The sequence below is a fragment of the Streptomyces sp. URMC 124 genome (assembly GCF_051386455.1).
GTDB lineage: Bacteria > Actinomycetota > Actinomycetes > Streptomycetales > Streptomycetaceae > Streptomyces.
In genome coordinates, this window is sequence record NZ_JBPQTS010000037.1 from 1 (window position 1) to 48,608 (window position 48,608).

The 48,608-nt window shown below is 74.3% G+C and carries 39 protein-coding genes and 1 pseudogene; 17 read left to right on the plus strand and 23 right to left on the minus strand.

The window, feature by feature from the left end:
• Window positions 1-66: 66 nt before the first annotated feature.
• From ACSNOG_RS10675 to ACSNOG_RS10695, 5 genes are all read right to left on the minus strand, one after another.
• Window positions 67-1,731, minus strand: coding sequence for an APC family permease (locus ACSNOG_RS10675; protein WP_436752340.1), 1,665 nt, complete (start codon window positions 1,729-1,731; stop codon window positions 67-69).
• 457 nt (window positions 1,732-2,188) lie between these two features.
• Window positions 2,189-3,574: a lanthionine synthetase C family protein gene (locus ACSNOG_RS10680; protein ID WP_436752341.1), complete on the minus strand. Its 1,386-nt coding sequence runs from the start codon at window positions 3,572-3,574 to the stop codon at window positions 2,189-2,191.
• Window positions 3,571-6,726 (minus strand): lantibiotic dehydratase, encoded by a 3,156-nt coding sequence (locus tag ACSNOG_RS10685; RefSeq protein ID WP_436752342.1) that lies wholly within the window; start codon window positions 6,724-6,726, stop codon window positions 3,571-3,573. The genes ACSNOG_RS10680 and ACSNOG_RS10685 overlap by 4 nt, the downstream gene beginning before the upstream one ends.
• A complete protein-coding gene (locus ACSNOG_RS10690) occupies window positions 6,726-6,866 on the minus strand; it encodes a hypothetical protein (protein WP_436752343.1) in 141 nt (46 codons plus the stop codon). The genes ACSNOG_RS10685 and ACSNOG_RS10690 overlap by 1 nt, the downstream gene beginning before the upstream one ends.
• Window positions 6,836-6,964, minus strand: a complete 129-nt coding sequence (locus ACSNOG_RS10695) for a hypothetical protein (RefSeq protein ID WP_436752344.1) — start codon at window positions 6,962-6,964, stop codon at window positions 6,836-6,838. The genes ACSNOG_RS10690 and ACSNOG_RS10695 overlap by 31 nt, the downstream gene beginning before the upstream one ends.
• A 183-nt stretch (window positions 6,965-7,147) precedes the next feature.
• Here ACSNOG_RS10695 and ACSNOG_RS10700 point away from each other — a divergent pair, with 183 nt between their 5' ends.
• Window positions 7,148-7,645, plus strand: a complete 498-nt coding sequence (locus ACSNOG_RS10700; RefSeq protein WP_436752345.1) for a hypothetical protein — start codon at window positions 7,148-7,150, stop codon at window positions 7,643-7,645.
• 459 nt (window positions 7,646-8,104) lie between these two features.
• Window positions 8,105-8,329 carry a hypothetical protein gene (locus ACSNOG_RS10705; protein WP_436752346.1) on the plus strand — a complete coding sequence of 75 codons (225 nt, stop codon included), beginning with the start codon at window positions 8,105-8,107 and terminating at the stop codon, window positions 8,327-8,329.
• Window positions 8,330-8,526: 197 nt separating this feature from the next.
• Here the strand turns inward: ACSNOG_RS10705 and ACSNOG_RS10710 are convergent, their stop codons facing one another.
• Window positions 8,527-11,562, minus strand: coding sequence for a non-ribosomal peptide synthetase (locus tag ACSNOG_RS10710; RefSeq protein ID WP_436752347.1), 3,036 nt, complete (start codon window positions 11,560-11,562; stop codon window positions 8,527-8,529).
• 151 nt (window positions 11,563-11,713) lie between these two features.
• A complete protein-coding gene (locus ACSNOG_RS10715) occupies window positions 11,714-13,354 on the minus strand; it encodes an MFS transporter (protein ID WP_436752348.1) in 1,641 nt (546 codons plus the stop codon).
• 102 nt (window positions 13,355-13,456) lie between these two features.
• Here ACSNOG_RS10715 and ACSNOG_RS10720 point away from each other — a divergent pair, with 102 nt between their 5' ends.
• The 6 genes from ACSNOG_RS10720 to ACSNOG_RS10745 all read left to right on the plus strand — a co-directional run bounded on the left by ACSNOG_RS10720 (window position 13,457) and on the right by ACSNOG_RS10745 (window position 20,368).
• Window positions 13,457-13,642 carry a hypothetical protein gene (locus ACSNOG_RS10720; RefSeq protein WP_436752349.1) on the plus strand — a complete coding sequence of 62 codons (186 nt, stop codon included), beginning with the start codon at window positions 13,457-13,459 and terminating at the stop codon, window positions 13,640-13,642.
• A gap of 158 nt (window positions 13,643-13,800) precedes the next feature.
• Complete coding sequence (gene gndA, locus ACSNOG_RS10725; RefSeq protein WP_436752350.1) at window positions 13,801-15,261, plus strand: NADP-dependent phosphogluconate dehydrogenase; 1,461 nt, start codon at window positions 13,801-13,803, stop codon at window positions 15,259-15,261.
• A gap of 243 nt (window positions 15,262-15,504) precedes the next feature.
• The gene (locus tag ACSNOG_RS10730; RefSeq protein WP_436752351.1) at window positions 15,505-16,002 is read left to right on the plus strand and encodes a DUF6643 family protein; all 498 of its coding nucleotides are present in this window, start codon (window positions 15,505-15,507) and stop codon (window positions 16,000-16,002) included.
• 138 nt (window positions 16,003-16,140) lie between these two features.
• The gene (locus tag ACSNOG_RS10735) at window positions 16,141-17,001 is read left to right on the plus strand and encodes an MOSC domain-containing protein (protein WP_436752352.1); all 861 of its coding nucleotides are present in this window, start codon (window positions 16,141-16,143) and stop codon (window positions 16,999-17,001) included.
• Between the two features lie 225 nt (window positions 17,002-17,226).
• Window positions 17,227-17,832, plus strand: a complete 606-nt coding sequence (locus ACSNOG_RS10740) for an Rv1733c family protein (protein ID WP_436752353.1) — start codon at window positions 17,227-17,229, stop codon at window positions 17,830-17,832.
• A 106-nt stretch (window positions 17,833-17,938) separates the two neighbouring features.
• Window positions 17,939-20,368, plus strand: coding sequence for a right-handed parallel beta-helix repeat-containing protein (locus ACSNOG_RS10745; protein WP_436752354.1), 2,430 nt, complete (start codon window positions 17,939-17,941; stop codon window positions 20,366-20,368).
• Here the strand turns inward: ACSNOG_RS10745 and ACSNOG_RS10750 are convergent.
• Window positions 20,338-22,743 carry a hypothetical protein gene (locus tag ACSNOG_RS10750; RefSeq protein ID WP_436752355.1) on the minus strand — a complete coding sequence of 802 codons (2,406 nt, stop codon included), beginning with the start codon at window positions 22,741-22,743 and terminating at the stop codon, window positions 20,338-20,340. The two genes, ACSNOG_RS10745 and ACSNOG_RS10750, sit on opposite strands and share 31 nt — an antisense overlap.
• A 185-nt stretch (window positions 22,744-22,928) precedes the next feature.
• Here ACSNOG_RS10750 and ACSNOG_RS10755 point away from each other — a divergent pair, with 185 nt between their 5' ends.
• Together ACSNOG_RS10755 and ACSNOG_RS10760 are read left to right on the plus strand one after the other, a co-directional pair.
• Window positions 22,929-23,789 carry a DeoR/GlpR family DNA-binding transcription regulator gene (locus tag ACSNOG_RS10755; protein ID WP_436752356.1) on the plus strand — a complete coding sequence of 287 codons (861 nt, stop codon included), beginning with the start codon at window positions 22,929-22,931 and terminating at the stop codon, window positions 23,787-23,789.
• Between the two features lie 44 nt (window positions 23,790-23,833).
• On the plus strand, window positions 23,834-24,328 hold the full coding sequence (locus ACSNOG_RS10760) for an SRPBCC family protein (protein ID WP_436752357.1): 495 nt from the start codon (window positions 23,834-23,836) through the stop codon (window positions 24,326-24,328).
• A gap of 74 nt (window positions 24,329-24,402) precedes the next feature.
• On the opposite strand, the gene ACSNOG_RS10765 is transcribed toward ACSNOG_RS10760, so the two are convergent.
• Complete coding sequence (locus ACSNOG_RS10765; RefSeq protein ID WP_436752358.1) at window positions 24,403-25,584, minus strand: PLP-dependent cysteine synthase family protein; 1,182 nt, start codon at window positions 25,582-25,584, stop codon at window positions 24,403-24,405.
• 133 nt (window positions 25,585-25,717) lie between these two features.
• On the opposite strand from ACSNOG_RS10765, the gene ACSNOG_RS10770 reads away from it, so the two are divergent.
• A complete protein-coding gene (locus ACSNOG_RS10770) occupies window positions 25,718-26,062 on the plus strand; it encodes a hypothetical protein (protein WP_436752359.1) in 345 nt (114 codons plus the stop codon).
• Between the two features lie 197 nt (window positions 26,063-26,259).
• Window positions 26,260-26,841, plus strand: coding sequence for an ATP-binding protein (locus ACSNOG_RS10775; protein WP_436752360.1), 582 nt, complete (start codon window positions 26,260-26,262; stop codon window positions 26,839-26,841).
• 37 nt (window positions 26,842-26,878) lie between these two features.
• Here the strand turns inward: ACSNOG_RS10775 and ACSNOG_RS10780 are convergent, their stop codons facing one another.
• The 4 genes from ACSNOG_RS10780 to ACSNOG_RS10795 all read right to left on the minus strand — a co-directional run bounded on the left by ACSNOG_RS10780 (window position 26,879) and on the right by ACSNOG_RS10795 (window position 31,998).
• Window positions 26,879-29,461 carry an FtsX-like permease family protein gene (locus ACSNOG_RS10780; protein WP_436752361.1) on the minus strand — a complete coding sequence of 861 codons (2,583 nt, stop codon included), beginning with the start codon at window positions 29,459-29,461 and terminating at the stop codon, window positions 26,879-26,881.
• Window positions 29,458-30,267, minus strand: a complete 810-nt coding sequence (locus tag ACSNOG_RS10785) for an ABC transporter ATP-binding protein (protein ID WP_436752362.1) — start codon at window positions 30,265-30,267, stop codon at window positions 29,458-29,460. The genes ACSNOG_RS10780 and ACSNOG_RS10785 overlap by 4 nt, the downstream gene beginning before the upstream one ends.
• Window positions 30,264-30,554: an SHOCT domain-containing protein gene (locus tag ACSNOG_RS10790; protein ID WP_436752363.1), complete on the minus strand. Its 291-nt coding sequence runs from the start codon at window positions 30,552-30,554 to the stop codon at window positions 30,264-30,266. Before ACSNOG_RS10790 ends, ACSNOG_RS10785 begins: the two co-directional genes overlap by 4 nt.
• A 220-nt stretch (window positions 30,555-30,774) precedes the next feature.
• Complete coding sequence (locus tag ACSNOG_RS10795; protein ID WP_436752364.1) at window positions 30,775-31,998, minus strand: ROK family protein; 1,224 nt, start codon at window positions 31,996-31,998, stop codon at window positions 30,775-30,777.
• Between the two features lie 17 nt (window positions 31,999-32,015).
• On the opposite strand from ACSNOG_RS10795, the gene ACSNOG_RS10800 reads away from it, so the two are divergent.
• Complete coding sequence (locus ACSNOG_RS10800) at window positions 32,016-33,236, plus strand: MFS transporter (protein WP_436752365.1); 1,221 nt, start codon at window positions 32,016-32,018, stop codon at window positions 33,234-33,236.
• A 154-nt stretch (window positions 33,237-33,390) separates the two neighbouring features.
• Window positions 33,391-34,293: a DUF2797 domain-containing protein gene (locus ACSNOG_RS10805; RefSeq protein WP_436752366.1), complete on the plus strand. Its 903-nt coding sequence runs from the start codon at window positions 33,391-33,393 to the stop codon at window positions 34,291-34,293.
• 13 nt (window positions 34,294-34,306) lie between these two features.
• Here ACSNOG_RS10805 and ACSNOG_RS10810 read toward each other — a convergent pair whose 3' ends face one another.
• The 3 genes and pseudogenes from ACSNOG_RS10810 to ACSNOG_RS10820 all read right to left on the minus strand — a co-directional run.
• Window positions 34,307-34,969 (minus strand): response regulator, encoded by a 663-nt coding sequence (locus ACSNOG_RS10810; protein ID WP_436752374.1) that lies wholly within the window; start codon window positions 34,967-34,969, stop codon window positions 34,307-34,309.
• A gap of 5 nt (window positions 34,970-34,974) precedes the next feature.
• Window positions 34,975-36,258, minus strand: coding sequence for a sensor histidine kinase (locus tag ACSNOG_RS10815; protein WP_436752375.1), 1,284 nt, complete (start codon window positions 36,256-36,258; stop codon window positions 34,975-34,977).
• A gap of 465 nt (window positions 36,259-36,723) precedes the next feature.
• Window positions 36,724-37,926, minus strand: a pseudogene (locus ACSNOG_RS10820) (geranylgeranyl reductase family protein); the annotation flags it as partial.
• 177 nt (window positions 37,927-38,103) lie between these two features.
• Between ACSNOG_RS10820 and ACSNOG_RS10825 the strand changes: the two are divergent.
• Window positions 38,104-39,501, plus strand: coding sequence for a dipeptidase (locus ACSNOG_RS10825; protein WP_436752367.1), 1,398 nt, complete (start codon window positions 38,104-38,106; stop codon window positions 39,499-39,501).
• Between the two features lie 150 nt (window positions 39,502-39,651).
• Here the strand turns inward: ACSNOG_RS10825 and ACSNOG_RS10830 are convergent, their stop codons facing one another.
• Window positions 39,652-40,689: an NUDIX domain-containing protein gene (locus tag ACSNOG_RS10830; protein WP_436752368.1), complete on the minus strand. Its 1,038-nt coding sequence runs from the start codon at window positions 40,687-40,689 to the stop codon at window positions 39,652-39,654.
• Between the two features lie 174 nt (window positions 40,690-40,863).
• Window positions 40,864-41,835 (minus strand): ROK family protein, encoded by a 972-nt coding sequence (locus ACSNOG_RS10835; protein WP_436752369.1) that lies wholly within the window; start codon window positions 41,833-41,835, stop codon window positions 40,864-40,866.
• A gap of 188 nt (window positions 41,836-42,023) precedes the next feature.
• Between ACSNOG_RS10835 and ACSNOG_RS10840 the strand changes: the two genes are divergently transcribed.
• On the plus strand, window positions 42,024-43,013 hold the full coding sequence (locus tag ACSNOG_RS10840) for a LacI family DNA-binding transcriptional regulator (RefSeq protein ID WP_436752376.1): 990 nt from the start codon (window positions 42,024-42,026) through the stop codon (window positions 43,011-43,013).
• 7 nt (window positions 43,014-43,020) lie between these two features.
• Here ACSNOG_RS10840 and ACSNOG_RS10845 read toward each other — a convergent pair whose 3' ends face one another.
• The 5 genes from ACSNOG_RS10845 to ACSNOG_RS10865 all read right to left on the minus strand — a co-directional run bounded on the left by ACSNOG_RS10845 (window position 43,021) and on the right by ACSNOG_RS10865 (window position 47,558).
• Window positions 43,021-44,316 carry a DUF6986 family protein gene (locus tag ACSNOG_RS10845; RefSeq protein ID WP_436752370.1) on the minus strand — a complete coding sequence of 432 codons (1,296 nt, stop codon included), beginning with the start codon at window positions 44,314-44,316 and terminating at the stop codon, window positions 43,021-43,023.
• Between the two features lie 202 nt (window positions 44,317-44,518).
• Window positions 44,519-45,481, minus strand: coding sequence for an electron transfer flavoprotein subunit alpha/FixB family protein (locus ACSNOG_RS10850; RefSeq protein ID WP_436752371.1), 963 nt, complete (start codon window positions 45,479-45,481; stop codon window positions 44,519-44,521).
• Window positions 45,482-45,538: 57 nt separating this feature from the next.
• Entirely contained in the window at window positions 45,539-46,327 is a 789-nt protein-coding gene (locus ACSNOG_RS10855; protein ID WP_058042856.1) for an electron transfer flavoprotein subunit beta/FixA family protein, read from the minus strand.
• A 188-nt stretch (window positions 46,328-46,515) separates the two neighbouring features.
• Entirely contained in the window at window positions 46,516-47,019 is a 504-nt protein-coding gene (locus tag ACSNOG_RS10860) for a flavin reductase family protein (protein ID WP_436752372.1), read from the minus strand.
• Between the two features lie 212 nt (window positions 47,020-47,231).
• Window positions 47,232-47,558, minus strand: a complete 327-nt coding sequence (locus tag ACSNOG_RS10865) for a TlpA family protein disulfide reductase (RefSeq protein WP_436752377.1) — start codon at window positions 47,556-47,558, stop codon at window positions 47,232-47,234.
• A 327-nt stretch (window positions 47,559-47,885) separates the two neighbouring features.
• On the opposite strand from ACSNOG_RS10865, the gene ACSNOG_RS10870 reads away from it, so the two are divergent.
• A partial coding sequence (locus ACSNOG_RS10870; protein WP_436752373.1) for a lysophospholipid acyltransferase family protein occupies window positions 47,886-48,608 on the plus strand: 723 nt, incomplete at its 3' end.

Genomic DNA, 48,608 nt, shown 5'->3' on the forward strand with positions numbered 1-48,608 from the left:
GTACGCAGCGAACAGGCCGGCCCCGGACGTTCCGGGGCCGGCCTGTTCGCTGCGTACGGGCGGCGTTCAGGAGGCCGTGGCCTCTGCCGGCTCCGCCGGCTCCTCACGGCGCGTCTGGGCGGGCACCGTGCCGCCGCCGGCGCCGCCGAGGACCGGGTCGGGCCCCGACAGGCCCGCGCGGTGGGCCTGGACGCCCGCGCGTACGGCCCAGAAGTAGAAGCCCAGGGCCGTCACGCCGACGAGCGCGGTGTCGAGGCCGCCCGGGATCACCCCGTGGCCGCCGAACTCCTTGCTGCCGAGGGCCGACAGCAGGGACAGCCACAGCAGGAAGCCGACCATCCACCACGCCGGCGCGAACTGGCGGCGCAGGTTCTCGCCCCGGCGGCGCAGCACGATCGCGGCGATGGGGACGGAGACCAGGGTGAGCAGGGTCACCTTGCCGGTGTTGGGCCACTTCGACCAGTACAGGGCGCAGGCCGCGAAGGCGAAGATGAGCGGGCAGAGGATCTTGGCGGCCGGGAGCCGGAAGGGGCGGGGCAGCTCGGGCTTGGTCTGCCGGAAGACGCCGACGGCGATCGGGCCCATCAGGTACGAGACGACCATCGCCGCGGAGACGACGCTGGCCAGGGCCTCCCAGCTGTGGCCGATGGTCACCAGCAGGAGGACGGAGAAGGCCAGGTTGAGCCACATCGCGGGGCGGGCGACGCCGTAACGGGGGTGCACCTCGGCGATCTTCTTCGGGAAGAAGCCGGTGTCGGCGAGGTTCTGCGCCAGGTAGGCGGAGGAGGCGACGTTGCCGATGTTGGCGCCGTTCGGCGAGATGAAGGCGCCGAACTGGAGCATGGTGACGACCCAGTGCAGCATCAGCAGCTTGGCGAGGTCCGCGAAGGGCGAGGCGAAGTTGATGCCGCTCCAGCCGCCGGCCTCGGCGAGCTTCTCCGGCGGGACGGCGCCGAGGAAGGCGACCTGGAGGGCCAGGTAGATCACCAGGCCGAGGGAGAGCGCGCCGACGAGGGCGAGCGGAATGGCCCGGCCGGGGTTCTTGGCGTTGCCGCCGAGGTTGACGACGGCCTGGAAGCCGTTGAAGGCGAAGACGACGCCGGAGGCGGTGACGGCGGTGAGGACGGCCGACCAGCCGTTGGGGGCGAAGCCGCCGTGCGCGGTGAAGTTGTCGGTGTGGAAGCCGGAGGCGATGAGCGCGCCGACCGCGAGGACGGGGATGGCGAACTTGACCAGGGTCAGCAGGTTGTTGGCCCGCGCCAGCAGCTCGACGGACCAGTAGCAGGCGAGCCACAGGGCGACGGTCAGGAACAGGGCCGTCGCGATGCCGGTGCCGGTGAGGCTGCCGTCGGAGACCAGCCCGCGGGCCCAGCCGAAGCTCCACGAGGACATGTACTGGGTGCCCGCGATGGCCTCGATCGGGATCAGCGAGGCCGTGGCGATCCACACGGCCCAGCCCGTGATGAAGCCGAGCACGGGTCCGTGCGAGATGGAGCCGAACCGGGCCATGGCGCCGGGCAGCGGGTAGGCGGCGCCGACCTCGGCGTAGGACATGGCGATCATGCCGATGAAGATCGCGCCGATCACCCAGGCGACCAGCGCGGCGGGGCCCGCGACCTGAGCCGCCTGACCGGCTCCGAAGAGCCAGCCGGAGCCGAAAATGGACCCCAGCCCGATCATGATCAGGGCGAAGAGACTGAGGCCTTTTCGATTGGCCGCGCTCAGATCCACGACGTGCATTCCGTTCTGCCGGAGACAAAGTCCGACGGCAGCCCGTGCACCTCTCGGGCCCTGCGGCTGCCGCCCTTTTGCGTCGGCTCGCGCCGCAGGACGACATCGTCTTCCGGGCCGAACCTTCCGAACGGGACGGAATTCAGCCGCGCGCAGCGAGAAGCGGCCCGGCGGCTCTGCCGAAATCATCCCCGGGAGCGGACACCGGGCGGCTGCGCACGACGAACCTTGAGGAATTCGATCAGCGGTGGTCCGGGCTCACTGGCGACGAGATCACCGAGGACGCAATAGCGACGCCCGTCATCGTACGACAATCGCCGGAACGTCTCCAATCGCCGCCGCTGAGCCCTTATTTCCGGCGCAACCACACCATTTCATAAATGCCGAGTGACCGAGTGCGTGCTTTCCGTGAACCTATCGAGAAATCAGCGGAAATACTTTTCCGGACAGCGTCGCATCACGCGATCAGCAGCGCGCGGTCCCAGCCCGTCGCCGGTGCCGTGTCCGTCGCGAAGGTGTGCAGGGCCAGTGCCGTGCCGGCCGCGCCGGTGAGAAAGCCTGCGCGGTCGGTCGCCCGGCCGCGCGGCGGGGGCCGGTGCCGCAGCCCGAACGGCTCGTCGGGCGCGGCCGAGCCGGTGACGCGCCGGGCGAGCCAGGGCAGGAGGTCGCGCAGGCAGGGATCCCCGGTGTCGTGGGCCATGCGCCAGGTGATCTGCAGAACGCCGCCCCAGCCGTGGCACAGCCCCGGATCCGCCTGCTCGTCGCGGTCCTCCCGCCGTGCCCGGGCGAGCTCCGAGCGGAAGCCGGCCAGGGCCGTGCTCCGCCACTCCGGTACGTCCAGGGCCCGGCCGGCGAGGTACAGCGCCCGGCAGACGCCCACCGCTCCGTAGCACCAGGCCGGGCGGTCCGGCGCGTCGTCGGGGGCCACGGCGGTGCCGCCCGCCGGGTGCAGGACGAGCGCCCTGGGCCAGCGGGTGCCCCGCTCGTCGTGAACACGGATGTCCGCCAGCCAGTCGGCGAGCGTGTGCATGGCCGCTTCCTGACCGGGGACCACGACGCCCCGTTCCCAGGCCAGGGCGAACAGGGCGAGCGGCCCCGGTGCCCCGTGCGCGAGCCCGGCGTTGGCGTGCCCGGCCTCGGGTGTGGTGGGCGGGTAGCCGGATCCGGGGCCCTGGGCGGTCCACCAGCCCGGCAGCGTGCGGCCGTCCTTCAGGCGTACGGGCACGGTCAGCGCCACCAGGGCGGCGAGCACGTGGGCCAGCGCGTCCCGGCCCGGGGCGTCGTCGAGCAGTTGGGCGCCGAGGCCGGTGAGCCCGGACACGACGTCGTAGGCGGCCATGGTCACGCACTCGCCGTCCGCGGGCCGGCGCCGCAGTTCCCGGGCGGCCGTGTCGCGGGCGTAGCGGCGGAGCTGGGTGCCGAGCCGTTCGGCGGCCCGTAGGGGACGGCCGACGGCCGCCGCCGCGCGCGACAGGACGAAGGAGAGCGCGGGCACGCCGTAGTAGAGGCTGGGCCTGGGGGCGGCGGAGGGTGCCGTCGCGGCGCGCACCGTCGCCTCGGCCAGCCAGCGGTGTGCGGTGCGCAGCGCCTCGCCGTCGGTGCGCCCGGGTTCGAAGTGCCCGGGTTCGAGGTGCCCGGGTTCGAAGTGCCCGGGCTCGAGGTGCCCGCGTTCGAAGTGCCCGCGTTCGAGGTGCAGCAGGGCGATGCCGGGCAGGCCCTCGCTGAGGGTCAGGTCCTGCCAGGCGGGCCGGGAGGCGGGGTGGTGCGCCGCGACCCGCCATGGGTCGGCGAGCCGCTCCGCGATGTCGGCGGCCAGGGCCTGGGCGGCGCCGCGGGCGGTCACACGCCCGCCTTTACCCGGCCGAGGTGTGCGCGCAGGGCGGCGCGGGCCAGCGCCAGTGACTGCCGTTCGGCGGTGCGGTCGGTGCCCGCGAGCCGGTTGTGGTGCATGTGCAGCAGGGAGGCCAGCGCGCGGTCCTCCCCGCCCCACCGCTCCGCCGGGGGCAGGGCGCGCAGCCGCCGCCCGTACGCGGCCACGGCGGTGGCGCGGCGGTCCCAGATCCGCAGGAGTTCGGCCCCGCCGGGGTGGAGGCGCAGGGCCTGCCAGCGGCCGTCGGCGTCGAGGAGGCGGCGGGCGGGCTCCCGCAGGGCGGTGGGCGCGTCGTCGTGGCCACGCGCGGCGTCGTCGCCCAGGAGGCGGAGCGCGCCGTCGGGCCGGCCGAGGAACCGGTGGTGGAGGTCGATGTAGTTCGCGGCCGCCAGGAGCCGGGCGTCGAGGGAGAGGGTGCCCGCGCGCAGCAGGGCGAGCTGCTCCAGGCAGGCCGTGCTGTCGGCGTCGAAGGCCGCTTCGGCCGCCGCCATGGCCGACGGGCCGCCGTAGCGCTCGAGCTCGGGATCGTACGTGTCCAGGGCGAGCCGCCCGCACAGCCCCTGGTCCGCGAGGCACGCCGCCCACTCCCCCAGGCGCGGCAGCAGCCGCCCGCCGAGGTCGGCGGGCTCTCCGTGGAAACGCAGGCGCAGATGGGGGTCGGGGTCGGCGTAGCGCAGGTAGAACCAGCGGGTGCCGGATCCGTCCAGCAGGCCGGGCAGGTGGGCGGTCAGGATGTCGTCGTGGCGCTCCGGCGAGCAGAAGAGCTTGGCGTACAGCCAGCGGGAGCCGGGGTGGTGGGCGGTGGCGGCCCGGCGGCGCGGCGGGGCCGCGAGCGGCTCCCGGGCCGTTTCGGGAGCGGTCGTGCGGACCATGGGGAAAGCGATCTCGGTGCGGTGCCCGGCGGACCAGCCGCTGCCGTACTCCTCGCCCTCCGGCGCCTCCCGCAGGTGTGCCGTGGGCCGGCGCCGCCACTCGTGCCGGAGCAGTTCCAGGTGCGCGTCGGAGGTCAGGTCGAGGGTGAGGCGCTGGTCGCCGTGGACCGCCGTGACCCGGTCGGGCACGTCCGCGCGCTCGCGCCAGGCGGTGAACAGCCGCCGCCACTCGGCCGGGCCGGTGGCCGGGTCGCCGGCGGCCGCGGGCAGGTCCGGGTCGGCCGGGTACCAGCGGGCCGGGGCCAGAACGGAGCGGCCGGAGCGCACGCGGGGCAGATAGGGCAGGGCGGCTGCCGCGCCCCAGTCCCAGACGGGCAGCGCCGACTCCCCGGAGCGGGGCAGCTCGGCCAGGAAGCGGGCCGTCGCGGGGGCGTTGCCGGGCAGGCTGAGCATGCTCGGCATGGTGGGGACGACCTCCACCGCCATCGCGGAGGAGACGAGGGCGAGCCGGTCCGTCGTCGCCACCACGGCCAGGTCGTCCAGGCCCAGGGCGTACCGCGACGCCCGGTCGGTGAAGGCCGCTACCGTGATGACGTGGTCCGTCCAGCGGGGGACGCGGCCCACGTTGGCGGCCCGGCCGCCGACCGTGCGGAAGGCCAGCTGGGCGCGGACGGCATGCGGGTCGTGCGTGGGCACGGAGCGCAGCACCTCCCCGAAGCGCCGGGCCTCCTCGCCCAGGGCGGGCGCGAAGCGCCCGGCGACGGCGCCCGCGACGGCCGAGACGGCACCGACCAACAGCCGGAACCGGCCCTCGGCCATGGCCTCCAGGGACGCCGCGCGAACCTCGGCCACCAGATCGAAGGACGGCAGCGGCGCGAACCGCGTCCCTTGGACGGCGCCCCGGTCCTCCCGCGACGGGCGGCCGGCTCCGGTCAGGCGGGCCACGCGCGCGTCGTCCAGGACGAGCTCGCGTTCCCCGGCCGTGGCCGCCTCCTGCGCCCAGGCCAGCAGCAGCCGGTCGCGGTCGTCGAGACCCTCCGCGCCCGGCAGGGACCGGGACGCTGCCGGTGCGCGGTACTCCTCGGGGACGCCCAGGCCCCGCTCGGCGTCGAGGAGTTCGGTCAGAGGGACGGCGCGCCCCGTTCCGTAGCGCTCCAGGAACCGGACGTGGTACGCGCGCAGATGCCGTGGCCCGGGCCGCGCGGCGGCCAGGGTCGCCAGGACACCGGCGGTGCGTTCCGCCTCGGTCCGTACGGCCTCGGGCAGCCGGGCCGTGACGTCCAGCCGGAGATCGGTCTGCACCAGCCGCTCGGCCGGGTGCGTCCGGCGCATGCGCGCCTCGGCCACGGCGAGGGCGGCCCGGCCCCGGCCCGGGGCCCGTGTCGCGTAATGGGCCAGTTCCCGCTCGACGTGCGCCAGGTCCCGCAGGACGTCCCGGCTCCGTACGGAGAGACCCTCCCCGGCGCGCGCCGCCAGGCTGAGGACGCCGAGGACATGAGCCAGCGGGTCGCCGTCGTCCATGGGCGGGTGCAGCTCCGTCAGCAGCACCCCGCGCCGGACCAGTTCGGTGAGCATCGCCCGGACGGTGTCCCCGTCCACGGCCGGGAAGTCCTCCGTCATCCGCCGGACGAGCTCGGGCCAGGGCACGGGGGTGCGGGCGAGCTCCAGCGCCCGCCGTACGGCCGCCGTGCGGCGCACGGTGATCTCCTGCACTGCCGGGCGCCGGAGGGGGAGGTCCGCCGGTACGGGGACGAAGCCCAGCACCAGCCGGTCGCCGCGCACCGTGCACAGGTCGTTGGCCGTCACCCGCAGGGCCGCCAGGACACCCGGGTCCTCCTCCAGGCGGCTGACGGCAGCGGTGAGCCAGCCCATATCGGCCCGTACGGACTTGGTGTGCCGCTCGCCCCAGCGGAATTCCGGGCGCTGCGCGAAGCCCGCGGTCGCCACGCCGGCCATGAGGCCGAAGGGGGTGGCCCGCTCGCTCATCCGCAGCGCGTAGCGCGTCAGGGCCCGCTCGGCGCGGCGCTCCTCCTTGGCCGTCAGGGGCGCGCCGGCCGCCGCCCTGTCCAGCACGGCGGACAGCGACGGGCTGGCGAGTGCGACGGCCTCGCGCAGCAGTCCGTCCGCGGCGGCCCGCCGCGGGGACGGTGTCCCCGCCGGGTCCGGAGCCATGTCCACCGGCCGTATCGCCGCTCTCAGGAGCACCACGTCGGCGCAGGCATAGCCGCCGTTCGCCTCGTCCGCCGACCTCATCACCGACACCATTTCTCCGCTCCCGTTGGCCACCACCGTTTACGTGCGTGCGTGCCGTACGGGCGGGGCGGGCCCCCGCCCCCGCCCGTACGGCACCCAGGGGGACGGGTCAGCAGATACAGCCGGTGCCCGTCATGCACTCGTTGCTGGTGACCAGGGCCGCCCCCGCCTCACCGGGCACGCCCTCGAGGGCCGGCGCCGCGATCTCTTCCACGTCCAGGTCGAAAAGGTCGTCCATGACGATTTCCTCTCTCGCATTCCTTTGCACCGCGCCCTGGTGGAGCGGTGGGGGACCACGCTGGACCGGGCCGTTCAACAAGCGGTCAACGAATGCCCAGGGGCGGGGGCGCCCGTGTGGGGGTGGGCGTGCCGCAGCCACCGGTTTGAACTGCCGTCATGCCCCTCAGGTCATACTTTCTCGGTGACTACAGCCACCAAGATCCCAGTGCCCGCCCCTCGCCCGAAGCGCCGCAAGGTGGTGTGGCTCGTCGCCTTAGCCGCGACTGCAGCTATAGGCGGCCTCGCGTACGTGGTCACCGGGGGCGAGGACACCGTTGACGAAGGTTTTCATGAACGCTCCATAGCCTGCTCGGAGGCCATGTATGCCATGGGCTGGGTCCTTCCCGACCATGCGAGCGACCAACGGTGCACCGAGCTCAGCGGCGGCCTTGCGGGCCACACCCAGTCGGGGACCTTCCGCATGCCGCGCGCCGATGCCCGCCCCTGGCTGGCTGAGCTCCCCGGAGAGCGGAACAAGCCGGGCGGGGTGGACTCCGACAGCGTGGTGGAACGGAAGGAAGGGCTCGCCCTTGGCGTCCTCAGGCCGCCGGGCCGCCTTCAGGCCGATGAGGTGAGGGTGGACGTCCGCTGGGAAAACGAGGAGACCGCAGTCGTCACCTTCGAGACGTTCGATTACTAGACGTCGCTGAACCGGTCACCGGGCCGCGATGACGTGCGGCCCCTGTGACAGGAGTGCGCGGCGATGCTCCGGCCCCATGCCGGTTCGCTCCGGCCGGCCTGCTCTGGGCCAGCCGGTGAACCGTCGGGTCCCTGTGCTTCGGGGCTGAGTAGCGCACCGCATACTGGGGGGATGGTCTCGCTGCCTTCGTCGTCTCGATTTCGGGACCCTCAGTGCTCGAAGGAATCGTTCATCGACGCGGTCCTTGTGCAGTGTCCGAAGTGTTCCAAGGTTGCCCACGTGGTTCCGGCTTCCCGAGCCGTCGGCAGTGGGCCACCGTCGATGTTCGATCAGCGGAGTCTCGTCTGCCGCAGCTGCGGCCTTTCCCGGCAGACCCGGAGAGACGAGCCGGGGGCACTGCTGAGGTTCTCCTGGGGACCTGGTCCGATCACTGACCCCTACTTCCAGGTGCCGCTGTGGTTGCAGACCGAGACGCGGCACGGCCGCGTCTGGGCCTACAACCCGGAACACCTGGAAATGATCAGGCGGTTCGTGCAAGCACCGTTGCGTGAGCGGGCTCCCTGGTACGAGGCGGGGAAGAAGATGACGTTCATCGCCCGGCTGCCGGGGTGGGTGAAGCAGGCGAAGAACCGCACCGAGGTCCTGCGTGCTATCGACCGCATTCGCACCTCGCTGGTGAACTGATCCACTCAGTTCCGGCCGGAGCCCGGGGCGTCACGTCAGAGCGCCGGTGCGCCGAGTACGACCACCGCAGCACGCTACGGTACGGACCCGGGCCCTGCTGACCACCGGCCGCAGGCCGCCCAGAGGCACCATCGCCTCATCGGCGCCGGTCCGCCCCGGGGCTGGAGGCAGGACCGGGCCTGTCTGCGATCCCCGGGTCAGGCGAGTGCTTCCCGGGTCAGGGCTGTCACCTGTTCCAGGGTGGGCTCGCCCGCGATGCCGGCCAGTTGGGCCACGAAGGACCTTTCCTGTTCCGGGGTCAGCAGCTCACGGCAGACGGCCGCGGCCATGGCGAGCAGCGAGAGCGAGTCCCCGCCGAAGCGGTGGAAGTCGGCCTGGGCGTCCAGCCGGGAGCGTTCCACCCCGAGGGTGCGCGCCCAGATGTCCGCCACTGCTTCCTCGACCGGGTCCGCCGGATCCGCCGGTCCTGTCGACCCGCCGCCCGCCGCACTGCCCGCTTCGCCGTCGAACGGGTCCGGCAGTGCCTTCGTGTCCACCTTGCCGCTCACGGTGTAGGGCAGCTCCGGCACCACCATGGTGGCGGCCGGGACCATGTAGGAAGGCAACAGTTCGCCCAGGTGGCCGGTCAGCTCCGCTTCCGTCACGGGAGAGGTCGTCAGTACGTAGCCGTACAGGGCCTTGCCCGGGTGGCCGGGTCTGCTCCTGGCGACCACGACGGCCCGTTCCACGGCGGGGTGCTGCTCCAGTGCCCGGGCCACCTCGGCGGGTTCGACCCGGTGCCCGCGCACCTTGACCTGGTCGTCGATGCGTTCCACGTACTCGATCTCGCCCGAGGGCAGGATCCGGGCGAGGTCGCCGGTGCGGTAGACGCGGCTCCCGTCGGCGAGGTGGACGAACCGCTCCCGGTCGAGGTCGGGGCGGCCCAGGTAGCCGCGGGCGAGCTGCGCGCCGCCCAGGTACATCTCGCCGGTCTCGCCGGGGGCGACGAACCGGCGCTCGGAGTCCAGCAGGAACACGGTCGTGTTGTCCGCGGGGAGCCCGATCGGCACGACGGAGCCCGCGCCGTCCGCTTCGGGGTCGAAGACGTGGGCGGTGCACCCGATGGTGGCCTCGGTCGGGCCGTAGAGGTTGATGATGCGGCAGTCCGGCCCGAACATCTCCTGCGCCCGTGCGGCCACTTCCACTCGCAGCTGCTCGCCGACCACGACCACCGTGCGGTATCCGGTGGGTGACAGGTCGAGCCGTCCGATCAGGTCGAGATGGGCCGGGGTGAGGTTCAGCGTGTCGGCGCCCGAGTGCTGCAGCAGCTCGCGCAGCGAGAGGTGGTTGGGGTCGTCGGGCATCAGCACCACGCGACCGCCGGCCAGCAGGGGCAGGAAGACCGACGTGCCCGAGACGTCGAAGGACGGTGAGGTGAGCAGCGGCATGCGGGTGTCCGCGTCCACCCCGAACGCGCGGGTCGCCCAGTGGACGTAGTTGAGCAGGTTCCGGTGCTCGATCTGCACGCCCTTCGGCCGGCCGGTGGAGCCGGAGGTGTAGATGACGTAGGCCAGGTCCTCGGGACTGACGGCAGCGTCCGCGTTCGCCACAGGAGGAGCGACGCCGGCCACAAGGTCGTCCAGGATCAGCGCCTTGCGGCGCGACCGGACGCATTCGCGCTGGTCGTAAGGGCGTTCCACGAGGCAGAAGATGCTGTCGGCGTCGTCCAGCAGGTCGGCGAGGCGGGCGTCGGGGTGCCGGACGTCCAGCGGGAGGTAGCACGCCCCGGCGCGGAGCACGCCCCACAGGCCGGCCAGTGCGGCCACGGTGCGGCCCGCCAGCAGTCCCACCACGCTGCCGGGGCCTACTCCCTGGGCACGGAGTTCGGCGGCGACCGCATCCGCGCGGCTGCTCAGTTCCCGGTAGCTCACGTCGCCTTCGGGGCCGCTGACCGCGATGCGGTCCGGCGTGCGCTCGACCTGCGTGCGGAAGAGTTCGACCACCGAGCGGTCGGACGGCAGAGGGCGTTCGGTGCGGTTGCCCTCCCACTGCCGGTACTCCCGGGGGGACAGGGCCTCCTCGATGGTGTCGAGCACGGCGTCGGCGCGCTCCGCCATGCCGGGGCCGTCGTGCCAGGCCACGGTCAGCTCCGTGTGCCCGCCGGTCTCCAGCAGGTTGACCTCCAGGGGGCTGCCGGGGCTGGTGGTGCCCAGCGTGTAGACCGTGCGGGCCCGGAACTCCCCGGCGCAGTAGTCGGCCAGGTCGACGCTGCCCAGGTGCGAGAGGTAGGCCAGGCTGTTGTAGCGGTTCTTCCCGGTCGCGAAGCGGTCGATCCCGGCGTTGACGGCCCGCAGCAGCGGCAGTGGCATGCGCAGCGTCGACTTGGCGAACGGCGGGGCCAGTTCAGCGCCGTCGGCCAGTGCGGTGAGGATGCGCTGGTGCACGTCCTGCCAGCTGTCGCCGGCGCTGACGTCCAGTCGCAGCGCGCGGACGAGCGAGGCGGTGGAGCGGGGCTCCGGGAGGTGGCGGCGCAGGTCCACCGGTACGAAGAACCGTCCGCGCCCGGAGCCGTACGTGTCGGCCAGCACCGCGGCGATCCTGGCGGTCGCTGCCGGGTGACGGCCGTCCACGGTGCGGCGGCGCCGGAGCAGGCCGGGCGAGGCCGCCGGGCGGCGGCCGAGCAGTGACGGCCACTCCATCTTGGGGGCGGGCAGGGCCGGTGGCGGGCCGCCGGGCCGGTCGAGCTGCTCGATCAGCTCCTCGTCGTTGAGCCGGGACGGTGCGCCGAGCGGTTCCTCGCCGCGCAGCACCCGGAAGACGTCGGCGGCCCAGAGCAGCAGGCCGCGCCCGTCGGTGACGCCGTGGAAGGCGCGGAACACCACGGTGGACGGCGCTCCGGGTACGAGTACCACCTCGCAGGTGGCACCGGAGCCGTCCAGCGTGCGGTGCAGGTAGGGCGCGCCGAGACCGTCGTGGTCGCCGGGCGTGCCGTCGACCACGGTGACGGCGGGAGGTTCTCCGCTGTCCACCCAGCGGCGGCCCCGGCGTATCAGCCGCATCCCGGGGGATGCCGCGGCGGCGACGGACACCGCCTTGGCGAGGCCCGCGGCCGACAGATCGCCGTCGCCTCCCACCACGTGGACCACGCAGTGGCCCGGTCTCATGCCCAGGAACACCCATTCCATGGGGGACACGGCGCGGGAGTAGGGCCGGGAGCCGGCGGAGCCGCCGCTGCTGCTGCGTTGGTTTCTCAAGGTTGTCAAGGTTCATCGCAATCGTGTGGCGTGACATCGACTCTCGCCGTACGGTCGCCCGGGCCATCCGGCAGGCTCTCCGCCCGGCGAGTTCCGCACCGGTGGTGCGGCCGGTATTTCGGCGCGGTTCACCGCGGCCGTGTACGAACCCTCAGGTCCGGTCGGCGGTCCGGCCCTGCACGGGCGTGACCGCAAGGTCTTCGGCTTCGGCCCGGTCCGTATTCGCCTGAAGAGAGGTGGACGAGGGCGAGGACGAGGACGGGGACGATGACGGGGTGCCCGCCGGGAGGTGGCGCATCAGGCGGGCCGCCAGCAGCGCCGCGCCGACCATGAAGGCCAGGCCGGCCAGCGCCGCCAGGTGCATCCCGTCCGCGAACGCCGCCCGTGCGGCGGCGGCCAGTTCGCTCCCGGCCGGGTGCGGCAACCGCGCTGCCACGGTGACCGCGCCGCCGAGCGTGTCGCGCGCGGCGTCCGCCGCCTGCCCCGGCAGGCCGGACGGCATCGAGTCGGTCAGCTGCCGGCGGTAGACCGCCGCGCCGACCGCGCCGAGCACGGCGATTCCCAGCGAACTGCCCAGCTCGGTGGCGGTCTCCGAGGTCGCGGCGGCGGCGCCGGCCCGTTCGGGCGGAGCGGCCGAGATCGCCAGGTCGGCGGTGAGCGTCATGGTCCCGACCGTGCCCGCGCAGAGCACGCCGGCCGCGGTGAGCACCAGGGCCACCGGGGAGCCGGGCCCGACCAGGAGCATCAGCCCGAAGCCGAGCGCGCCCACCAGCAGTCCGCCGGCCATCTGCTGGGCGGGGCGGACCCTGCCGGAGAGCACCGAGGACAGGCCGACCGCCACCGCGACTCCGGCGCTCGGCACCAGGGACCAGAGCGAGGCCGCGAGGGGGCTCATGCCTTTGATGAGTTGCAGGTACTGCGAGGTGAAGAGGGTGAAGCCCATCATGGCGAACATGGCGACCGTGTTGACGGTGAGCGCGCCGCTGAAGGTCCTGATCCTGAAGAGAGCCAGGTCGATGAGCGGATGGGCCGCCGTGCGCTGGCGGCGGACGAAGAGGGCGCCCAGCACGAGCCCGGCGACCAGGATCAGGGCCGGGGCCGGGCTCCAGCCCTCGATCGCCAGCGTCTTGACGCCGTAGACGACCGGAAGGACCGCCGCCAGCGAGAGCCCGGCGCCCGGCAGGTCGAAACGGCCCTCGCGCGGAGCGCGGTACTCCGGCAGCAGGAACGGGCCCGCGAGCAGCAGCAGCGCCATAACCGGCAGGGAGAGCAGGAAGGTCGACCCCCACCAGAAGTGGTTCAGCAGCAGCCCGCCGGCCACCGGCCCCAGCGTGGCACCGGCGGTGCTCGCGGCGGTCCAGGCGGTGATGGCCGTCTGCCGCTGCCCCGGGTCGTGGAACATGTTGCGGATCAGCGCGAGCGTGGAGGGCATCAGGGTGGCGCCGGCGATGCCGAGGAGCGAGCGGGCCGCGATCAGCTGGACGGTCCCCTGGGCGTACGCGCCCAGCAGGGAGGCCGCGGCGAACCCGGCCGCGCCGCAGAGCAGGAGCCGCCGGCGGCCGATGCGGTCTCCGAGGGCGCCCATCGGGATCAGCAGCCCGGCCAGCAGGAACGAATAGCTGTCCATGATCCACAGCTGCTGGCTGCCGCTGGGCTCCAGGTCGCTGCTGATGAACGGCACGGCGAAGAACAGCACACCCATGTCCATCGAGAGGACCAGGGTGGGAAGCAGGAGGACGAAGAGCCCCGTCCAGGTACGACGATCGGCGAGGCCGTTGGGCGCGGCGGTCATGGAGGCGACCGTACGTACCGCCCGTAAGGCTGCATAGGAAGTGCATCCAACTCGGCCGCCCGGAACCCTCATTTAGGGGGGATTAGGGGGACCGGTCACGTCTTGGCGCGTTCGCGCGGCTACGCAGCGTCGACCAACCGGCGGGGTTCTCTCCCGTACCGGCTGCGCATCGTCGCCGAGCTCCTGTGCAAGCAGATCGCCCGAGCGGAACTGCAGCGCCTCAACGACTCCCCCGCAGCGAGCCGCCTATACGACGAACCGACCGGCGGGCTGCTCCGAAGAAGCTGACAGACCCGGAGTCGTCTCAGCGCGCACTCAGCCACCCTCGAGTGCCGCATGCCACGATGGCCGGGCGATGTCCGGATGCCTGACGCGGGAGGTCCGCGACCCCACGGCATTGACACGCGCCCCAGCCTTCGGTCACAGCGACAGGAGTGGACCACCGGATGCCCAACACCTCCGCCCAGCAAGCCACCGCGCAGATCGGCGTCACCGGACTCGCCGTCATGGGCAGCAATCTCGCCCGGAACTTCGCGCGGCACGGGCACACCGTCGCCCTGCACAACCGCACCTACGCCAAGACCGAGGCACTCGTCGCCGAGCACGGGCACGAGGGGAGTTTCGTTGCGGCCGAGTCCGCGGAGGACTTCGTCGCCGCTCTGCAGAAGCCCCGACGGATCGTCATCATGGTGAAGGCGGGCGATCCGACGGATGCCGTCATCGACGAGTTCGCCGCGCTCCTGGAGCCCGGTGACGTCATCATCGACGGCGGCAACGCGCACTTCAACGACACCCGGCGACGCGAGGCGGCCCTGCGCGAGCGCGGGATCCACTTCGTCGGAGCCGGGATCTCGGGTGGTGAGGAAGGGGCGCTCAACGGGCCCTCCATCATGCCCGGCGGGTCGGAGGAGTCCTACAAGTCCCTCGGGCCGCTGCTCGAAAGCATCGCGGCCAAGGCGAAGGACGGCACGCCCTGCTGCACCCACGTCGGGCCCGACGGCGCCGGACACTTCGTCAAGATGGTGCACAACGGCATCGAGTACGCCGACATGCAGCTCATCGCCGAGGCCTACGACCTGCTGCGCGACGTCGCCGGATACGAGCCCGCCCGGATCGCGGAGACCTTCCGCACCTGGAACACCGGCCGCCTCGACTCGTACCTGATCGAGATCACCGCCGAGGTCCTGTCCCACACGGACGCCGCCACCGGCCGCCCGTTCGTGGACGTGGTGGCCGACGAGGCGGAGCAGAAGGGCACCGGCCGCTGGACGGTGCAGACCGCGCTGGACCTCGGGGTCCCCGTCTCGGGCATCGCCGAGGCCGTCTTCGCCCGTTCCCTGTCCGGGCACGGCGATCTGCGCCGGGCCGCGCGCGAACTGCCCGGGCCCGGGCGGGAGTCCCTCGCCCCGGAGGCCGCGGAGGAGTTCGCCGACCGGGTCGAGGAGGCGCTGTACGCGTCGAAGGTCGTCTCGTACGCCCAGGGCTGGAACATGATCGCCGCGGCGAGCGCGGAGTACGGCTGGGACATCGACCTCGGCGCGATGGCCGCCATCTGGCGCGGAGGCTGCATCATCCGGGCCGCGTTCCTCGACCGCATCCGCGCCGCGTTCGCCGCCGACCCGCAACTGCCCACGCTGCTCGCGGACAAGGGGTTCGCCGAGGAGGTGGGGCGGGCGCAGGACTCCTGGCGCTCGGTCGTCGCCACCGCCGTCGGCCGGGGCGTGCCCACGCCGGGCTTCTCGGCCGCGCTCGCCTACTACGACGCCCTGCGGGCGGAGCGGCTGCCCGCGGCGCTCACCCAGGGGCAGCGCGACTTCTTCGGCGCCCACACCTACCGGCGCACGGACCGCGAGGGGTCGTTCCACACGCTGTGGGGCGGCGACCGCAGCGAGGAGCAGACCGGCTGAGGGAGCGAACAGACCGGCTGAGGAGAGCGAGCGGGCCGGCCGAGGGAGGGGTCGCGGACCGGTCGAGGGAGGGCAACGGAGCGGTTTCCGGGGGCCCGTGGAGCGATACCCCCGGATGGCCGTACGTAGGGATGTGTCCGACCTTGCCGGTTCTGTCCTGACCTGCGTCTTTGCAGGTCAGCGGAGGGTTTGTGCCGACCGTGACGTAGACCTCGCGAGGGACGTGGGCTTAACTTATGCGCTATGACCTCCCCCCGCAGCACCTACGGCGGCGGCTACTACGCCTCGTCGTCGTTCCCGGACACCCCGATTTACGACAGCCTCGTCGCCGAGCGGGGCACCCCGCAGATCGCCCCGATCCGCGTGTCGTCCCCGTACGACGGCGGTAGCAGCAGCAACCTGCCCGCCCTGCCTGCGCTGCCCTCCGGCCCGTCCGCGGCCCAGGCCCCGCAGCCCTCGTACGGTGGCCAGGGCGGGGCTCCGTACGGCTATCCCGCGCCCGGCCCGCAGCAGCCTTCGGGGCTGCAGCAGGCGGCCGCGCCGTACATTCCTCAGCAGCAGCCCCCGCGCGCCTACCCGGCTCCGCAGCAGCCGCAGCAGTACCAGCAGCAGCCGCGGCCGGGAGGGGCGCCGGCGGGTCCGTCCGGTTACGACGCGATGCGCCCGGTCTCGCCCCGCCCGGCGGCGGGGCAGTACGAGGACCCGTACAACCGCCAGTATCCGAATCAGGGCGGTTACTGACCTTTCGAACCCCTGTGACTGCTCTGCCGGGTTCTGCGGGGCAACCCGGCGGTGCGGTCCGGCGGCAGGTGCGGGGATGCCGCCGCGGTGTGGGGAGGTATTCGTCCAACCGCACGACCGGGGTGGCAAGATGACCGTATGTCCACGCCCGTGCTGACCGCGATCCATTTCTATCCCGTCAAGTCGCTGACGGGGTGCGCCGTCCGCGAGGCGGCCGTGGAGCCGTGGGGCCTGGCCGGCGACCGCCGGTGGATGCTGGCCGACGCCGGCGGCACGGTCATCACCCAGCGGCAGCAGCCGCGGCTCGCCGTGGCCTCGGCGCGGCCGCTCCCCGGCGGCGGCATCCGGCTCGCCGCTCCGGGAACGGACCCGCTCGACGTCGCCGTGCCCGTCCTCCCCGGTCCTGCGGAGGCGGGCGGCACGAGTGACACGTGCGGCACGGTCACGGTGCAGGTGTTCGGGGACAAGGTCGAGGCGGTTCCCGCCGGAGACGCCGCCGACGCGTGGGTCAGTGCCTTCCTGGGGATCGAGGCCCGGCTCTTCCACATGGACGAGCCGGCCATCCGCCGCGCCATCGACCCCGGCTTCTCCCTCCCCGGCGAGACCGTCAGCTTCGCCGACGGCTATCCGCTGCTGGTGACCACCCTCGCCTCCCTCGACGCCGTCAACGCGCTCGTCGCCGCCGGCGATCTGCCCGGCGAGGGCCCGCTGCCCATGGACCGCTTCCGCCCGAACGTCGTCGTCGGCGGCACCGAGGCGTGGGCCGAGGACGAGTGGCGGCGCGTACGGATCGGCGAGGTGACCTTCCGGGCGGTCAAACCCTGCGGCCGGTGCATCGTCACCACGACGAACCAGCGCACGGCCGAGCGCGGCAAGGAGCCCCTGCGCACGCTCGCCCGGCACCACCGGATCGGCGGCAAGGCCGTGTTCGGCAAGAACCTCATCCCCGAGCACACCGGGACGCTGCGCGTGGGCGACGACGTCGAGATCCTCGACTGAGCCCGTATCTCCCCTGCTTCACCCCTGCTCCCCCTGCTTCACCACTGCTCCCCCTGCTCCCCCGCGCCTCCGGTTCCTCCCCCCGTCCGCCTCCCTCCGCCGTCCGCCACCCGTCAACGCACCGCCCCCGACGGCATCCGGAGGGGGTGATTTTGCTCTCTCCGCCGTCTTCCTCCGCATGCGATGCCCTGTGTGAGGTATTTACGGACCCGGAAGGGGGTGAGCATGGTGCGCGCTACGGCACTCGCATGGCGATGGCGGCGCAATCCCCTGCGTCGCCGGACCGATGTCCTGGAAGCCTGGGTGGGATTGTCCGCCGTGGTGCTCATGCTGCTCGCGGGCCCGGTCACCGGCTGGGTGACGGGATCGCTCTCCCACGAGGCCCTGCGGCACATGGCCCGCGAACAGCAGCAGCACCGGCACCAGGTGACGGCGACGACCGTACGGGCCCTGCACGGCAGGCCTTCCGAGGCCGACCGCGAGGTCACGGCGAGCCGCGACGGACACCATCGGGTGGTCGCCCGCTGGCACGGCCCGGACGGCAAGGACCGCTCCGGCGTCGTCTCCGTGCGCCATCCCACGCGTCCCGGGCAGCCGTTCCCGCTGTGGACGGACGACCACGGGCAGCTCTCCGGCCGCCCATTGGACTACGACACGGCCGCCGTCCACGCCGGCCTGGCGGGCGCCGGAGCGGCCATCGCCGCCTGCGGGCTGGTGGAGGCGGTGCGCCGCATCGTCGTATGGCGGCTCATGCAGAGGCGGTACGCCCACTGGGACCGCGCGTGGCTACGGGCCGGGCAGACCTGGGGCCGGGCGGACGCAGGCAGCTGACCGGTCAACTCCCGGGGCCCGCGCGCGCTACCGTGGCTACGGTGGCCGGCGCGGTACCGGCCGGTCCCGGGTCAACGCACGCACGAGGTGGGGGCACAGCAGCACCATGGCACAGGGCTCCGTCCAGGTGACGCACACCGGCCCGTCGCGTTGGCGGCGGCGCACCGGCGAGTACGACTCGCTCGCCTCGGCCCTGGAAGCTGCGGTGGACGGGGACGTGCTGTCCGTCGCCCCCGGCACCTACCGGGAGAACCTGGTCGTCACCCGCGCGGTGACGCTCCGCGGCGCCGAGGGTTCGCGCGGCAGTGTGCGCATCGCGCCCGCCGACGGAGTGGCCCTGACCGTACGGGCGTCGGCGGCGTTGCAGGACCTGCACGTCGAGGGGCACGACGGCGCGGCCCCCGCGCTCGTCGTCGAGGACGGGGCGCCGGAACTGACCGGCCTGCGCATCGTGACGCGCTCGGCGGTGGGCATCGAGGTGCGCGGCGGCTCCCGTCCCACCGTGCGCCACTGCACCGTCGACAATGCCGGCGGCATCGGCATCAGCGTGCTGGACGGCTCGGGCGGCGTCTTCGAGGACTGCGAGGTGGTGGCCGCAGGGCAGTCGGGGTTCGCCGTGCAGGGCGGGGCGCATCCGCGCCTGGAGCGCTGCCGGGTGCACCACGCGTCGGGCGCGGGGCTGTCGCTCACGGGCGAGGGCAGTTCGCTGGAGGCGGTCGGCTGCGAGGTGTACGAGGTGCGGGGAGCCGGGGTGCAGGTGGCTTCCCGGGCGGCCGGCCGGCTGACCGACTGCCGGGTGCACCGCACGTCCGGGGACGGAGTGACCCTCGACACGGACGCCGTGCTCGCCCTCGTCGACTGCGACATCCACGACGTGCCGGAGAACGGGGTGGACCTCAGATCCCGTTCGGTGCTGTCGATGACGCGCTCGGCGGTCCGCCGGTTCGGGCGCAACGGCCTGTCCGTGTGGGACCCGGGCACGCGCGTGGACGCCGACCTGTGCGAGATCCACGACAGCAAGGGCGACTATCCGGCGGTGTGGATCAGCGACGGGGCGACGGTCTCCCTCGGCTCCTGCCGGGTCCACGACGTGCCGGACGCCCTGTTCGTCCTGGACCGCGGCTCACACGTGGACGTGGTCGACAGCGACCTCTCCCAGGTCCGCAACACGGCCGTGTCGGTGAGCGACGGGGCGACGGCCCGGCTCGCGGGCTGCCGGATCCGCGAGGCGGGCACGGGCGCGTGGTTCCGCGATCACGGCAGCGGCGGCTCCATGGCGGGCTGCACCATCGACGCCGCGGCGACCGGCGTCATCGTCACCAAGGGCGCCGACCCCAGCATCGAGCAGTGCACGGTGAGTTCGCCCGTGGAAGCCGGCTTCTACGTGTCGGCCGGGGGCCGGGGCACGTTCCACGAGTGCCGGGTGACGGGCAGCGGGGGCTACGGATTCCACGTCATCGACGGATGCCGGTCGACCCTCACCCGCTGCCGCACGGAGCGCTGCGAGCGCGGGGGCTACGAATTCGCGGAGGCCGGCCCGGTCAGCGAGGGCTGTACGAGCGACGAGGCGCTGACGTCCGCGGCGGTCGCGCCGGTGCCCTCCGGAGCCGGGACGGCCGGGAGGTCGGTGGTGACGGCCACCCCCCGGGCAGTGGTGCTGCCGGTGGCCGTGCCGGTGCAGCGCTCGGCCGGGGAAGTGCGGCCCGCGGCCGCCCCGGAGGGCGCCCGGGCCTCGGTGACGGTGCTGCGGGAACTGGACGCCCTGGTGGGCCTGGAGAGCGTCAAGAAGGAGGTCCGTGCCCTCACGGACATGATCGAGGTCGGGCGGCGCCGGCAGGAAGCCGGGCTGAAGGCCGCGTCGGTGCGCCGGCACCTGGTCTTCACGGGCTCTCCCGGCACGGGCAAGACGACGGTGGCCCGGCTCTACGGCGAGATCCTCGCCTCGCTCGGGGTGCTGGAGCGCGGCCACCTGGTGGAGGTCTCGCGCGTGGACCTGGTGGGCGAGCACATCGGCTCGACGGCCATCCGCACCCAGGAGGCCTTCGACCGGGCCCGCGGGGGCGTGCTGTTCATCGACGAGGCGTACGCGCTCGCCCCCGAGGACTCGGGGCGGGACTTCGGCCGGGAGGCCATCGACACGCTGGTGAAGCTGATGGAGGACCACCGCGACGAGGTCGTGGTGATCGTGGCCGGCTACACCGACGAGATGCAGCGCTTCCTCACGGTCAACCCGGGGATCGCCTCCCGCTTCTCACGCACCATCACCTTCGGCGACTACGCCCCCGAGGAGCTGCTGCGCATCGTGCAGCAACAGGCCGACGAGCACGAGTACCGGATCGGGGCCGGGGCGTCCGAGGCCCTGCTGCAGTACTTCGCGGACATCCCCAGGGGGCCGGCGTTCGGCAACGGCCGGACCGCGCGGCAGACGTTCGAGGCGATGGTCGAGCGGCACGCGGGCCGGGTGGCGCAGCTGACCGACCCGAGCACCGACGACCTCACCCTGCTCTACGCCGAGGACCTGCCCGCGCCGCCCTGAGGGGGCACCGGTATCCACGTGGCGAGCCGGGCCAGCAGGGCCGCTCTGATCCGGGCGAACTCGGGGTCGGACTGGTAGTGGGAGTGGCCGAGGATGGCCGCGGGCAGCGGGTGCTCGGCCGTACGCCCGTACGCCAGGGGGTCCTTGAGGGGGCCGTGGTCCACGGCGGGGCCGGCCGGGGCGTCGCCGGGCAGGCGGACGGGGCCTCCGATGGGGTCCGTGCGCCGCCACAGATTGCACCAGCAGTGGATGTCGTCGTGCAGCGCGGCGAGCTTCACGGGCCCGAAGTAGGCGGGGAACCAGCGCCCGTAGAGCCGCTCCAGGGGCGATCCGTAGGTGAGCAGCGCGACCCGGCCGCGGGTGGCGGCGGGCAGCTGCCAGACGGCGGCCGCGGCGAGGACGCTGCCCTGGGAGTGGCCGGAGATGACGAGCCGGCCGCCGGTGCGCTCGGTCCAGGTCCGCATCCGCCAGGTGAGGTCCGGTACGGCGCGCTCGGCGTAGCAGGGCGGGGCGAAGGGGTGGGCGGCGCGCGGCCAGAAGGTGCCGACGTCCCAGAGGATGCCGACGGTGCGGCGGGCGGCGGGGTCGCGGTAGGCGCGCCGGCCCCAGGTCAGCAGCAGGACGAAGCCGAGGCCGACGCACCAGGAACCGAGGGCCTGGGCGGTCTGGGCGACGTCCTCCACGATGCGGGCGGTGCCGGCGGCGGCCCGCCCCGGCACGTCGTGCGTGCTCCAGGCACCGGCGACCGCGCCGCCGCCGAGGAGGAGCGTGAGCACGGCGACCGTGCCGAGGACCCGCGGGGCGGCGTCGGTGAGGCGGGCGCGGGCGACGGTGCCGGCGATGGCGCGGGTGCGCGCCCGGTCGCGGCCCTCGCCGGGATAGCCGTCGGGGACCGTGCGGCACAGGCGTTCGCGCAGGTGCCAGGTGCGCACCGCGAGGACGAGGAGGAGCAGGAGCAGGACCGCGAGGAGCGGCGGGATGACGGACGCCTGCCAGGTGAGCAGGGCGGGCGGTCCGCCGATCGGGCCGTCGCCCATGCCGGGGGTGGCCGGGCCGTCGAGCCAGTCGGCGACGCGCTGGGCGACGCCTGCGGTCATGACGCCGCCGAGGGCGCAGGCGAGGGTGGCCACGGCGGGGCCCGCGAGGCCTCCCAGGGGCGTCCGCTCGGCGGGGGCGGCGCGGTGCAGGCGGCGGGCGGCGAGCGCGAGGAGGAGGACGAGGGCGCCCTGGCCGAGGGCGATCAGGCCGAAGACGCGGTCGCCGGGGAGCATGCCGTGGGACTGCCAGCCGGGGCGGTCCCAGGCGGAGTAGGCGGCGGCGAGGAGGAGCAGGCCGAGCGCGGTGAAGGGCAGGGCGGTGACGGTGATCCGGTCGAGGGCGTCGTCGGGGGCGTCCTCGCTGCGGCCCCGGCGGCAGACGGCGTGGACGACGAACACGGCGGCGACGGCCAGGGCGGCGACGAGGGACCAGCCCAAGGCGTCGAGCACGGCGCTGCCGCCGGGCGCGCGGTCGTGGCGGGAGGCGGCCTGGGCGAGGAAGGCGGCGACGGTGAGCAGGGCGGCGGCCGTGTGGGCCGCGCGCAGACGGGCGACGATGCGCCGCCCGTACCAGAAGCCGGGCAGGCACAAGGCGGGGCGGCTGCCGGTGCGGCGGCCGCCGGCCTCGCGCGTTTCCTCGACGGATCCGGCGCCGGCGCCGGCGGGCACCTGGGCCTCGTAGGCGCTCCAGGTGCGGCGGGAGAGGAGCCAGAGCAGGCCGGTCAGGGCCGTGGGCACGGCGGCGGCGAGGGCGAGCCTGCGGCCGGGCGGGCTCCACCAGCCGCCCCGGTCCGCCGACATGAAACCGAGCCAGGCCTTGCCGGAGGAGCACGCGCGCGTGCCCGCGCACTGCCAGGCCGTCAGGTCGAGGGCCACCTCGCAGGCCGCGGCGGTGAGCAGCACGGTGAGGGTGAGGGCGACGAGCCGCACCAGCAGGCCGTAGGCCCGGACGGTGCGGCGACGGCCCTCGGAGGTGGGGCGCATCCAGTGGGCCAGGTTGATGACCATGAAGGGGAGCAGCATCAGCCACAGGGCGCGGGAGCCGTCACCGGAGGTCAGGTTGGACCAGACGTAGGCCTCCCGGACCGGGTCGCCACCGGGGCCGCCGGGATGGTCCTCCGCGTCGAGGTCGGCGACGCGGCGGTGGATGCCGGCGATGCCGTCCCCCGTGACGCGCTCGGTGCGCGGATCGCCCAGCATGGCCTGCGGCGTGGCGCCTCCGACGCCGTGCACGAGCAACTCCAGGGCCGGCCCCGGCGGCTTGGCCGGCGAGGCCTCCTCGTGCTCCTGCCCGGGCGCTCGTGCCTGCTCCGACTTCGCTCGGTCCTCCGGTGCCACCGCATCCCCCGATCCCGGTGTGGTTTCGCTCCACCAGCATGGTGCCGGTAGGCACTGACAATCGGCCGCAACCGGGGGGCGAGGCCCAATCGTGATCCGACCGAACGGAGACGATCGCCGCCGCACGTCGCGTGGGAGGATGAGCGCGCACAACTGCCGGTGGCTGACCGGAAAGGACGGGCCGGGTGAGCGACAACCAGAATCTCCTGGCGGAGCAGCGGCGTGCGCTGATCCTCGACGAGGTCAGGAGGCGCGGTGGGGTGCGGGTCAACGAACTGACGCGCAGGCTCCACGTCTCGGACATGACGGTCCGCCGCGACCTGGACGCCCTGGCCCGGCTGGGCGTGGTGGAGAAGGTGCACGGCGGTGCGGTGCCGGTCGCGGAGGCGACGACGCACGAGCCGGGGTTCGAGGCGAAGTCGGCGCTGGAGCTGGCCGCCAAGGAGGACATCGCGCGGGCGGCGGCGCGGATGGCGCCGCCGGGCAGTGCGATAGCGCTGGCGGGCGGGACGACGGTGTTCGCGCTGGCCCAACGGCTCGTGGACGTACCGGATCTGACGGTGGTGACGAATTCGGTGCGGTCGGCCGACGTCTTTCACAGCGCGCAGCGGCCGGTGACGGCCGCGGGCCCGTCGGCTCGGCCGGGGGCGGCGACGGTGGTGCTGACGGGCGGTGTGCGCACGCCTTCGGACACGTTGGTGGGGCCCGTGGCGGACGCGGCGATCCGCTCCCTGCACTTCGACGTGCTGTTCATCGGGGTGCACGGCATCTCCGCGGAGGCGGGCCTGTCGACGCCGAACCTGGCGGAGGCGGAGACCAACCGGCACTTCGTGCGCTCGGCGCGGCGCGTGGTGGTGCTCGCGGACCACACCAAGTGGGGGACGGTGGGGCTCAGTTCGTTCGCGACGCTGGAGGAGGTGGACGCGCTCGTCACGGACGCGGGGCTGCCGGAGAGCGTGCGGCGGGAGATCGGCGAGCGGTTGCCGGAGCTCGTGGTGGCGGACGCTTCCGGGGACTCCACGACATGCGACGGCGCGCGGGGCTAAGGTATCCGCACCCGGCAGGCCGCCGACCCTTGGGGGTTGTCTCGATGGTGTACCGACTGCGCCCGGTGGGGCTGGACTTCGTCGCGAACGCACCGCTGCGGGTGGCCTTCGCCTGCCGCACGGCGGCCGCGCCGGAGGAGGTCTTCCGGGCCCTCGCACTGGACGTGCCGGGCTGGACGCGCTGGTTCCGCGCGGTGACGCTGGCGCGGCCGGTGCAGACGGCCGGACGCGAGGGCCGGGAAGTGCACCTGATGGGCGGGGCCCGCTTCATGGAGACGGTGATGGCGGCCGAGCCCTCGCACCGGTACGCGTACCGCGTCGACGTGACGAACGTGCCGGGGGTGCGGGCGATAGTGGAGGAGTGGCAGTTGCTGCCCTCGGGGTCGGGCACGGTCGTGCGGTGGACGGTGGCGCTGGACGCTCCCGCTGCGGTCCGCCTGATGGTGGCGCTGGCGCGGCCGGGGCTCCGGCACGCCTTCCGCGACGCGGTGCTGACGCTCGACCGGCGCCTGGCGGCGATGCGGGGCAGCACGCGCTGATCGCGGGCGCCCGGCACGGTGACGGGCAGCGGGCAGCGGGCAGCGGGGCGACCGGTGACGGGCGGCGGGCGGTGTCAGTCCGGCCAGTGTCCCGTGGCCAGGAACGTGTCGATGGCAGCGGCGTACGGCCCGGTGTCCAGGCCCTGTTCGGCGAGCCATGCGTCGGAGTAGTAGGTGTCGAGGTAGCGCTCGCCGGGGTCGCACAGGAGGGTGACGACGCTGCCCCGGGAGCCGTTGCCGGCCATCTCGGCGACGATCTTGAGGGCGCTCCACAGCCCGGTGCCGGTGGAGCCGCCCGCCCTGCGGCCGATGGCCTGCTCCAGGGCGCGGAGGGCGGCGATGCTCGCGGCGTCCGGGACCTTCATCATCCGGTCGATCACGCCCGGCATGAAGCTGGGTTCCATGCGCGGCCGGCCGATGCCTTCGATGCGCGAGCCGCGCTCGCCGGTCGCCGCCGGGTCGTGGTTCCGCCAGCCGTCGAAGAAGCAGGAGTACTCGGGGTCGGCGACGCAGATGCGGGTGTCGTACTGCATGTAGCGCACGTAGCGGGCGATGGTGGCGGAGGTGCCGCCGGTGCCCGCGGTGGCGACGATCCAGGCGGGCACGGGGTGGCGTTCGCGGCGCAGCTGGCTGTAGACCGATTCCGCGATGTTGTTGTTGCCGCGCCAGTCCGTGGCCCGTTCGGCGTAGGTGAACTGGTCCATGTAGTGGCCGCCGGAGCGCTCGGCGAGCAGGGCGGCCTCCGCGTACATCGTGCGGGGATCGTCCACGTAGTGGCACCGGCCACCGTGGAACTCGATGAGCCGGGCCTTCTCCCGGCTGGTGGTGCGCGGCATGACGGCCACGAACGGCACGCCGATCAGGCTCGCGAAATAGGCTTCCGAGACCGCTGACGAGCCGCTGGACGCCTCGACGACGGGGGCTTCGGGGCGGATCCAGCCGTTGCAGAGCCCGTGCAGGAAGAGCGAGCGGGCGAGGCGGTGCTTGAGGCTTCCCGTGGGGTGGGTGGACTCGTCCTTCAGATAGAGGTCGATGCCCCACTCCTCGGGCAGGGGGAAGCGCAGCAGGTGGGTGTCGGCCGAACGGTTCGCGTCGGCCTGCACCTTGCGGACGGCGTCCGCGAGCCAGGCGCGGTAGGCCGGATCGCTGCGGTCGACGTCGAGGGTGGGGGCGGGGGTGGGAGCGGTGCCTGCTGCGGAGGGGGACGGGCCCGGGTCCGCCCCGTCCGAAGCCCCCGGGTGCACGGTGCCGTTCACGCCGCTCCTCCCGTTCCATCCGGGCTCATGCGGAGCACTCGGACCTTTCGATCATAAATGGGCACTGGTGCGTGGGCCGCCTCACGGGCAGACTGCGCACGAGGCACACGAATCGGCCGGGGAGGCGGTTGGCGTGGCGGAGCCGGAGTTCACTGCGACCGGGGTGCGGATCGAGCGATCCCTTCGCTCGCTCACCCGGGCGGGCCAGGTCAAGATCAGGGACGGCAGGCTGGAGCTGCTCACCAGCTACGGCCGGGAGATCGACAGCGCCCCCCTGGGGTCGGTCCACGCGAGCAAGCCGTGGTTCTCCGGCCGGGACCGCGCCCGGGCGACCGTCAACGGCACGCGCTACCTGCTCACTCTGGGCCGTTCGGACGACGTGCCAGGGGGCGCACCGGACGAGGCGTCGGGGGAGGCCGCCGTCCGGCGGTTCCTGGAGGCCGTCCGCTCCGGGCGCCACGGTGACGCCAGGGGCTGAGGGTGCAGGAGTTGCACTTCCGGCTGTGGGAGTCGACCCTTGATTCGTACCAGCATCACTGAGGGTTCACCGGCGGCTACGCTCTGGACATCAGCCGCCGCCCGGCTCGGCAGCCGTCTCCGCCGGCCCGGCCCCAGCGCGTGCCAGAACGCCCTTCTGCATCAGGCTAGCCCTACTTCTTCCAGGGAGTCGCAGCCGTGATCAGCCGACCGAACAAGCACTGCACCGTAGAGCTACAGGCTCTTCCACCGCGGATCGGCCAGGTCCGCAGAATCGTATCTGCGCAATTGCGGTACTGGAATCTCGATCCGCTCATCGACCCCGCGGCGCTCTGCGTCACCGAGCTCCTGACCAACGTGCACCAGCACGCCGAACCCGACAAGCGCTGCACGGTCGAGATCGACCTCGTACTGGACCGGCTCACCGTCTCGGTCCGCGACCACGATCCGCGGCTGCCCCGCGTCGCGGACGCGGACGCGGGCAGCACCCACGGCCGCGGTCTCGCCCTGATCGCGGCCGTCAGCGACAGCTGGGGCGTGCAGGAACGCCACGACGGTGGCAAGGTCGTCTGGTTCTCGCTGCCCGTCCCCGAGCCGGCGGCCGCCGCCCGGCAGACCCGGGACGACCGCACCACCGTCACGTTCGAACAGCCCGTCCCGGCCCTCCCGCCGCTGGAGGAGCCCGCGTTCGAGAAGTCCACGTTCGAGGAGCCCGCCGCCGCCCGCCGGCCGGCCGCGGTGCTCGACCGCTCCCCCGTCCGCTCCGCCGTTCCCGGCTGACCGGACGGGGGTCCCCACCCGGACGGGTGCGCGGCGCTCACTCCGCCGCGACGGCGCGCAGCACGTCCAGGCGCGCCGCCCGCCGGGCGGGCCGCAGCCCCGCCAGCGCGCCGGCGGCCGACCCCGCCAGGGCGACCACCGCCAGACGCGGCACCGGCACCGAGAAGGCCGCGGTCCCCGTGGCCCGCACGAGGGCCCATCCGAGGAAGCCGCCGAGCACCAGACCGCCGGCCGTGCCGAACGCGGCGACCAGCACCGACTCCCAGCGGACCATCGCGCGCAGTTGCCCGCGGGTCTGCCCCACCGCCCGCAGCAGGCCCAGCTCGCGGGTGCGTTCGCGGACCGCGAGGGTCAGGGTGTTGGCGATGCCGAGCAGGGCGATGACCACCGCCAGGGCCAGCAGGGCGTAGACGAGAGTGAGCATCGTGTCGACCGTCTTCGCCGAGGAGGCCGCGTACTCCGCGCGGGTCTGGACCTCCGGACTGCCGTACGCGGCGGACGCCTTCTCCACGGCGGCCTTGCCGGCAGCGGTGGAGACGCCCTTGTTGAACGCGACGGCGACGACCCGGTCGGCGTCCCGGCCCCGGTGCGGGCTCCACGCCTCGCGGGAGAGGACGTAGTCGCCCACCAGGCTCCGCTCTCCGTAGACGGCCCGGACGGTGAAGCGCTGCTTGTGTCCGTCCACGAAGGCGACTTCGGTGGTGCTGCCCACCGTCCAGCCGCGCTTGTCCGCCTCGTCCCGCGAGACCGCGAGGCCGTCGGTGCCGAGGGCACCCGGCGCTCCGTCGACCGCCCCGAGGTCGAACACGGCGGTGAGGGCGGGGGGGTCGGCGACCGTGACCTGCCGGCCGCCGCCGTCCACGACGGCGACGCCCTTGCCCAGGCCCAGTGCGGTGCTCACCTCGGGCAGGCGGGCGAGGGCGGGTGCGAGCAGCGGGCTGAGCCCGCTGCCGCCCGCACCCAGCGCCGGGGCGCTGACGGCGACGTCCCCGGCGAAGGCGCGGCCGGTCGCCCGGTCCGTCGTCGCCTTCAACGAGGCGGTGAAGACGGTGAAGAGCGTGACGACGGCGACGCCGAGCACGAGGGCCATGGCCGTGGCCGCGGTGCGCCGGGGGCTGCGCAGGGCGTTGCGGCGCGCGAGCGAGCCGGTGAGTCCGCGCAGCCGGACGAGCGGACCGCCCAGTGCGCGGACCGCGAAGGACGAGACGACGGGCCCGAGGGCCACGAACGCCGCGAGGACCAGCAGGGCACCGGCCCCGGTGACCAGGACGGAGGGTGTTCCCGCGGCGCCGGCCGCGGTCAGGGCGACTCCGGCGAGGAGCAGGCCCGTGCCTGCGAGGGCGCGGGCGCGGGAGGCCGCGGAGTCGTCGACGGCCGCCTCGCGGAGTGCGGCCAGGGGTGCCGTCCGCCCGGCCCGTACGGCGGGCAGCAGTGCCGAGCCGAGGCAGACCAGCAGGCCGACGGCGGGCGGCAACAGCAGGGAGAGCCCGTCGATCACCAGGCTGCCCTGCGGGAAGGGGAACCCGACGGCGGGGAAGAGCGCCTGGAGCCCGGCGGCGATGCCGATGCCGCCCACGAGCCCGGCCGCCGAGGCGGCGGCTCCCACGGCGGCGGCCTCGGCCAGGGTGGCGGCCAGGAGCTGCCCGCGCGAGGCGCCGATCGCCCGCAGGAGCGCGTTGTCGCGGGTGCGCTGGGCGACGACGACGGCGAAGGTGTTGTGGATGCTGAAGGTGGCCACCAGCAGGGCGATTCCGGCGAACACCAGGAGCAGGGTCGTGAACAGCGACAGGAAGCCTCCGGAGATGGTGTCCCTGCTCTCGTCGGCCCACTCCTGTCCGGTGACGGCCTCGACTCCCGCGGGGAGGACGGGCTTCAGACGCTCGACGAGCTGATGCCCGTCGACGCCCGCGGCCGCGCGGACGCGGACCGCGGTGGCCCGGCCCGGCTGCGGGGTCAGGTACCTCTCCGCGTCGGCCCGGGTCAGGCCGGTGTACGTGGTCCGTCCGAGGCCGTCCTCGCCGCCCGCCGTCGCGATGCCCACGACCGTGACCGTCAGCGGGTCGGGGGTGCGCAGGACGGTGCGGTCGCCGATCCGCAGGCCCCCCTCCTCGGCGGCGCCGCGGTTGACGACCGCCTCCCCCGGGGCGGCGGGGGCGCGTCCGGCGGCGAGCCGGTAGGGGTTGAGCTGCGGGTCGTCGATCCAGTTGCCCGCCAGGGTGGGCGGGCCCTGTCCGCCCACGGGCTCGCCGTCGCGTCCGACGAGCTGCCCGGCGCCCTGGATCTCGGGCACGGCGGCGGCGACGCCGGGGACCTTCGCCAGGGACGACGCGAGGCCGGCGGGCACGGTGCGGCGGGTGCCCTGGCCGGCGTCGGGCGTGGTGATGACGTCGGCGCTGCGCACCACGGCGTCCGTGCCGGCCGCCGCGTCGGCGAAGAGGGTCGTGAAGGAGCCGCGCAGGGTGTCGCCCATGACGAGGGTTCCGCTGAGGAAGCCCACGCCGAGCAGGGCCGCGAAGAACGTACCCGCGAAGCGCCTCTTGTGCGTGCGCAGGGAGGCGGCGCCGAGGCGCAGGGCGGCGGCGAGGCCCTTCAGGCGCGCCGGTGCGGTGCCGGTGCTCATGACGGCACCTCCGCGCGGCCGGGGGCTCCCCGCCGGTCGAGGCTCTTGAGCCGGTCGAGGACGCTGTCCGCCGTGGGGTCGCTCAAGTGGCCTACGAGGCGCCCGTCGGCGAGGAAGACGACGTCGTCGGCGTGCGCGGCGGCGGCCGGGTCGTGGGTGACCATGACGACCGTACGGCCCATGGTGCGCACGGCGCGGCCGAGCAGGTTCAGCACCTCCTCGCCGGAGCGGGAGTCGAGGTTGCCGGTCGGCTCGTCGGCGAAAACGACGTCGGGGCGGCCTGCGAGGGCGCGGGCGACGGCGACGCGCTGCTGCTGGCCTCCGGAGAGTTCGCCGGGCCGGTGGTGCAGCCGGTCGCGGAGGCCGACGACGTCGATGAGGGCGTCGGTCCACTCGTCGTCGCCGCGGTCGCCGCGCCTGCCCGCGAGGTCGCGCGGCAGCGCGATGTTCTCGGCGACGGTGAGGGTCGGCACGAGGTTGAAGGCCTGGAAGACGAAGCCGATCCGCTCGCGGCGCAGCAGCGTCAGACGACGGTCGTCCAGCCCGCTCAGCTCGGTGTCACCGATGTACGCCGAGCCGGAGGTGAGGGTGTCGAGCCCCGCGGCACAGTGCATGAGGGTCGATTTCCCGGAGCCGGAGGGGCCCATGACGGCGGTGAAGCGGCCGGCGGGGAATTCGACGCTCACTCCGTCGAGGGCGGTGACGGCGGTGGGGGCGCCGCGCGTGGTGCCGCCATAGACCTTGACGGCGTCGACCACGCGCGCGGCGGGGGCCCGTACGGCGGGCGTGCGGTGCGGGGTGCTCATGCCGCACCGCGCTTGCCGGGCGTGCCGAAGTGCTCCTCGAGGACGGACACGCGCCGCCAGTACTCGTCCTCGTCGATCTCCCCGGCGGCGAAGCGGCGGCCGAGGACGGTCAGCGGCGAGTGCTCGGAGCGTGCCGGGCGCTGGTGCCAGGGAGCGCGTCCGCCACGCCACACGGTGCGGCGCAGGACGGTGACGACGCCGATGACCACGGCGGCCCAGACGAGGGGGAAGAAGAGGATCCAAGGGCCCGGGCCGCCGTCGGCCAGGGCGTGGGCGAGGGTGTTCATGAGAGGTGGCTCCTCGGTGGTGGCGGATGCCGGCGACGGGTTCGCCGCTCACCACCGAGCCTCGCCGTCGCGGGGCCCCCGGGTCGTCGTACGGGCGGCTGCCGTACGGCTGCCGCGCGGGGAGTACGCAGGGGTGGTGCGCGTACTCCGGGGCGTCGGACGTGGCCCCGCTTGCTGCGGGCGGCCACGCGCGCGCACGCGTGGCCGCCCGCAGCAGCCGTCAGCCGAGGGCCGCCAGCGGGTCGTCGAGGACGGGCTGCCAGGCGGCTTCGGCCGCGCCGATGAGGCTGTTGTAGTCGAGGGTGCAGGGCAGGATCGGCACGCTGCCGCTGCGGCCCCACAGGCTGCGGTCGGCGACGACGGCGCGCAGCCGCTCGGGATCGGCGTCCAGCAGGGCGCGGTGGAGTCCGCCGAGGATGATGCGGTCGGGGTTGAGGATGTTGACGAGGCCCGCGAGGCCGAGGCCGAGACGGTCGACGATCAGCTCGGCGGCGGTGCGCACGGACGGGTCGTCGTACTCCGTGCGGAGCAGGTCGCGGGCCTGCTGCAGGAGGGAGACCTCGGGGCCGGGGGTGCGGCCGGCCGCGGTGAGGAAGGCGAGCGGGTCCGTCTCGACGTCCAGGCAGCCGCGGCTGCCGCAGTGGCAGGGCAGGCCCGCGGGGTTGACGGTGAGATGGCCGACCTCCAGGGCGAGGCCCGAACTGCCGCTGTGCAGGCGGCCGTCGAGGACGAGCGCCCCGCCGACGCCGCGGTGGCCCGTGGCAACGCACAGCAGGTGCCGGGAGCCGCAGCCGGCGCCGTGCCGGTGTTCGGCGAGCGCGGCGAGGTTGACGTCGTTGCCGGTGGAGCCGGTGGCGGTGGCGCCGCCCGGGCCGGGGATCCCCGCCTTGGCCAGGGCGTCGGTGAACAGCTCGCGGACCGGGGCGCCGGCCGGCCAGGAAAGGTGGAGCGGGTTGAGGGCGGTGCCTTCCGGCTCGGCGACGGCCGAGGGGACGGCGAGGCCCGCGCCCAGGCAGCGGCGGCCGGTCTCGCGCAGCAGGCCGGCGCCGGCCTCGACCACGGCGTCGATGATGTGCGACGGGTCGGCGGGGACGGTCATGCAGCCCGGCGCGGTGGCGACCATCCGGCCACCGAGGCCGACGAGGGCGGCGCGGAAGCCGTCGGCGTGGATCTGTGCGGCGAGCACCACCGGCCCGCCGGGCGCGACGGACAGCCGGTGCGAGGGGCGGCCCTGGGATCCGGCCGCCGCCGCGGGCCGGGCGTCGACGGTGATCAGTCCGAGGGCCTCCAGCTCGGCGGCGACGGCACCGGCGGTCGCACGCGTCACCCCGAGTTCGGCGGTGAGCACCGCGCGCGTGGGGGCGCGGCCGGTGTGTACGAGCTCCAAGGCCGGGCCGAGGGCGCCGCGGCCCCGCTCCAAACGTGTTGTCCGAGTCTGGGTCACCCCCCTATTCTGACTTTGTGCCGACGCTAAACAAAATACGGACGGCCCTTCGGGGCGAACAGCGGCCGGCTCCGGCCGCGCCCGCCCTCCGCCGCCTCCGCATCGCCATCACCCTCTTCTTCGCCCTCGACGGCTTCCTCTTCGCCGGCTGGGTGGTCCGCATCCCCGCGATCAAGGAGCAGACCGGGGCGTCCGCGGGCGCCCTCGGCCTCGCGCTCCTCGGCGTGTCGGCGGGCGCGGTGGCCACCATGGTGCTGACCGGACGCATGTGCCGCCGCTTCGGGAGCCACCCGGTCACCGTCGCCGCCGCCGTGCTGATGTCCGCGGGGATCGCCCTGCCGCCCCTGACGCACTCGGCGCTCGCCCTCGGTCTGGTCCTGCTCGTCTTCGGTGCCGCCTACGGCGGCATCAACGTCGCCATGAACAGCGCCGCCGTCGATCTCGTCGCCGCGCTCCGCAGGCCCGTGATGCCGACCTTCCACGCCGCGTTCAGCCTCGGCGGGATGCTGGGCGCAGGGCTGGGCGGCCTCGTCGCCGGGCAGCTCTCCCCCACCCGCCACCTGCTGCTCCTGACCCTGATCGGGCTGGCCGTCACCGCGGTCGCCGGACGCATGCTCCTCGCGCACCCGGCGCCCCGGACCGAACGCGCCCGGCCCGCTTCGGCGCCGGACGGCACCTCCGGCGGACGAGGACGGCGGACGGTCGCCCTCTTCGGCGTGATCGCCCTGTGCACGGCCTACGGCGAGGGGGCGCTCGCGGACTGGGGAGCGCTGCACCTGCAGCAGGACCTCGGGGCCCGCGCGGGCGTCGCGGCCGCCGGCTACTCCGCCTTCGCGCTCGCCATGACCCTGGGCCGGCTGAGCGGCACCGTGCTGCTCGAACGCCTCGGCCAGACCACGACGCTCGTCGCGGGCGGGGCCGCGGCCGCCGCCGGCATGCTGCTCGGGTCGCTGGCTCCCTCGGTCTGGGCCGCCCTCGCCGGGTTCGCGGTCACGGGCCTGGGGCTGGCCAACATCTTCCCCGTCGCGGTCGGACGGGCCGGGGAGCTGGGCGGCCCGTCCGGCGTGGCCGCGGCCTCCACCTTCGGCTACGGCGGCATGCTGCTCGGGCCGCCGGTCATCGGCCTCGTCGCCGACGGGTCGTCCCTGCCCACGGCGCTCACCACCGTCGCGGTCCTCGCAGCCGTCGCCGCAGTGATCGCTTACGCGACCCGCCGCACGGTGGCCGGGGCCCACTGACACGACCGGGGTTCGCCGGTACGGCCGGGGTTCGCCGATACGGCCGGGCTCGCTGTTGCGGCGTGGCTCCCCCAGGCGGTCCGCCCGCCGGTGGGCGACGCGTTGTCAGTGGGGGCTGACACAATCCGAAGGGCATGGACGAAAGGGGTGGGCCATGAGCACCGAGCAGGGGGAATGGCGGTGCGGCGGGGTGCGCTGGGAGGCGGCCGGGCCGTCGCTGGCCTGGCTGCACTCCCTGCACGGCGAGCGCAGCACTCCGCTGCCCGCGGGGCGTCCGATCGCCTTCACCACCGGTGCCGCACGGCGGTGCGTCGGCGTCCGCAGGGCCGGCCGGCGCACGCCCTGCCCGACGGGCGCGGAGGTGACGGCGGGCGCGGTCTCGGCGCAGTGCGCGGAGTGCGCGCGGCTGGACCGTTCGCACTCGGTGGCGGCCGACACCGCTCTGGACGACCCCCGCCCGTACGACGTGTACCTGGCGTGGTCGGTGCCCGGAGCGGTCAAGGTCGGCATCACCGCGGCCGAGCGCGAGGGAGTGCGCCTGCTCGAACAGGGCGCGCTGTCCTACGCGCTGCTGGGGCGCGGGCCGCTGATGGCCGCCCGGCGCGCCGAGGCGGTGCTCGGCGCGGCGCTGTCCGTTCCCGACCGCATCCCCTACGCCGCCAAGCGGGCCGCCCGCTGCCCGGCGCCCGCCCAGGAGCTGCGGACGGCCGAGCTGGCCGCCCTGCACGCGCAGGCGTGCGGGCTGGGCACGCTGCCGGAATCGCTGACCGTGCTGCCCTTCGCCCCGGTGCACCACGACGCGGCCTTCCACCTCGGCCGGCTGCGGCCGGACTGCGGAACGGTCGTGCTCGCGCCCGGGCGCACGATATCGGGCGGCGTCGCCGCGGTGGCGGGGCCCGACCTGTATCTGGACGCGGCCGACGGCAGGCAACTGCTGGTGGACGGACGGCAGCTGGCCGGGTGGGCGCTCACCGCAGCCGCCCCCGGGGCGGCGACCACGGCGGAGGTGCGGGTGCGGCCGCCGTCCGGGACCGCCGGTCCGCAGGCCCTGTTCTGACGGGGCCGCTGTTTCAGCCCAGCCAGCCGGGCCGGACGAGCCCGCTCTCGTAGGCGAGGACGACGAGCTGGGCCCGGTCGCGGGCGCCCAGCTTGACCATGGCGCGGCTGACGTGGGTCTTGGCGGTCAGAGGGCTGACGACGAGCCTGCGCGCGATCTCCTCGTTGGACAGGCCGATGCCGACCAGCGTCATCACCTCGCGTTCGCGGTCCGTGAGCTCCGCGAGGCCCGGCGCCTCGGCGGGCTCCTTGGACCGCGCCGCGAATTCGGCGATCAGGCGCCGGGTCACGCCCGGCGAGAGCAGGGCGTCGCCGTGCACCACGGCCCGTACCGCACGCAGCAGTTCCTCCGGCTCGGTGTCCTTGACCAGGAAGCCCGAGGCGCCGGACCGGATGGCTTCGAAGACGTACTCGTCCAGTTCGAAGGTGGTGAGCATGATGACCTTCACGTCGGCCAGGGCCGGGTCCGCGGTGATCCGCCGGGTCGCGACGAGGCCGTCGAGGACCGGCATCCGGATGTCCATGAGGACGATGTCCGGGCGCAGGTCGCGCACGAGGGCGAGGGCCTGCTCGCCGTCGGCGGCCTCGCCGACGACGGCGATGTCGGGCTGGGCGTCCAGCAGTGCGCGAAAGCCCGCGCGGACGAGCAGTTGGTCGTCCGCGAGCAGCACGCGGATCTCGGTCACGACGTCTCCTTGCGCGAAGAGGTGAAGGGCAGCCGGGCCCGTACGCGGAATCCACCCTCCGGGCGGGGGCCCGCCTCCGCGGTGCCGCCCAGGGCCGCGGCCCGCTCGCGCATGCCGACCAGGCCGTTCCCGCCGCCCGTGACCGTACCCCTGCCCGTCCTCGTGCTCGTGCTCGTCCTCGTACTCGTGCCCGTGTCCGTGTCCGTGCCCGCGAGGGCGGGTCCCTCGTCGTCGACGGTCACTTCGAGGGCGTCGGGCCCGTAGCGCAGCCGGACCTCGGCCGTGCGGGAGCCGGAGTGCCGGACGATGTTGGTGAGGGCTTCCTGGACGATGCGGAAGGCCGCGAGATCGGCTCCCGGCGGCAGGGCCGTCCGCGGACCCTCGGCCGTGACCTGCACGTGGAGTCCGGCCGCGGCGGCCTGCCGGGTCAGCTCCTGCAGCCGGTCGAGCCCGGGGGCCGGGGAGCGGGGGGCGTCGCCGGGAGTGCGCAGGGTGTCGAGCACCTGGCGGACCTCGCCGAGCGCCTCCTTGCTGGCTGCCTTGATCGTGGTGAGCGCGGCCCTGGCCTGCTCCGGGTGGCTGTCGATGAGGGCGAGACCCACCCCGGCCTGGACGTTGATGACGGAGATGCTGTGCGCGAGGACGTCGTGCAGCTCGCGCGCGATGCGCAGCCGCTCCTCGTCGGCGCGGCGGCGCTCCTGCGCGGCGCGCTCGGCCCGGGCGTGCGCCCACTGCTCGCGCCGTACGCGCACGAACTCGGCCGCGCTGACGAGGGCGACGGCCCACGCCGCGGGCGCCCACTCCGCGCCCCAGGAGGCCGGCCCGTCACCGCCGGGCGGCAGCCACGGGTAGAGCAGGTGGGCGATGAGGAGGTGCCCGGCCCACAGCAGGCCGACGGCGCACCAGACGGCGCGGCGGCGCCCCGCGACGACCGCCGTGAAGCAGCTGACGGCGACGGAGGCGAACACCGGGCCGTAGGGGTAGCCGCCGCCGAGGTAGAGCGCGGTGACGAAGCAGGTACCGAAGACGGCGAGGGAGGGGTGGCGGTGGCGCAGGAGCAGGAAGGCCGGGCCGGCCGCGAGCAGCACCCGGGCGAAGGAGTCGAGCGGGGCCCGGTCGGGCTGGTTGAGCGCGGCGTAGTGGCTGCCGACCTGCTGGAGCCCGGCGACGGCGAGGGTGGAGGCCCAGGGCAGACGGCCCGCCGGGCGAGCGAGCCACCGCTCCCACCACGGCTCGGCGCCGCGCTCCCGCGCCCACGGCGCCCGTCTCTCGCTGCCCATACGGGCAAAGCTAGCCGGGGCCGCCGCCCGCCGCGTCGGCCGGACGCGGTGGGCGCGTCTACTCCGGCGGGAGTAGAACTCCTGTCGCACCACGCTCCGCGGCAAACGCCGCACGGCACTGGGGGCAACGCGCCACCCTCCGCCGCAACGACGATCAACCCGCGGCGGCAGAGTCCGGCGGTGCCCTACGAACCCATCGGGCCGGTCCGGCGCCGCCGGGCAGTCGCCCGGGGGATGATCGCCACCGCGGCGGATGGCGATCACGCCGGAAACCGCCCGCGCACCCCCGGCCCTCCGGCCGGTCCGCGGCGAACGCCGCACGGCGCCGAGGCCACACGCCCTCCCGCCGCAACGGCGATCAACCCGCGGCGGCGAAGTCCGGCAGTGCCGGACAAACCCCTCGGACCGGCCCGGCGCCGCCGGCAGCTCGCCGTGGCGGGTGCGGGTTGCGCCCGGGCACCGCTCGCGGCGGGCCACCGGGTGCGTGCGGACGATCTCCGCGAGCGTGGTCTGGCCGCGGGTGATCCTGGTGAAGGCGTGCCACGCCGGGCGGAAGCCGGTGATCGCGGCGTGCATCAGGCCGGGGCGGCGCTCGAAGAAGGCGAGCATGCGGCGGCCCACTCCCATCTCCACGCCCAGCCCGGCCTTGATGGCGAAGGCGTAGTTGAGGGCCTGGCGCCGGGCGTCGACCGCGTCCTGCGCCTCGCCGATGCGGACCGCCCACTCCCCCGCGAGCCGGCCCGAGCGCAGGGCGAAGGAGATGCCCTCGCGCGTCCACGGCTCCAGCAGGCCCGCGGCGTCGCCGCAGACGATGACGCGGCCGCGCGAGAGCGGGGAGTCGTCCGAGCGGCAGCGGGTGAGGTGACCGGAGGAGATGCTCGGCTCGAAGCCCGCGAGGCCGAGGCGGGCGATGAAGTCCTCCAGGTACCGCTTGGTGGCGGAGCCGTCGCCGCGGGCCGCGATCACACCGACGGTGAGGGTGTCGCCCTTGGGGAAGACCCAGCCGTAACTGCCGGGGATCGGGCCCCAGTCGAGGAGCACGCGCCCGGCCCAGTCCTCCGCGACCGTCGGGGGCACGGGGATCTCGGCCTCCAGGCCGAGGTCGACCTGGGCGAGCTTCACTCCCACGTGCGCTCCTATGCGCCCGGCGCTCCCGTCGGCCCCGACGACCGCGCGGGCGAGGACGGTCTCGCCGCTCGCGAGGACCACGGCGACGGTGCGCCGGTCGGGCACCGCCGGGCCGTGCTGCTCGACGCGCGAGACGGTCACGCCCGTGCGCACCTCCGCGCCGGCGTCCTTGGCGGCCTCGACCAGGGCGGCGTCGAACTCGGGCCGGTTGATGAGGCCGAAGAGCGTCCGCTTGGAGCGGCGCGTGCGCGTCAGCTTCCCGTTGAGGGAGAAGGTGACGGCGTGGACGCGGTCGCGCAGGGGAAGTTCGAAGCCGGGCGGCAGGGCGTCCCGCGAGGGGCCGATGATGCCGCCGCCGCACGTCTTGTAGCGCGGCAGCTCGGCCTTCTCCAGGAGCAGGACCCGGCGGCCCGCGGAGGCGGCGGCGTGGGCGGCGGAGGCCCCGGCGGGCCCGGCGCCCACCACCACGACGTCCCACACCGGCTCCCGCTCCCCGCCCGCGTCCCGCTCCGTGCCCTCGGCTGCGTTGTCGCTGCTCACCTGTGCTTCTACTCCCGCTCGATCACCGGCTACGGCTACCGCCCGCATCCTACGGCCAGCCCCTCGCGGTGCCGCCACGGGAAGGCCGTGGGCGCACCGGGCGGCGGGCGTGGGAGGATCGAACGGCACAATCGCCCATACGTACGGATACAACGCCGCGTCCACAAGGAGCGTTCCATGGAAGCGTCCCCGAACCACCAGCACCGGCCGGCTCCGGCCGCCCTGGCGGCGACCGTTGCCTCGCTGCAGTCCCGTGCCAGGACCGAACTGGCCGAGCTGGTGGCGTTCCGGTCGGTGGCGGACGAGGCGCAGTTCCCCAAGAGCGAGTGCGAGGCGGCGGCGGGCTGGGTGGCCGACGCCCTGCGCGCCGAGGGCTTCGAGGACGTCGCCCTGCTCGACACCCCCGACGGCACCCAGTCCGTCTACGGCTTCCTGCCCGGCCCGGCGGGCGCCCCCACCGTGCTGCTCTACGCGCACTACGACGTGCAGCCGCCGCTGGACGAGGCCGCCTGGCTCTCTCCCCCCTTCGAGCTGACCGAACGCGACGGGCGCTGGTACGGGCGCGGCGCGGCCGACTGCAAGGGCGGGGTGATCCTGCACCTGACCGCCCTGCGCGCGCTCAAGGAGAACGGCGGCGTCCCGGTCAGCGTGAAGATGATCGTCGAGGGCTCGGAGGAGCAGGGCACCGGCGGTCTGGAGCGCTACGCGACGGCGCACCCGGAGCTGCTGGCCGCCGACAGCATCGTCATCGGCGACGCCGGCAACTTCCGCGTGGGCCTGCCCACGGCCACCGCGACGCTGCGCGGCATGACACTCGTGCGCGTCAAGGTGGACACCCTGGAGGGCAACCTGCACTCCGGCCAGTTCGGCGGCGCCGCTCCCGACGCCCTGGCGGCCCTGATCCGCGTGCTGGACTCGCTGCGCGCCGAGGACGGCTCGACGACCGTGACCGGCCTGGAGGCCGAGGCGGCGGCGAGCTGGGAGGGCATGCAGTACCCGGAGGAGGACTTCCGCAAGGACGCCAAGGTCCTCGACGGCGTGGGGCTGATCGGCTCGGGCACCGTCGCCGACCGGCTGTGGGCGCGTCCGGCCGTCACCGTCCTCGGCATCGACTGCCCGCCCGTCATCGGCGCGACCCCCTCGGTCCACGCGGGCGCCCGGGCGCTGATCAGCCTGCGCGTGCCGCCGGGCACGGACGCGGCCGCGGCGACGAAGCTGCTGGAGGAGCACCTGAAGGCGGCGGCCCCGTGGGGCGCGCGCGTCGCGGTGGAGCAGATCGGCCAGGGGCAGGCGTTCCGCGCGGACACCGGCAGCCCGGCCTACGCGGCGATGGCCGACGCCATGCGCGTCGCCTACGAGGGCCAGGAGATGCAGATCTCCGGCATGGGCGGCTCGATCCCGCTGTGCAACACCCTCACGGCGCTGTACCCGGAGGCGGAGATCCTGCTGATCGGGCTGAGCGAGCCCGAGGCGCAGATCCACGCGGTCAACGAGAGCGTCTCGCCGGAGGAGCTGGAGCGGCTCTCCCTGGCGGAGGCCCTGTTCCTGGGCAACTACGCGGACAGCAAGCGCTAGCCCGTCCGGGCGGGTCGCCGGGCCCTGCCCTCGGTGGTTCGCCTGCGTTGCGACGGGCGCTCCTTCCCGCCGCGACGCAGGCGAACCCCGCGGGAGAGCCCAGGGAGGCGGAATCCGGGCTCCGGGGCTCGCGCACCGGAGCCCGTACGGTCACCCGACGGGGACCCCCGCTTCGAGGTTGAGGGGGCGTCCCTGCTCGCGGGCGCGCAGTGCCCAGCGCAGCCTGCTCAGCCGCACGGGCGGCAGCAGGGAGGCCGCCTCGCCCTCGGTGACGAACCGCCAGCCGCGCAGTTCGGCCCCGGGCAGCAGGAGCCGGCGGGCGTCGGCCCCGGCCAGCCGCCCGCCGTCGAAGAGGAACCGCAGGCCGCCGTAGCCGGGCGGCTTGGGCGGCTCCCAGTCGACGACCAGCAGGCGGGGGACCTCGGCGAGCTGGATGCCGATCTCCTCGGCCACCTCGCGCATCCCGGCGCGGGCGGGCGCCTCGCCGGGTTCGACCACGCCGCCGGGGAACTCCCAGCCCGGCTTGTAGGTGGGGTCGACCAGCAGGAAGCGGTCCTCCTCGTCGAAGAGGAGCACCCCGGCGGCGAGGGTCTCGGCCGTCGGCTCGGGGGTCTGCACGATGGCACACGCCCCCGCGGCGCCGCTGCGCACGGCGTCCGCGACCCGTTCGGCCGCCTCGCGCGGCGTCAGGTGGCCGGTCTCGACGGCGTAGGCGTCGGTACGGAGCCAGGGGAGCGCTTCGCGGTAGGGGGCGATGTGGTCCAGCGCCCACTGCCGGACGGACTCGCTGCGGTCGGGGTCGTCCGCGAATTCCTCGCGTCCTGCTATCCGTGCGCGCAGGATCGTTTCGTCGACAGCCAGCAGCACGTGCCGAACGGGTATGCGGCGTGCGGCGAGCCCGCCGAAGATCTCGTCCCGGTACTCCTGGCGCAGCAGGGTCATGGGGACGACGAGCACCCCGCCGACCTCGGCGAGCAGGGCGGCCGCCGCGTCGACGACCAGCCGCCGCCAGACCGGCAGGTCCTGGTAGTCGCCGACCTCGCCCAGTCTCTTGGGCGGCAGCAGGTGCTTCAGCGCCCCGCCGATCACCTCGGGGTCGTAGAGGGTGCTGTCCGGGATCAGCTCGGTCAGTTCCCTGGCCGTACTGGTCTTCCCCGCACTGAACGCGCCGTTCAGCCAGACGATCACGGTTCCCCCTTCTCCGTTGACCCCTGTGAAGTGCCCGGAACACCTTGCCACGGAAACGCGCGTGAAAGGCACGGTGCCGGGGGTCCTTGGGTCACCGGAAGGGGCGGGCCCCCACGGGGGCTTCCGGCTGCGTCCATCACGGCATCGGCGTCTACTGCCGCTGTCCGGCGCGTTCTACGCCGGGCCGGTCTCCCGCCCGGTCCACAGCCCCAGTTGCTGCGCGGCCGCGGCCGCGGCCCCCACCAGCCCCGCGTCGGAGCCCAGTTGGGCGGGCAGCACCTCGATGCCCGCCGCGAACGACAGCGTCGCGTAGTCGCGCAGGCGCGCGCGCAGCGGGGCGAACAGGACGTCCCCCGCGCCCGCCACGCCGCCGCCTATGACGGCGACTTCGACCTCGACCAGCGTCGCGGTCGCGGCGATGCCGGCGGCCAGCGCCCGGGCGGCCCGTTCGAAGGACGCGCGGGCGACGGCGTCCCCGGCCCGGGCCGCCGCGGCGACGGCCGCCGCGCTCCGGTCGCCGTCCGGCCCCGGGAGCCAGCCGGCGTCCAGCGCGCGGCGGGCGATGTTGGGCCCGCTGGCGATGCGTTCGACGCAGCCGCGGGCGCCGCAGGGGCAGGGGTCGCCGTCGAGGTCGACGCTGATGTGCCCGATGTGGCCCGCGTTCCCGGTGGGGCCGGGGTGCAGGCGCCCGCCCAGGACCAGACCGCCGCCGACGCCGGTGGAGACCACCATGCACAGGGCGTTCGCCCGCCCCCGGGCCGCGCCCTGCCAGTGCTCGGCCGCGGTCATCGCGACGCCGTCGCCGACGAGCACCACCGGCAGGCCGTCCGCCCGCCGCGCCACCTCGGCGACCAGGGGGTAGTCCCGCCAGCCGGGGACGTTGACGGGGCTGACGGTCCCGCGGGACGCGTCCACCGGCCCCGCACTGCCGATGCCCACGGCCCGTACGCGCCCCCACTGCTCCGCGCGCCCGAGTTCCTCCAGCACCGCGGCCACCGCGCCCATCACGGTGGCGCCGTCCTCGCGCGCGGGGGTCGGCCGCTGCGCGCGGGCCAGCAGCCGGCCGCGGTCGTCCACCAGCGCACCCGCGATCTTGGTGCCGCCGATGTCGAGGGCTGCGACAAGCTCGGCGAAGTCGGTGCGCATGGGGACGATCTCTCCTGGTGGGGCAGGGGTGCGGGCTCTGCGGACGCCAGTCTCTCCGGATCTGACAACGTTGTCTAGGCTCTATGCTCGACGTCACCCCGCACCGGCCCCTGTAAGGACGAGCACCCGTGTCGAGCAGCGCCCAGCCCGCCCGCAGCCCCTCCTCCCGATACGGCGCCCGCCCGACGATGAAGGACGTGGCGGCCCGCGCCGGCGTCGGTCTGAAGACCGTCTCCCGGGTGGTGAACGGGGAGCCGGGCGTCACTCCCGACACCGAGCGGCGCGTGCAGGACGCGATCACGGCCCTGGGCTTCCGGCGCAACGACAGCGCCCGCATCCTGCGCAAGGGCCGCACCGCCTCCATCGGGCTCGTCCTCGAAGACCTCGCCGACCCCTTCTACGCGCCCCTGAACCGGGCCGTGGAAGAGGTCGCCCGCGCCCACGGCGCCCTGCTCATCAACGGCTCCAGCGCGGAGGACCCGGAGCGCGAGCGGGAGCTCGCGCTGGCCTTCTGCGCCCGCCGGGTCGACGGTCTGATCATCATCCCGGCCGGCGACGACCACCGCTACCTGGAACCGGAGATCGCGGCGGGCATCGCCACGGTCTTCGTCGACCGGCCGGCCGGACGGACGGAGGCCGACGTCGTGCTCTCCGACAGCTTCGGCGGCGCCCGCGAGGGCGTCGCCCACCTCGTCGCGCACGGCCACCGCCGCATCGGCTTCATCGGTGACCGCCCGCGCATCCACACCGCCACCGAGCGGCTGCGCGGCTACCGCGCCGCCATGGCCGCCGCCGGCCTGCCCGTGGACGAGTCCTGGGTGTCCCTGGGGCCCACGACCCCCGAGCGCGTGCGCGCCGAGGCGGAGCGGATGCTCTCCGGGCCCCAGCCGGTGACCGCGCTCTTCACCGGCAACAACCGGGTGACGGCCACGGTCGTGCGCGTCCTGGCCCGGTCGCCCCGCCCGGTCGCCCTCGTGGGCTTCGACGACCTCGAACTGGCCGACCTGCTCTCCCCCGGCGTCACCGTCGTCGCCCAGGACGCCGCCCGGCTGGGCCGCACCGCCGCCGAGCGGCTCTTCCGCAGGCTGGACGGAGTGGCGGAGCCGCCGCAGCGGGTGGAGCTGCCGACCCGTCTGATCGTCCGCGGCTCGGGCGAACTGCCCCCCGCAGAGGGCTGACGGAGCCTCAGCCACCGGGGCGGACGTTCGGACCGCCCCGCCCCGCGAGCTCCTCCAGGCCGTCGCGGCCCAGGCCCGTCAGGGCCGTCACCTCCGCCGCGTCCACGGCGCCGCAGTCCAGGCCGCGCAGCAGATGGCCGCTGAGCGCCCGCGCCGTGGCGGGCTCGTCGAGGACGTCGCCGCCGCAGCGGTTGACGTAGGCGTCCAGGCGGGCGGCGGCGCTCTCCAGGCCCTCGCGGTAGAAGGCGTACACCGCGGCGTAACGGGTGGGCAGATGGGCCGGGTGCATGTCCCAGCCCTGATAGTAGGCGCGCGTCAGCGAACGGCGCACCAGGCCGTAGTGGAGCCGCCAGGCGGCGTGCACCTGAGGGGTGGGGCCCACGGGCAGGACGTTGGTCGAGCCGTCGGAGACGCGGACGCCGGTGCCCGCCGCGGCCACCTGCATGACGGCTTTTGCGTGGTCGGCCACGGGATGGTCGGGCGACTGGTGCGCGGCGCCGACCCCGCAGGAGGCGCTGTAGTCGAAGGTGCCGTAGTGCAGCGATGTCGCGCGGCCGCCCGCCGCGTCGATCATCCGGGCGACGGTGGTGCGCCCGTCGGCCCCCAGGATCGCCTGGGTGGTCTCTATCTGTATCTCAAAGCGGATCCTGCCGTGCTCGAGCCCGCGCGCCTTCTCGAACTCCCCGGCGAGCTCGGCCATGGCGGCCACCTGCTCGGCGTAGCTGACTTTGGGGAGGGTCAGGAGCAGCCCTCCGGGCAGCCCGCCCGCCTCCATCAGGCCGGTGAGGAAGATGTCGAGGGTGCGGATGCCGCGGTCCCGGACGGCGGCCTCCATGCACTTCATGCGGATGCCCATGAAAGGCGCCGCGGTGCCGTCCTCGTACATCCCGGCCACCAGCCGCGCCGCCCGGGCGGCCGCCGCGTCCTCCTCGTCGTCGGGGCGCGGGCCGTAGCCGTCCTCGAAGTCGATGCGGAGGTCCTCCACGGGCTCCCGGCGCAGCTTGGCGCGCACGCGGTCGTGGACGGGGCCCGCGAGGGCCTGGGGCAGGCCCAGGACGGCGGCGAGGGAGGCCGCGTCGGGCGCGTGCTCGTCGAGGGCGGCGAGCGCCCGGCCGCCCCAGAAGCGGAGGGTGTCGGCGGCGAAGACGTCGGCGGGGACGTAGACGGTGTGGACGGGCTGGCGGGTGCCGGGGTCGCCGGGGTAGCGGCGCGCGAGCTCGGCGTCGACGCCCGCGAGGGAGGCGCCGATGCGCTCCCCCACGGCGCTCGCGAAGGTCGTCGCGACCGTCCGGTGCTGTCCCATTGCACACCCCTCCGCGCAGCCTGTCCGGCCTGCGCCGGAAGGCACCCCCACCCCACGGAACCGATCGTCCGTGCGGGCGAAGGTATCGACGGCCCGGCGGCGGGTCAACAGGCCCGCGGCGCCGGCCGGGAGAGCGGCCCGCACACGACGGAGCCCCCGCACGCGATGCGTGCGGGGGCCCGGCACGGTGGTGCCTGCGGGGTCAGCCCTTGCGGGTCTTGACCTCGTCGGTCAGCTGCGGGACGACCTCGAAGAGGTCGCCGACCACGCCGTAGTCGACCAGGTCGAAGATCGGGGCCTCGGCGTCCTTGTTGACGGCCACGATGGTCTTCGAGGTCTGCATGCCGGCGCGGTGCTGGATGGCGCCGGAGATGCCCGCCGCGATGTACAGCTGCGGCGAGACGGACTTGCCGGTCTGGCCGACCTGGTTGGTGTGCGGGTACCAGCCGGCGTCCACGGCGGCGCGGGAGGCGCCGACGGCCGCGCCGAGCGAGTCGGCCAGGGCCTCGATGATCGAGAAGTTCTCGGCGCCGTTGACGCCGCGGCCGCCGGAGACCACGATCGCGGCCTCGGTCAGCTCGGGGCGGCCGGTCGACTCGCGCGGGGTGCGGGAGACGACCTTGGTGCCGGTGGACTTCTCGCCGAAGGAGACGGCGAGCTGCTCGACCGTGCCGGCGGCCTGGGCGGCCTCCGGAGCGGCGGAGTTGGGCTTGACGGTGATGACCGGGGTGCCCTTGGTGACGCGGGACTTGGTGGAGTACGAGGCCGCGAAGACGGACTGCGTGGCCACCGGGCCCTCGTCGCCGGCCTCCAGGTCGACGGCGTCGGTGATGATGCCGGAGCCGATGCGGACCGCGAGGCGGGCCGCGATCTCCTTGCCCTCGGCGGAGGACGGCAGCAGCACGGCGGCCGGCGAGACGGCCTCGTAGGCGGCCTGCAGCGCGTCGACCTTCGGCGCGACGAGGTAGTCGGCGAACTCGGACGCGTCGGCCGCGAGGACCTTCACTGCGCCGTACTCGCCGAGCACGGCGGCCGCGGCGTCGGCACCGGCGCCCAGGTGCACGGCGACGGGCTCGCCGATGCGGCGGGCGAGGGTGAGCAGTTCGAGGGTGGGCTTGCGGACGGCGCCGTCCACGTGGTCGACGTAGACGAGGACTTCAGCCATGGCGTTGCTCCTGCGGAAAAAGTGGGGCGGGTGACGGTTCGTTCGGGATCAGAGAGCTCAGATGAACTTCTGGCCCGCGAGGAACTCGGCGAGCTGCTTGCCGCCCTCGCCCTCGTCCTTGACGACGGTGCCGGCCGTGCGGGCCGGGCGCTCCGTGGCCTCGTCGACCTTGGTCCAGGCGCCCTCCAGACCGACCTCCTCGGCCTCCAGGCCGAGGTCGGAGAGGTCCAGGGACTCGACCGGCTTCTTCTTGGCCGCCATGATGCCCTTGAAGGACGGGTAGCGGGCCTCGCCGGACTGGTCGGTCACGGAGACGACGGCCGGGAGGGAGGCCTCCAGCTGCTCGCTGGCGGCGTCGCCGTCGCGGCGGCCGGTGACCTTGCCGTCCTCGACCTTGACCTCGGAGAGCAGGGTGACCTGCGGGACGCCCAGGCGCTCGGCGAGCATCGCCGGGACGACGCCCATGCCGCCGTCGGTGGAGGCCATGCCGGAGACGACCAGGTCGTAGCCGACGTGCTCCAGGGCCTTGGCCAGCACCAGCGAGGTGCCCAGGGCGTCGGTGCCGTGGAGGTCGTCGTCCTCGACGTGGACGGCCTTGTCCGCACCCATGGAGAGCGCCTTGCGCAGCGCGTCCTTGGCGTCCTCGGGGCCGACGGTCAGGACGGTGATCTCCGCGTCGTCGTCGGCCGCCTCCTTGATCTGCAGCGCCTGCTCGACCGCGTACTCGTCGAGCTCCGAGAGCAGGCCGTCCACGTCGTCGCGGTCGACGGTCAGGTCTTCGGCGAAGTGCCGGTCGCCGGTGGCGTCGGGCACGTACTTCACAGTGACAACGATCCTCAAGCTCACGCCGGCTCTCCTACTGCATCGTCTCTTCGTAGCTGCCTTGGCAGGCAGCATAGGCGCCTTGTGGGGCGGATTCCGTCCGTGGCGGGCCGCGCCTCGAACGGAATGTTACTCGTCAGTACAGCGACCTGTTCACCCGGGCGCAAGGCCGGTCGGCTGTGATCTGTCCAACGCGGGAAACGCGGGACGTCTCAGTCCCGCAGACCGTTGAAGCGTCCCTGGTGGTAGACGAGCGGACGGCCCGCGCCCGCAGAGTCGCCCGCGACGACCTCGGCGAGCACGACCCGGTGGTCCCCGGCGGGCACGCGGGCCACCACGCGGCACACCAGCCAGGCGAGAACGCCGTCCAGCAGCGGCACGCCCTGCGGTCCGGGGCGCCAGCTCGTGGGCGCGGCGAAGCGGTCGGCGCCGCTGCGCGCGAAGGTCGCGGCCAGCTCCCGCTGGTGCTCGCCGAGTATGTGCACGCCGACGTGTTCCGCCTCGGCGAGGACGGGCCAGCTCGAGGAGCCGGTGCCCGCGCCGAAGGAGACCAGCGCGGGCTCCGCGGCGACGGACGTCAGCGAGGTGGCGGTGAAGCCGACCGGGCGCGTGCCCTGCGCCGTGATCACGGCGACGCCGGCCGCGTGCCGGCGGAAGACGGAGCGCAGCAGGTCGGGGGCGGCGAGGGAGGTGCCGAGCCCGGGGATGGCCGTCATGGAACTGTCCTTCTCCTGGGGGGTCGTGCCGATCCGAACGGTCATCACGGTGCTCACGCGCTCGGACGGCACGCGCTCGCCGTCCGCAGCGGGCCGGCGTGCGCACGTCCGTGGAGAAACGGTCCTGGCCACATCACGTCACACTGACGATCCGCGGTGCGGAGCGTCAAGGGCGGCCCGGGAGATGGGAGAGGGATCACGGTCACAAGGGCTCATACCGCCGCACCGAGCGCCGCGATGACGTCGGCCTTGCGGGGCTGCCCGGCCGCGCGGCGCACGATACGGCCGGCGGCGTCGAGGACGAGGACGGTGGGCGTCGCGGTGATCTCCAGGGCCCGTACGAGGGCGAGGTGCGCCTCCGCGTCGACCTCGACGTGGGCGACCCCGCCGACCATGGCCGCGACCTGCTCCAGCGTGCGCCTGGTCGCCCGGCAGGGCTGGCAGAAGGCACTGGAGAACTGCACGAGCGTCGCGCGCTCCCCCAGCTCCGCGCCGATGTCGGCGGCCTCCAGCCGCAGTCCGTCGTCGCCCTCGCGCAGCACTCCCGGCCCCTCTTTCTCCTGTGTCGTCCCCCGGTGCAGCGCCCCGGGCGCCGCAGAAAATTCCGCCGCGCCACCGGCGGTTTCCGGCCTACGTGATGAGGATCTCCCGGCCGCCGGGCCGTCCTCGCTGGCCCCGGGCCGGGCATTCGGGCACGATCTGGCAGAAGCCACACCCTACGGCCGCGTAACTTGGGCGGTACACCGGCGTCCGGCACCTCGGCAGGACACCGGCGGCAGACCCGCAGCGCACTCAGTAGTACACAGCAGCACAAGCAGCACTTCAGCCGGGAGTCCCCTCCCCAGGCCCGGAAGGAACCTCCCCCGATGGCAGAGCTCGTCTACCCCCCGGTGATCGGCGTCGCCCGCACCATGTTCAAGGCGCTCGACCTGCGCTTCGACATCCAGGGAACCGAGCACGTCCCGGCACGGGGCGGGGCGGTCCTGGTGAGCAACCACATCGGCTACCTCGACTTCGTCTTCTGCGGCCTGACCGCCCGCCCCGCCAAGCGGCTGGTGCGGTTCATGGCGAAGGAGTCCGTCTTCCGGCACAAGGTGTCAGGGCCGCTGATGCGCGCGATGAAGCACATCCCCGTGGACCGCGCGGCCGGCATGGACGCCTACAAGCACGCGCTCTCGGCGCTGCGCTCGGGCGAGATCATCGGCGTCTTCCCGGAGGCGACGATCTCCCAGTCGTTCACGCTCAAGAACTTCAAGTCCGGCGCGGCCCGCCTCGCGCAGGAGGCCGGGGTGCCGCTGCTGCCGATGGCGCTGTGGGGCACCCAGCGGCTGTGGACCAAGGGCCACAAGCGCGACCTGGGCCGCAACCACGTGCCGATCACGATACGGGTCGGCGAGCCGATGGCCGCCGACCCGGCCGAGCACGCGGACACCGTCACCGACCGGGTGCGCTCGCGGGTGCAGGACCTGCTGGAGGCGGCCCAGCGCGCTTATCCCGTGCGCCCCAAGGACGCGAACGACACCTGGTGGATCCCGGCCCACCTCGGCGGCACGGCGCCCGAGCCGTGCGCGGCGGCCGCCGAGGTGGGC

What these genes read in the sequence shown, in the direction of transcription:
- ACSNOG_RS10685 (WP_436752342.1), bottom strand. Translation starts at nt 6,726, where the DNA reads ATGAGGTCGGCGGACGAGGCGAACGGCGGCTATGCCTGCGCCGACGTG.
- ACSNOG_RS10695 (WP_436752344.1), bottom strand. Translation starts at nt 6,964, where the DNA reads ATGGACGACCTTTTCGACCTGGACGTGGAAGAGATCGCGGCGCCGGCC.
- ACSNOG_RS10715 (WP_436752348.1), bottom strand. Translation starts at nt 13,354, where the DNA reads ATGACCGCCGCGCCCAACGGCCTCGCCGATCGTCGTACCTGGACGGGG.
- gndA (WP_436752350.1), top strand. Translation starts at nt 13,801, where the DNA reads ATGCCCAACACCTCCGCCCAGCAAGCCACCGCGCAGATCGGCGTCACC.
- ACSNOG_RS10730 (WP_436752351.1), top strand. Translation starts at nt 15,505, where the DNA reads ATGACCTCCCCCCGCAGCACCTACGGCGGCGGCTACTACGCCTCGTCG.
- ACSNOG_RS10735 (WP_436752352.1), top strand. Translation starts at nt 16,141, where the DNA reads ATGTCCACGCCCGTGCTGACCGCGATCCATTTCTATCCCGTCAAGTCG.
- ACSNOG_RS10740 (WP_436752353.1), top strand. Translation starts at nt 17,227, where the DNA reads ATGGTGCGCGCTACGGCACTCGCATGGCGATGGCGGCGCAATCCCCTG.
- ACSNOG_RS10745 (WP_436752354.1), top strand. Translation starts at nt 17,939, where the DNA reads ATGGCACAGGGCTCCGTCCAGGTGACGCACACCGGCCCGTCGCGTTGG.
- ACSNOG_RS10760 (WP_436752357.1), top strand. Translation starts at nt 23,834, where the DNA reads ATGGTGTACCGACTGCGCCCGGTGGGGCTGGACTTCGTCGCGAACGCA.
- ACSNOG_RS10780 (WP_436752361.1), bottom strand. Translation starts at nt 29,461, where the DNA reads ATGAGCACCGGCACCGCACCGGCGCGCCTGAAGGGCCTCGCCGCCGCC.
- ACSNOG_RS10785 (WP_436752362.1), bottom strand. Translation starts at nt 30,267, where the DNA reads ATGAGCACCCCGCACCGCACGCCCGCCGTACGGGCCCCCGCCGCGCGC.
- ACSNOG_RS10790 (WP_436752363.1), bottom strand. Translation starts at nt 30,554, where the DNA reads ATGAACACCCTCGCCCACGCCCTGGCCGACGGCGGCCCGGGCCCTTGG.
- ACSNOG_RS10805 (WP_436752366.1), top strand. Translation starts at nt 33,391, where the DNA reads ATGAGCACCGAGCAGGGGGAATGGCGGTGCGGCGGGGTGCGCTGGGAG.
- ACSNOG_RS10815 (WP_436752375.1), bottom strand. Translation starts at nt 36,258, where the DNA reads ATGGGCAGCGAGAGACGGGCGCCGTGGGCGCGGGAGCGCGGCGCCGAG.
- ACSNOG_RS10825 (WP_436752367.1), top strand. Translation starts at nt 38,104, where the DNA reads ATGGAAGCGTCCCCGAACCACCAGCACCGGCCGGCTCCGGCCGCCCTG.
- ACSNOG_RS10835 (WP_436752369.1), bottom strand. Translation starts at nt 41,835, where the DNA reads ATGCGCACCGACTTCGCCGAGCTTGTCGCAGCCCTCGACATCGGCGGC.
- ACSNOG_RS10840 (WP_436752376.1), top strand. Translation starts at nt 42,024, where the DNA reads ATGAAGGACGTGGCGGCCCGCGCCGGCGTCGGTCTGAAGACCGTCTCC.
- ACSNOG_RS10845 (WP_436752370.1), bottom strand. Translation starts at nt 44,316, where the DNA reads ATGGGACAGCACCGGACGGTCGCGACGACCTTCGCGAGCGCCGTGGGG.
- ACSNOG_RS10850 (WP_436752371.1), bottom strand. Translation starts at nt 45,481, where the DNA reads ATGGCTGAAGTCCTCGTCTACGTCGACCACGTGGACGGCGCCGTCCGC.
- ACSNOG_RS10860 (WP_436752372.1), bottom strand. Translation starts at nt 47,019, where the DNA reads ATGACGGCCATCCCCGGGCTCGGCACCTCCCTCGCCGCCCCCGACCTG.